We start from the raw sequence: 57,671 nt of genomic DNA, 5'->3' as shown, positions 1-57,671 counted from the left end.
TCTTGTTCGCAGCATATATTAAATCAAGATTTGACATTAATTTTGCAACAGCCGCAACCATTTCACTTGTTATCCCTCTACTAGCTCTTCTTATCATTTCTCCAGTAGTATTTTCATCAAGTATCCATTCTCTAAATTCAGAGACTGTCTTATTTTTTAATTCAGCATATATTTTTTCATTTACTTGATCCTGAATTATTCTTGTAACTTCATCTTCTTCATATGGAACTGCTGGATTATTTCTCAAATCTTCTAAAGTCAATTCAGATAAAACTACTTTTGCTGCAACTCTTTCTTCTGAAGAATTAGCCGATATTCCTGCAAGCTTGTCTCCAGATTTTTCTTCATTAGCTTTAGCCATAACATCCATTATCGATTTAAAAGAATACGTATGACCAAATAATTTGGCTTTTAATTTCACTATAGTCACTCCTTCATTCATTTTTTATGAATTAAAAACTAAAGTTTTTATAACAACAGGCAATACTTTACCTTCGGCCAAAGGTTTACCAATATCTATATAATCTCCGTTTTCAACCTTTATTCCATCTATACAAATTAATTCTTTTTTATAATTTAATTTGCTATTTAGAGTTTGACCTAATACTTTTGCTATATCATTTTCTACTATTACTATTAATGGATAGCCCAAATCTAATAATTTTTTACTTCCATCTATTAGATTTTGTGCAAGATTTTGTATATCTACAAATTTTGTATATTCTTTTCCATTTATCGCTATAGCTATTTGTTGAAGAGAATTTTCATTTTCAAACCAAGAAATTTTCTTATTTATAACAGATATAAATTCTTTATTATCTAAAATTTCTTCATGTTTTTCAAGTTTTAATATAGGCACATTTTTTAATGGTAAAAGTTGCTCAGAATATGTTATTGTACTTCCAGATATATCAGTTGTATGTGTTCCAGCTCCTACAACAGTTGCTCTTATCGTTTCAACTGCTTGTCCAATATCTATATTTTTAAATAAATTAGATTCTTTTATAGCTTTCCCCAATATAATTCCAATATCTCCATATTTAAAAAGATCTTCATAGTTTTGATTGTATACATAATCAGCAACACCTCCAGAAAAGGTTATACAATCAACATTTATATCTTGTTTTATTCCTTTATTAGTTAAAATAAAGTCATAGTACGAACTCATTTCTTTTTTGTTTATAGATTGATAAAGTAAATCAACCATAATATTTATTATTTTTTTTAATTCTATTAAATCTATCTCTTGTCCAACTTTTAAATTTATATTTTCATTTTCTATTATTTTTTGTAACTTAGGTGAAATATATGTAATTTTTTTATAATTATCATATTTAATCAATCTTCCACCTATATCAAGACATCCAGTATCTAAAAGAATTCCATCATGAAAAGCAGCTAAATTTGTAGTTCCTCCACCTATATCGAGATTTACAACTGTATTTCTTTTTTTCTCTGATAAAATATCTGCTCCAGCACCTTTAGCTGCAATTATTGATTCTAAATCTGGTCCAGCTGTCGCAACTACAAAATCTCCTGCTAATCCACTAAGATTTTGTAAAACTTCATTTGCATTTTTTTTCCTTGCTGTTTCTCCAGTTATAATAACTGCACCAGTTTTTATATTTTCTGATTCATATCCAGCTTTTTTATATTCAATTTCAACTATTTCTCTTACCTTTTCACCATCAATTTCATTTTGATTTATCAAAGGTGTAAAGTATATATTACTTCTATAAACTATTTCTTTATCTACTATTTTTATTCTTGGAACTGTAAAATCAGAAGCCATATTTTCTATAGTTATTTCACTAAAAACAAGTTGCGTTGTAGAAGTTCCTATATCAATACCTGCACTTAAAAACTTTTCTTTCATTCAACGACACCTTCTTTTGAAAAATAAAAAGGCTTAAAACTATAAAAAATAGTTTTAAGCCTCATTGCTTTTTTTAATACATCATTGTATTTTATTATTTAATTTTTAAAATCAAACAAAACTTTCGTTCCATTTTTATCAGAATTTATTTTTATATTACCATAAAGTTTGTCTTTGACAAGACTCTCTACTATTGTAAAACCAAGACTATTTTTTTTCATATGATTTATATCAAAACCAATACCATTATCTATAATTGATATTGTAGAATATAAATCACCTCTTTCAATTTTTATATCTATTTGTCCTTTTTCTTTCCCTATAAAAGCATATTTTATACAATTTTGAAGTAATTCATTTATTATGAGAGCTATAGATGTTGATTTATCAGAGCTTATTTTGAAATCATCACCCATTAAATTTATTATAAGTTCTGCATTCGGATTTCTGTAAGCCCGCATAATACTTGTTTTTATGTTCTTTATAACCTCAAATATATAAAGTTCATCAAGACCTTCTTGAGAAAGTATTTCATGAGTAGCAGATATGCTTAAAATTCTATTCATACTTTCATTTAATGCATTTTTAGCTTCTTCGCTAACACATCTCCTTGATTGAAGTCTCAATAAACTGGCAATAGTTTGAAGATTATTTTTTACTCTATGATGTATTTCTTTTATTGCTACAGATTTTAGTATGAGTTCTTTTTCTTTTTCTTTCATATCCGTTATATCCTTAATCATTAGAATTAATTTGAAAGATTCTCTACTGGATATTATTTTTTTTATATTAAAAAAATATTTCCCATAATTTATCTCACTTTCTTGTATACAACCTTCATTTATTATATCTTTAAACTTCGAATCATCAAGAGAAACATTATCATATTTCATACCTATAAGGTTATCTCTGTACCCAAGTTTTAAATATAATTCTTCAGCTACTGAATTGGCAAATTTTAGTATTCCCTCTTCATCAAACATCATTATTATTTCATCAATATGATTTGTTATAGTACCATCATTTTCAGTCATATACAACAAAGTATCTGTAAGCTTTTCATAACTCTGTTCCAATACTTCCATATATTTATCTTTATTTATTTTCTCTGTTATATCTTTTTCTATGATTAAAACTCCTATTACTTTATCTTTATTTTTTATTGGGGCTACTGTTTGCCTTACACTAACTTCTTCTTGAGTTAGTGCTTTTATATCTTTGGTCGATATTCCAAGTTGTAAAGTCCTTAAAACTGCTGGTTCATTTTTTCTATAAGCTATTTCACCAATAACAGATCTGTTATACATTGATTTTGTATTTTTAGGCTTAGCTTGGGCTATCACTATAGCTTCATCATTATCTCTTGTCAAACTATCTATAAATACATCAGCATTTTCAATATCAGCTACTGCATCCATACATAAAGAATAGTTTTCTAATATTTTTATATCTTCTTCATCAAGGTCTGTATATTTTTTACATAATTCACATATTTTACTCTTCATAACTTATCACAATAGCCTCTGCTATATCTTTCATAGAACATCTTTTATTCATACTTAATGTTCTTATTCTTTCAAAAGCAGTTTTTTCAGATAAATTTTCTTTTTCCATTAGTATACCCTTTGCTTTTTCTATAATTTTTCTATCTTCAAGTTTTTTATTGGCTTTTTTTATATCTTCTTTCATTCTATTTATTTCAACACATTTACTTAAAGATATTTCTATGGATGGTATTAAAGATCTTTCATCAATAGGCTTAACTAAGTAACCTATAACACCTGATTTTTTGGCTTTTGCTATAAAATCTTCATCACTATAGGCTGTTAATAATATAACCCCACCTGCTAATCCTTCTGAAGTTATTATTTTTGAAGCATTTAAGCCATCCAACAAAGGCATTTTTATGTCCATTAAAACGAGATCAGGTTTAAATTTTCTACATAGTTCTACAGCATCAAACCCATCAGAAGCATCCGCTACAACATTGTATCCGGCTATTTCAAGGATTTCTCGTAAATCCTGCCTTGTAATAGGCTCATCATCAGCTATTACTATTTTTTCTTTCATAATTCACCTCATTATGACAAACTATTTATATAATTCTCCAACTCTTCAAATCCTTTCTTCGAAAAGTTATCTATCTTAAAAATTTTTTCTACTCCAGATAATTTTAAATTTTCTTCAGCTTTCTTTATGTTTTCATTTGAAGATTTTTCTATTTTTGTTATAAGTCCAATAGTTTCTTTATTAAACATACTTGCAAATCCTGGTGGTAAAAAACTTTCATCAGAAGTAGGATCATTAAGGAAACAAATGATATCACACTCATTTGAAGTCACTATTAAGGCTTTGTAATAGACTCTATTTTCTATATATTCTCCCGGAGTATCTATTAATTCATCCATAAAGTCTATGGCTTGTGTTTTTTTATATATTAATTCTTGATTTTTATAAGCTTGACAAAAAGTTGTTTTACCACTTCCAGTCTTACCAATAAGCATTATTTTTTTCATATTCAAGTCCTCGTTATATTTGTACCAGAAAATTCCAATGTATTTATAAGCATCTTAACAACATCTTTTAATGCAGCTTCTACACTTCCAACATCTCCAGTTATAACTAATGATCCGCTAAATCTATCAACAAAACCTATTTTAACTCCCGCAGCTTTTGTAGCAACATCTGCTGCGATTATTGCCGCCTCACTTGGAGTTATAGTGAGTATACCTATAGCTTCTTTAGTTTGTACATTTAATCCTAATTTTTTATATAAGTCTGTATCTGGATTTGCTATTAAATGAGCTAATGTTACTTGTTTTCCAGGAACATATTCTTGTATAGTTCTTTGTTTTTCTTCCATTTTATTTATCACCATTCTTAAATTTATTTTATAAAAAAATAATAGCTTCTAAAGAATATGAAATAATGTATTCTTTTAGAAGCTTCTTTGCTTATTTTTAATAAACACACTCCATTGTGCATTTTTTCTCTTTTTATTTTACATTATTATCATGTAATTTGTCAACTTAAAATTAAGTTTACAGATTATTAAATTTTTAAAAAAATTATTTTTTATTTTTAATATTATTATCCATTATATACTTTTTTAAATAAAGTTTTTATTTCTTCTACCTTTGGCTTTCTTGGATTAGTTTCAGTACATCTGTCTTCAATTGCTTTTTGTGATAAAAAGTCTAAAGCTTGATCAAAATCATTTTCTTTTATACCAACTTCTTTTATTGAATTTGGTATATTCAATTCTCTTTTTAATTTATTTATCTCAAAAATTAAATTTTTTACACCTATTTTAGTATTTGAACAAGATAATCCAAGTATTTTTGCTATATTGGCATATCTTTTTGCAGTTGTTGATGTTTTTTTATCCAAATAATTTCCTAATTCAGCATTATATTCTATAACATAAGGTAATAATATAGCATTTGCTCTACCATGTGGAATATGAAATTTCCCTCCAAGAATATGTGCCATTCCATGATTCAATCCCAATGAAACATTGTTAAAAGCAATACCTGCAATACATGAAGCATTATGCATTTTTATTCTTGCTTGAGTATCATTTCCATTTTTATATGCTCTTTTTAAATATTCAAATACTATTTTTATTGCTTTTTCCGAAAGAGCATCTGTAAAATCATTAGCTTCAGTAGAAACATAAGCTTCTATAGCATGTGTTAAAACATCCATTCCAGTATCAGCTGTTATAAAATCGGGTACAGATTTAACTAATTCCGGATCTAAAATAGCCATATTAGGCAATAATTCATCTGATATGAGTGGATATTTTATATTTTTTTCTTTATCAGTTATAACTGAAAAACTTGTAACTTCAGAACCAGTTCCAGAAGTAGTAGGTATTGCTATAAAATAAAGTGTTTTATTTTTTATATTACTCTTTTTTTCATTTATTCTATTAAAAAAACAACTTATGGCTTTTGCAGCATCTATAGCAGAGCCTCCACCGAGTGCAATTATTCCTTCAGATTCAAATTCATTAAGCTCATTTACACCTTTCATTATAACTTCTAATGGTGGGTCAGGAACTATTTGTGAAAATATTTTATATTCAATATCTTTTTTTAAACTTTCAGTTATTTTATCAATCATTCCAGACTTTACCATAAAAGGATCTGTAACTATAAATATTTTTTTTAAATTGATTTCATTTAATTTATTTAAACTATTTTCTCCAGAATAAATTTCTGTTCTTAAACCGAAATAATTCATCATGTCCCTCCTCATAAATAAAAAAAAGCTATGCGAATTATTATTCGCATAGCTTCATCGCTTTTAACACTTCATTGTGCATTATAGATTTTATAATTTTATTTTAATTTTGTCAAGTTAAGATTTTTTGGTTTAATCAATTATTTTAACACAAAATCAGCCTTCATAGCTCCATTTCCCAAATAATTCACATTTAATAAAAAACCAAAATTTTCTGAAGCTCCAAATTTTTCAAAGAATTTAGAAAAATCTACAAAAGCTAATACTAAGTTTGCGGTACCTATTTTTTTTGATAATTCTTCATATGTTTTGTTTTCTGAAAGTTTAATAGAATTTTGAAGTTTTTTATTTAAATTTTCTTCATTATCTTCTGAAATAAAAATATTATCGGATTTTTTCCACATATTATATTTTAAAGCTTTCATTTCAGTATTTGATATATTTTCATCTATTTTTATTTCAAATTCCATATGGTTTTCATCCAAATAATTATATTTTAATTTATTTTCCTTCATTATAGGTTCTATATTTTTTAATGGTGTGCTCGTATCAATTTTTACATAACTGGTATTTGAAATTTTTATGTTCTCTTCTATATTTATATCTATATTAGAATTGACTTCAAATCCATTTGAAGACTTTAATATATTTTCAACAATAGATGGTTCGGCTACTATACTTATAATTTCTTTTATCGAATTTATATCTTTAGGTAAAAAACCAGATGCAAGAAAAGCTGTACCAAGAAAATTATAATCCGAAACATCTTTTAAATATTTTTGATTTACAGAATCTTCATTTAAATTTCCAGTAGAAGTTCCAAATAAATAGTTATCTTTTATATAAGCAAAACCTGTATTTTTTAAATCTGAAGAATTTATATTAAAATAGATTCCATTCTCATATTGTTCATAAAATTTAATATCTCCCTTCTCGCTATCTTCATAAATTGATTTATCTTGAACCATAATCAAATATTTTTTACCTGAAATTTCTTTATATATTGGATTAAAACTTATCCCGGATTCTGATAAAGGCTCTATTATTTTGGATACAGAATCATAAAATTTATTAGGATTTTTAAGTTCACCAAAAATAATCCCAAAAATATAAGTATTTTCTTCTGGTTCCTGTATAAAAATGGCCATATCAGTCTTTAATGATTCAAAAAAATCCTTTGGTTCTATACCCATAGATGCTAAAAAACTTTCAACAAAATTCGATACATACATTTCTGCATTTATTGGATCAGATAAAAAACTCCCCACAGTAGGAACTGTTTTCAAACTTTCATAAGTATTAGATAGATTCTTTATATAAAAAGTAGCTTTGGAATCATTAGGTACAAAATCAGTCACGTTAGAAAAAGATATCGCAAAAAAACTAATAATCAAAAGAAACATACTAAATTTTTTCATATTTCTACCTCCCATTTTTTTATTATATTCTATCATATTTTATATAAAACATTCAGAACATAATACCTTATAGACCTTAAAAAACTTTAAAAATATATAAAAAAACTAATTATTTTCTGGCAATTATAATATATTATGTGTTATAATAAAATGAGATATTTTAATATTTTAAAGCTTTTGGAGGTGGAACAATTGTTAGAAAGAGTTCTTAATTTTATAAACTTTGGACCAGCTGGTAGTACAGGTGCTGCTCCTGCAACAGGAGGTGCCGCAACAACTGGTGCTGCAGTTCCTTCAGGTTCACCATTTGGTAGTCTGTGGATTATTTTAATTTTCTTTGTTTTAATGTATGTTTTATTGATATTACCTCAAAGAAGACAAGAAAAGAAACATAAAAAAATGATTTCTGAGTTAAAAAAAGGAGACAAAATTTTAACTTCCTCTGGAATAATAGGAAAAATACTTTCTATTCAAAATGATAGAATAAGAATAACAACAGGCGACAGAACAGATATCGATATAACAAAAAATGCAATTTCTGCCGTTTTATCCAAAGATTCTTCTCCTGAAAAATCTGCACCAAAAGAAGAAGAAAAGAAAGACGAAGATAAAAAATAATTTTTTTATTATAAGGGGGTACCTTCGGTGAGATCAAACAAAGTCCGTTTAATTTTTACAATAGCGGTCATAGTTGTTGCATTGCTTGGTATGCTTATACCAGGTAAAAACGCAGCTGAATATTCAGGATTTGGAAAACTATTTTCAAACTTAAAGCTTGGACTTGATATTCAGGGCGGAAGTCTTTTTGAATACAATCTTGACCTAAAGGGTGATGTAAAAGCACAAGATGTTATTGATAATGTAATTCTAGTATTGAGAAACAGACTTGATGCAGCAGGTTATACAGAAGCAACAGTTGCAAGGATTGATAGTGGTGGAAACTTAAGAGTCAGAGTAGAAATTCCTGGTATAAGAGATACTCAAGAAGCAGAAAAATTATTGGGAAGTAAAGGGAAATTGTACTTTGCTGAAGTTTTAGAAACTTCAACTACTGATGTAAAACCTGAATTAAGGAGAAACAGAGAAATTGAAATAAATGGTTCAACAATCGAATTGTACTCATGGATTCAATCAAAAAGAAATGATACAACATGGTATAAAGTAAAAAATGTTTTTGAATTTGGAAGAGAACCATTCGAAATAACTGGTTCAGATGTTATAGATGCAAAACCAGGTCTTAATACAAGAGGTTCTGGTGCCGTTGTTCATTTGAACTTTAGTTCTGCAGGTTCAACAAAGTTTGAACTTGCCACTGGTAACTTAATAAATAAACAACTCGCAATAATTCTTGATGATAAAGTTATAATAGCTCCTGTAGTCAATACAAAAATAACTCAAGGAGGAGCTGAAATAGAAGGAATTCAAGAAATACAAGAAGCTAAAAATATTGCGGCTCTTATAAAATCTGGAAATCTTCCTGTAGATCTTGTAAAATTCCAAGAAAGAACTTTGGGACCTACTTTAGGAAGAGATATAGTTGATACAATTATAAAAGCCGGAATAATTGGATTAGCAATCGTTATGATTTATATGATCATATTCTATGGTTGGATGGGAGTAATAGCTGATATTGCATTGATTTATAACACAATTCTTCTTACAGGTATATTGAGTTGGACAAATGCAATTTTAACTCTACCAGGTATTGCTGGTATAATTCTAACTTTTGGTACAACTGTAGATGGAAATGTAATAATATATGAAAGAATTAAAGAAGAACTCAGAATGGGTAGACCTCCTTTAACTTCTGTTAAATTTGGATTTCAAAAAGCCTTTTCAACTTTATTTGATGCCAACTTAACAACTGTAATTGCTGGAATAATTTTATATTATTTCTCAACAGGAGCAGTTAGAGGTTTTGCAATAACTCTCATAATTGGTGTTCTTGGTTCTATGTTTACAAATCTTGTTGTTTCAAGAACTATACTCGAAGGAACTTCACATTTTATAAAACCTGAAAAATTCACAAAAAAAGGTGAAAGAGAAGGTTGGGATTTTGTAGGAAAAAGAAAAGGATTTATCTTATTTTCTACAGTTTTAATTGCAGCAGCTTTAATATTATCATTCACTAAAAATTTTGAATATGGTATAGATTTTGCAGGTGGTACAGAAATAACAGTCTCTATGGATGACTCAATATCTATAGAAGATATAAGAAATGATATGATAAACATAGACCCTGATTATGCAACTGCAAAAATAGTAAAATTAGATCCAATAAAAGGACAAGAAGATAAGTTTTTCTTCTCTGTTACTATAAAAGATTCATTTGAAGATACAGTTCAAAAAGATGCTTTTATAGACTCTTTATCAAAAGAATTGAATCAAGAAATTGAAATTCTTCAATTCAACGATGTTTCAGGATTTGCATCAAAAGAAATTAAATCATTTGCTTGGTATGCTATAATAATTTCTCTTGTAATGTTACTCGCATATATAACTTTAAGATTTAAATTTGCATTTGGTGTTGGTGCTTTATTAGCCCTAGCTCATGATGTTATCATAGTTTTAGGTTTTTATTCTTTATTTGGTGTAGAGATAAATGTATCAGCAATAGCTGCATTTTTAACTTTGGCTGGTTATTCATTGAATGATACAATAGTTGTATACGACAGAATAAGAGAAAACTTTAAAAATCTAAGAGGTAGACCTGTAGAAGTAATAGTTAATAAGAGTATAAATGATGTTATAATAAGATCTTTACATACTTCAATAACAACATTTATAGTTGTATTTTTGATGCTCATGCTTGGTGGAAGAGCAATGGCCCCTTTTGCTTTTGGTTTAACAATAGGTATAGTCATAGGTACATACTCTTCTCTATACATAGCAAGTCCAATAGTTATAAATATGCTTAAAAAAAGTAAAAAGTTATAAATTTAAAAATTAAAATTTAATCAACAAAGATGCATGGTTTCTCATTTAAAAAGAAACCATGCATTTTAATTTTATTTAAATATGTTTTTTTAATTTTTGTTTTACCAATTAATAATGGAAAATATTATTAAATATGATAAAATTAATTGGTGGTGATATAATGAAAGGAACATTCAATAAAGACTTAAAAAAATTAATAGATAATTCAGATTTTTCTTTTGAAAGTTTATCAAAAGAATTAAAAATGCCTGCTTATATGCTTCAAGATTTTATAAATAATAAATTAGATGGATATAGCAAGGTTCAAATAGATGATATATGCAGTAGATTAAATATAATACTGGATGAAAATATCCTTTTTTTTCCAGAAGAATCTGAAAAACTAAAAAAAGAAAAAAAAGATATTAAATTTCTTTCTAAAAATAAAAAGAATTTTTTTATTCTAATTCTCATTACTTTTTCTTTAATAACTTGCATATATATATACAAAATATATGGTGAAATGATGTTTTATCAAAATATAATATCTAAAAATAATATAAGTATAAACATACAAAATTTATCTTCAAATACAATAGTAGTAGAAGACATAGAACTTAAACCTAATGAATATAAAAATATTATTCTTGAAAAAAATAAAAAAATAAAAATATTAAATAACACTGGAACTGTAAAAATAAAATCTCCTTTTGATGAATACAATATTAAATTAGATGATTTTGAGGTGGTGTTAACAGATGGGGAAAATTAAAAAAGCTGATCTTGTAAATTATACAGTGCATGTTTTCACTGCAGGAAATTCAGATTTTTGGTTATACGAATATGGAATAATTAAAGAACTTGAAGACATTTTTGGCGAAATAGATTATATATCTAAACCTATAGATTTTCAAAGATTCACAACATACTATAATAAGGAAATGGGTGAAAATATAAAAATAGAAGGAAGAATGATAAGTTTTAAAAATCTTGGTTCACCTTCATTTCTTGCAGATGCAAAAATATTATCTAATAAAATTGAATCAAAACATTCAATAGATGGCAGAAGAAAGGTAAATATTGATATTGGTTATGTTCATCACACTCAGTTTGTACTTGCAAGTACAAAACATTGGGGAAATAGATTATATATTGGAAAAGGTATTTATGCTGAAATAACTTTAATGTACAATTACGGAGAATGGAAAGATTTAGAATTTTCTTATGCTAACTTTAAAGATCCTGTTTATAAAGCTGAGTTAAGTCTTATAAGAGATTTATATATGAAAAAAAGAAAAAAACTATGAGTGGGTGAAATTTATGATATCTGGAGCTGGAAAATTAAGTTTGATCTATTTTGGTATAATTTTAATTTTATTCAAATTAGCACCTACGATAATGCTTGCAATGATACTTGGAGTATATTTTGCAACCATAATTGAAGAACCAGAAAAAATTTTATCTAAAAAAATAAACCCTGTTTTAGCTAAAATAATATCCTATACATTGGTAATATCTGCCGTAGTATATGCTATATCTAATTTTTTTCCAGTGATAATAAATCAAGGAAAAATAATATTTGAAAATCTTTCTGGCGTAGATTTTTCTTCACAAGAAACTACATTAGAAATTCCAGATGAGTTTTTTCAATTTTTAAATGAATTTAAATCTACAATAACATCTTTCAGTTTGAATATATTAAATAATATAGTAACTTCTATACCTTCATTAGTAGCTGGATCTGTAATAATAATAATCACTACCGTTATTATGGGAACTTTGAAAAGAAGAGTAAATAATAATCTTTGGAAATTATATCCAGTAGATACTTTAAATGGTATAAATTTTATGAAAAAAACTATAACTGATTTTGAGACTTTCATAAAAGGACAAGCTTTAGATGCTTTAATTATTGGATTATTAGTTGGTTTAGGAGCTTATATATTTAAAATTCCTGGAGCTTTTTTTATTGGAGTTTTAGCTTGGATTACAAATTTTATACCTTATCTTGGTGTTGTCATAGCTGCAATTCCTATGTTAATGTTGGGTTTTGCAACACATGGTGTGAAAGGAATTATCATTGTAATAGCTATTCTTGTAGTTGTAAACCAAGCTGAAATATGGTTTATAGCGCCTAAAATTCAAAGTAGTTCTTTAAAAATACATTGGTATATAATATTAGTTGCAATATTGTTATTCGGACAACTGTTTCAACTTGCCGGTATTTTTATAGCAATTCCAACCATAATATATATAAGAAATTTTTGGAGATTTTTCATGATAAAAAAATGAGACTGTAATTTTTATTTACAGTCTCATTTTTATTTAAAAGAATAGTTTTGCCATTTCATATATATTTTCTTTAACAGCTTTATTATGAGTTACTTTTTCACTTAAAGGTTCTTCTAAAATTTCAAATCCCTTTAAGCCTAAAGCTATGTTAGACTTTCCTTTTTTTATACATTCTATAGCTGAAAATCCGAATTTAAAAGCTAAGAATCTATCAAATGATACAGGAGATCCACCTCTCTGTAAATAACCAAGATTTACAGTTCTTACATCTATTTGATCACCCATCTTTTCTTTTATATATTCAGCAACTATTTCAGCTTTTGATATTATATTTGGTGATATATTACTTGCAACTTTTAAAATTTCGTCTGTAAGTTTACTTCTTTCTTCAACAACTATTATAGAAAATTTTTTACCGACTTCATATCTTCTTTTAATATTTAAAAGAATATCCTCAGGTTCTGGAGTTATTTCTGGAGTAACTATATAGTCAGCACCTCCAGCCATTCCACCTATAGTTGCCAACCAACCAGATTCATCTCCACCAACTTCAACAACAATTACTCTATGACCAGCACTTGCAGTAGAGTGAAGTGAATCCAAAGAATCTGTAACAGTTTGAAGTGCCGTTAAAAAACCTATACTTAAATCACTCCAAACAAGGTCATTATCTATAGTTGCTGGAATTATTAAACAAGGTATACCTTCATCTTTCAATTTTAAAGATATTCTTGATCCTGTATGACCTGTTAATAATATGAGAGATGTTATTTGATATCTTTCTACATTTTCTTTTAGTTTTTTTAAATCTTCTGGATTATTTGTAGGATCAAACTTAGAAGAACCTAAAATTATACCACCTTCTGGAAGTCTACCTGAAACATGTTCTTTGGTCATAATAAACATTTTATCATTAACAAGACCATTAAAACCATCATAAACTCCAATAACTTCTATATTTTCATGTGCACCTTTTACTATTAACGCTCTTATTACCGCATTAAGACCGGGACAATCGCCTCCAACATTTAGGACAGCTACTCTTTTCATATTAAATCCCTCCTATAACTTTTTTAAAAAGCATCTCATATTATCATTTTATCACGAAAAATCAATATTAGCAAAAATAAAATATATAGCATTAAATAGAATGAGAAGTAAATATAATTATTTACTTCTCATTTAAATGGCTTTACTCAAAAAACTTAATAAGAATTGGGATTATTACTATAGAAACGATTGACATTAATTTTATAAGTATATTTATAGCTGGTCCGGCTGTATCTTTAAATGGATCACCCACTGTATCTCCTATGACAGAAGCTTTATGAGACATCGAGCCTTTTCCACCAAATTCTCCAGTTTCAATATATTTCTTTGCATTATCCCAAGCACCACCTGCATTTGACATAAATATTGCGAGCATAACTCCAGCTACTGTTGTACCAGCTAATGTTCCAGCAACAGCTACTTTTCCTAAAAGAAAATAAATTATTACAGGAGAAAGCACCGCAAGTAATGAAGGCAATGTCATCTTTTTTAATGCCCCTTTAGTTGCAATTTCAACACATTTTGCATAATCAGGTTCAGCTTTTCCATCCATTAAACCTGGAATTTCTTTGAATTGTCTTCTAACCTCTATAACCATTATATTAGCAGAGTCTCCAACTGCCTTCATAGCAAGAGATGAAAATAAAAATGGAAGCATTGCCCCTATTAAAGCACCAACAAAAACATTCGAATCATTTAAATCTACTATTGATACATTAGCCACTTGGATATATGTGGAAAATAAAGCTAAAGCGGTTAATGTTGCAGAACCTATTGCAAAACCTTTTCCTATAGCAGCTGTTGTATTACCAACTGAATCAAGCTTATCTGTTCTTTTTCTAACTTCTGGATCCAATCCTGCCATTTCTGCTATACCACCAGCATTATCTGCAATAGGTCCATAAGCATCTATTGCAAGAGTTATTCCAAGAGTAGCAAGCATACCAACAGCTGCAAGAGCTATTCCAAAAAGGCCTAATATATTAAAAGATACAATTGTAGCAATAGATATTAATATCACAGGAATAGCTGTAGATTCCATACCTAATGCCATCCCATTTATGAGCAAAGGTGCAGAACCTGATGTCGCTGTTTTTGCAAGTTTTATAACAGGTTTTTTAGCTGTATAATATTCAGTTATACCACCTATTAAGATTCCTACCACCATACCTAATGTTATTACAATGGCCGCTTTATAAGATCCTAAAATAACTTTGGATAAAATAAATACAGCTATGAGTTCCATTATATTAGCAATATAAGTTCCTCCATGAAGCATTTTAGAAGGATCTATAGAATCATTTTCTTTAACTTTAAGATTAACAAAAAGAATACCGATTATTGCTGAAATAATTCCAAAAGATGCTATTAAAAATGGAAAAACAGCACCTTTAGCTGAGAAAGTTAAAGCTCCCAAAGCAGAAGCTGAATAAATTGAACCTACATAAGATTCATATAGATCAGCACCCATTCCAGCAACGTCTCCAACATTATCGCCAACATTATCTGCAATTGTAGCTGGATTTCTTGGATCATCTTCTGGTATATTAGCCTCTGTTTTACCAACCAAATCTGCACCAACATCTGCTGCTTTTGTAAAAATACCTCCGCCAACTCTGGCAAAAAGTGCAACAAAAGATGCTCCCATAGCATATCCACTCATAACTACAGTATTTCCATTGGTTAAAAAGAAAACAACGCCTAAACCAAAAAGTCCCAATGATGCTACAGTCATTCCCATAACAGCTCCACCATTAAATGCAACTTTTAATGCTTTAGATAAAGATTTTGTTGCAGATTGAGCTGTTCTTGTATTAGCTTTTGTAGCAATATTCATACCAAAAAAACCCGATAATACCGATAATGTTGCACCAAAAATAAATGCTACAGCCATCTCCCAAGAATTTGAAAAACCTAAAAATAAAGAAAATGCTATAACAATTATGTATAATATTTTATATTCAGAAATTAAAAAGGCTTTTGCACCTATTTGTATAGCTTCAGATATTTTTTTCATTTTTTCATTTCCAGGATCTCTTTCCAAAACTCTAAAAGTTAAAAATACTGTAAAAATTATTCCTAAGGCTCCGGCAATTATTCCGGCCAGTTGAAAAATAGCACCCATAAGAATACCTCCTATTTTTTATTTTTTAATATTATTCTTTATATTAAATTAATGTTTTTTTTACAAATATAGATTGTATATATTTTTTGAAAAAGAGAAAAAAAGAACAAATATATATTCTAACTCATAGCTTTTATAGGGACTTCTAATTTTATCATAAATAAAAATAAATTCAAGTCAAATTTTGTAAAAAAATATGACATTTTTTTGATATTACTCTTAAATTCTGACTTTAAGATGTATACATTTTAAAAATAAACAAAAATTAAATTTTAATTACTTTTTGTGATGAATCAACTCTCATATTTACTTAAAGCATATATTATTTTACCATAATAAAGCAAAATAATTATAATCGTAAATTTTTATTTGAAAATAGTTTATATAAAATTAAAATCAAATACATTAAAAAAACTTTAATATTTATATATTATATATTTGATAAAATTAATTTGGAGGTTGATAAGATGTTTTCTTTGATAAATGATTTTTTATTGAGCTATAAATTATCTGAAAATCTTTCTGGATTTTTAAGTAATATTATAGTATTTGGTATTATGCTAATATTTTCATATATTGCTTATTTAATAACTAATAAATATATTATGAAAATATTAGAAAAAATAATTCAAAAATCCAAGTTCAAATGGGATGATATTTTATTTAGGAAAAAAGTATTTCATTCTTTAGGACATATTGCCCCTGCAATTGTTATTCTTTCATTTTCATCTACTTTTTCGGTATTCAATGAAGGTTTTAAAAGGTTTGCAATTTCTTATATAGTTTTAAGTATAATATTTACAATAAATGGAATACTGAGAACTATATCTGATATATATGAATCAGATTCTAAAAAGTATCGTCCTATAAAAGGATTTATTCAATTAATTCAAATAGTATTATTTTCTCTAGGTGGAATACTTGTTCTTGGAATACTTATAAATAAAAATTTTACTTATTTATTAAGTGGTATAGGTGCTTTGACAGCGGTCTTACTTGTTATTTTTAAAGATACACTTCTTTCACTATCTGCCCATGTTCAATTAACAGCTAATAAAATGATTAGAAAAGGTGATTGGATCTCTATGAACGAATATGGTGCTGATGGTAATGTAATTGAAATGACATTAAATACTATTAAAGTTCAAAATTGGGATAAAACTCTTGTTTATATTCCTACTTGGGCATTGATTAACAGTTCTTTTAAAAATTGGAAAGGTATGGAACAATCCGGTGGAAGAAGAATTAAACGTTGTATTTATATAGATTTTGAGAGTATAAAATTATTTGATAAAGATAAGATAGATAATTTGAAGTCTAAAAATTATTTGAGTGATTTCTTAAATAATTTTCTTAAAAGTATGGAAATAAAACATATTAGTAATTTGACACTATTTAGAAAATACTTAGTTTATTATATTGAAAATAACAATAAATTCAACACTAAAATGACATATATTGTAAGACATCTTGATTACACTGAACATGGGTTACCTTTAGAAATCTATGTTTTTTCTAAAGAAAAATCTTGGGTAGAATATGAAGGTGTGCAATCTGAACTTTTTGAATATATATACTCTGTAATTGAAGCTTTTGAATTGAAAATATATCAATTACCTTCTTATGATAATTTTAAAAATATTAGTTTGTCAAACTAACTTTAATTTGATATAATTTCATTATATTTATTTTAACTTTATTCAAGGGGGAATTATTATGAAAATATTATTTAAAAATGCTACAATTGTAACTATTGAAAAAGAGCCTTTTAAAGGAGATCTTCTCATTGAAAATGATATAATAAAAAAGATTTCAAAAGAAATAAAAGATTCTGCCGATGAAATAATAGATGCAGAAAATAAGTTTTTACTTCCAGGTTTTATAGACGCACATTCTCATATTGGCGTTTTTGAAGAAGGAGTTGGAGAAGGAGCACATCAAGATGGAAATGAAATGACAGATCCTATAACACCTCAAGTTAGAACTATCGATGCTTTTATAACGGATGATGCCGCGATAAAAAGAGCCTTAGCTGGGGGAGTAACTACTGTAAATGTAGTACCAGGAAGTGCCAATTTAATAGGTGGCCAAGGGGCTATTTTAAAGTTCAAATCAAATATATTAGATGAAATGATAATAAAGCAACCTTCCGGTTTAAAAATGGCTTTAGGCGAAAATCCAAAAAGAGTTTATGATTCAAAAGGAAAAATGCCTTCTACAAGACTTGGAAATGCTGCTTTGATAAGAGAATATTTTATAAAAGTAAAAAATTATATGAAAAATAAAAATAAAGCTTTAAAAGAAGATAAAGATTTTGATATAGACATAAAATTTGAAATAGGTGAAAAAGTATTAAATAAAGAAATTCCAGCAAGAATTCACGCACATAGAAAAGATGATATTGTAACAGCTATAAGATTATCTGAAGAATTTGATTTTGACCTTATAATTGAACATGCTACTGAAGCTTATAAAATACCAGAATTTATTAGCAAAAAAAACGTTCCTTTGATATTAGGTCCTATATTTGGCTTTAGAACAAAATTAGAATTAAAAGATGCTACTTATGATTCTGTAAGAATTCTTAATGATCATAATGTACTTTGTGCCATGATGTGTGACCATCCAGTTATTCATCTTGAACATGCTAATATAAATGCTGGATTAGCTATGAGATATGGTGCAAAAGAAGATGATGTTTTAAAAATGTTAACCATAAATCCTGCAAAAATTCTCAAAATTGATGATGAAGTGGGCTCACTAAAGGAAGGTAAAAAAGCAGATATAGTTTTATGGTCAAATCATCCATTCGATTTAAAAGCAAAAGCAGAAAAAGTATTTATAGAAGGAAAACAAGTTTTTTCATTATAAAATTAATATAAGATTTACAATTTAATTTATGAAATTTTTTTCATTTTATGATAGAATTATCTTATTCGTGGCAGAGTAGATGTCATGCGTTTTAGTGCTCAGGGATGGGACGTTGCCCTGTGACGAAATGCCCTTAAATGGCTGCGGTTCGACATCGCGTCCGCTGTCACCAAAGTAGAGATATCCTTTTCTTTAGCTTTGGTGGGAGTAATCTGCCTAATAGCTGAGAAAAGGAGGTGAAACATGGTAAAATTAAAATCTTCCAGAAAAGTTGTTTATGCTGCCATACTAATAGCACTTTCTATCGTGTTGACAAGAATTTTGAGTATAAGAATAGCTATTGGTTCTATAGAAGGAGTTAGAATTGGATTTGGAGGATTTCCTATAATATTTGCAGGGTTAATATTCGGTCCTGTAATGGGAGGAATTGTTGGTGGTGTTGCAGATATAATGGGTTATTTGATAAATCCTATGGGACCATTTATGCCTCAATTTGTTATGACTTCTATACTAACCGGAGTAATTCCAGGAATTTTTTATGTTCATATTTTTAAAAACAAAAAAAATTTTTTCACATTAATGTTTTCGATAGCAATAGGACAAATCGCTACTTCTATAATTTTAGTTCCTTTATTCATAGAAATTTTATTCAATGTACCTATGACAGTAACTGTAATTCCAAGAATAGTAGGACAGGCTATACATGTTCCATTATATGCTTGGTTAACAAAAGTTCTTCAAGATAGAGCTTTAAAATTTTCTTTAAATTATTGACAAAAAAGGTTCAATGATTTCTCATTGAACCTTTTTTATTTTTTTTCTGATTATATCTTTTTCATATAATTTAATATCTGATTTTATTTTTGCAATGGTATTTGGATTAGCTGTATCTATATTTTCACCATTTTTATTATCTTGCATTTTAGGAAATTTAATAGGTATAGGATCTCCTAATGGTTTTATTATGTCCACTTGATCTCCCACTGATAATTTATTTCTTATTTCTATTAAGTAATGATCATTTCCAAGATCTTTTATCACTTTACCAACTAATTTATGTGTGTGTTTATAACTGGATGAATCATAGTTATGATCTTTTGTTCCAGGTTTTTTAAAATAAAAACCTGATGTATAATTTCTATGACTTATAGTCATTAAATCATCTAACCATTTTTGTTCAAAATTCCAATTTCCTGAGTAATATTTATCTATAGCTTGCCTATAAATTTTTGTTGTTGTGGCTGCATAATATATACCTTTCATTCTTCCTTCTATTTTTAAACTGTCAAGTCCTGATTCTATCATTTTATCTAAGAACTCAATTGTGCATAGATCTTTCGAATTCATTATATATGTTCCATTTTCATCTTCAGTTATAGGCATGTATTCTCCAGGTCTTGTTTCTTCCATTAAATAATATTTCCATCTACATGGCTGTGCACAAGCACCTCTATTAGCATCTCTTCCTGTTAAATAATTGCTTAATAAGCATCTTCCTGATATTGACATACACATTGCACCATGGACAAAAGCTTCTAATTCTATATCTGGTACTTTATCTTTTATTTGTTTTATTTCATCTATTGAAACTTCACGGGCTAATATAACTCTTTTTGCTCCAAGTTCTTTCCACATTTTGACACTTGCCCAATTTGTATTACTTGCCTGTGTACTAATATTTACTGGAATATCAGAATTCTCTTTTACTATTTGAAAAACTCCCATATCTGCAACTATTACTCCATCTATATTCAAAGAATCTAAATATTTTATGTAATCTGGCATAATTTTGAGATCTTCATTATGAGGTATTACATTTAAGGTTATATATATTTTTTTATTTAATTTATGTGCAAGATCTACAGCTTTTTCAAGTTCATCATCATTGAAATTATCAGCAAAAGCTCTCAAATTAAATAACTTACCTCCTATGTATGCAGCATCTGCTCCGTAATTATAAACCATTTCAAGTTTTTCATAATTTCCAGCTGGTGATAAAAGTTCTATTTTTTTCATTAAAAATCTCCTTTCAAAACTTTTTTTATATGGTCAAGAGCCATAAAATAGCCATCAAAACCCATTCCAGATATAACTCCATTACAATTTTTTGATATAACAGAATTATGTCTAAATTCTTCTCTGGCATATATATTCGAAATATGTACTTCTATTTTGATTTTCTTTATTATTTCTAATGCATCAGATATGGCATAAGAATAATGAGAATAAGCTCCTGCATTTATTATAAGAGCTTGAAAATCATCTTTCTGAATTCTATCTATTATTTTTCCTTCATGATTTGTTTGAAATATTTCTAATTTGATTTCATTTTTTAATCCCCATATTTTTAAACTTTCAAATAATTCTTCATACGTATTTATACCATATATATTTTTATTTCTCTTTCCAAGCATGTTTAAATTTGGTCCATTTATAATTAAAATCATCATATCATCTCCAAAAAATCTTTTAAATCTATATTTAATAGCTCATAACTTCCAGGTTTAATTATAGAAATTAAATTTATTTTATTTCTATTTATTTTTTTATCATTTATTATAAAATCTTTTAGATTTTTGCTTTCTATATTTATATTTAATAGTTCTTCTCCAACAATTTTTATGAGAATTCTATCTATATAATAAAAAGTATGATCATCCATTATACCCTTTTTTTTAAGAATTTCATTTTCTTTTCTAATACCCCATGCAACAGATAAACCATGAGGTTTCCCCGTTATGGACTCAAAAGCATGGCCAAGAGTATGTCCATAGTTCAAAATATTCCTTATTCCTTTATCTTCAAAATCCTTTTTTACAATATTTATTTTTTGTTTTATACTATTATTTATAATCTTTAAAACAGAATTTATATTTCTATTTAAAATATTTTCATATTCTTTTTCAAATATTTCAAATCCTTCTCCAGATAAAAGATTTATTTTAAAAGCTTCTACTAAACCTTGTATATAATCTGATTCATCGAGAGTTAAAATAAAAAGAGGATCAATGATTGTAATTTCTGGATATTTGAATGTACCTATTATATTTTTATAACCCTTATAATCTATACCATTCTTACCTCCTATTGCTGCATCAACTTGAGACAATAAAGTAGTTGGAATTAATTTCAATTTCATGCCTCTTTTATAAACAGATGCAGAATAACCTGTTATGTCTGTTATAGTACCTCCACCAAATCCCACAAGGGTATGTGATCTATTTTTAGATTTTTCCACTAAATAATTCATTATCTTTTGAAAATTTTCTATACTTTTAGATTTTTCACCATTTTCTAATATTATTTTTTTTGATATTTTTTTGCCATAAATTTGATTAACTTTTTCGCTCATTATAAAAGTATCTTCAAGTTCTTCGACTTTATAATTGAGAATTATTTTATAATTTTGTATAGAGTTATCTTCTGAAATAATTTGATTTTCATCTAAAAAATACCTTATAATTCTTGAAATTATATAATTATCTTCAGTTTTAATATCATATTTGAAAGTTTTAAATTTATTATAATAGTTTTTTCTTTTTTCAAAAATATTTTCTATACTTTCTTTTTTTAAAAGAGGTCTTTTTTCTATTTCTTCTTTAGAATTCATTCTATTTTTTATCAGTTGGAGATCTGTATCTAAAAAAACTGTTTTATATTTTTTCAATATTTCTCTATTTTCTTTTTTTAAAATGACTCCACCACCACATGAAACTATTATTTCTTTATCTTTCAAAAGATTTAAGGTTTTTGTTTCAAGTGTTCTAAAATATATTTCTCCTTTTTCATTAAAAATATCTCTTATGCTCTTAGATTCAAGTGCTTCTATATAAGAGTCCATATCTATAAACTTCATATTTAATATTTTAGATATTTTTTTACCAATAGTAGTTTTTCCTGAACCCATCATGCCTACTATAAAAAAAGCCATTAAAATCCCTTCTTTTCAAAATATCTATTTTTAATAAATTCTATATTATCATCTCCAAAATTATTAAATATTTCTTCTAATATTATAATACTCATAGTTGATATTCCTATAGGAACCATAGAAGATACAATAACATTATCAGATCTTATATAAGAAGTTTTTTCATTTTTTAAACTTTTTAAATTTACAGAATTCATATTTTTAAGTATTGTAGGAATAGGTTTTAAAAATAGTTCAACTTCTATTTCTTCTCCATTTGTTAATCCAGCTTCTATACCACCAACATTATTACTTTTTCTTGATATTTTTTCATTTTTAAAAATAAATTCATCATTATAATCACTTCCAAGTTCTTTAAACTTGTCTTTTCCAATCAAAACACCTTTTACTGAAGGAATCGACATGAAATATTTTCCTATTTTAGAATCTATTTTATTAAAGTAATCTGAATAGCTTCCAAGCCCAGGAATTACATTTTTTGATATTATTTTTACTTTCCCACCGATTGAATCTTTTTCTTCTTTTATCTCATCTATATATTTTATAGCTTTTTCATAAAATTCTTCATCTAATATATAAAGATTATTCTTTGAATAATCTTCTATTTCTTCAAAACTATATTCTTTTTTATCCTCTAAATAACCTATCGACTTTGTATATCCAGATATTTTTATATCAAAAAGTTCAAGTATCTGTCTACATATACTTCCTATTGCCGTTAATATAACTGTCCATCTTGCAGAGTTTCTTTCAGTATAAATATTTAAATCTTTAATTCCATATTTTTTATATCCCGTATAATCACCATGACCAGGCCTTGGTATAAAACGTTCTTTATTTTCAGTATTTTTCCCTTTGTTTTCTATAATTAAACTTATTGGTGCTCCCGTTGTTAAATCATTATAAATTCCCGAATTGATTAAAATATCATCATCTTCAAGGTTCATTCTTTTTCCTCTACCATAAGTACTTTTTCTGAGTTTTAAATCTTTTTTTATATAATTTAAATCTAATTTGATACCAGCTGGGATTCCTTTTATAATACCCATCATATACTTCCCATGAGAATCTCCAGCTATTTCAATATTAAACATATTATCACCTACCATAAATTTATTATACAATAAATTTATTTAAAAAAATACAGCTTAATTAAAAGCTGTATTAAAGTATATTTTTTATTTCTATTAAATTTTGAACACTTATTATATTATCTTTTTTACCTTCTTTATAAAGATCAAACCATATAGCTTTCATATTAGCATTTAAAGCCCCGAGTATATCATTTTCAAAATCGTCTCCAATATATACTATATCTTTTATATCATGTCCTGCTTTTGAAGCAGTATATTCAAATATTTTTTTGTTTGGTTTTAAAGCATTTGCTTTATCAGAAGTTATAATAAAATTAAAGTGTTTATCAAGTCCTGAACTTTTCATTTTTTTATGTTGAGTCGATTCGAACCCATTCGTCAAAATTCCTATTTCATAATTATTATTTAAATAATCTATTATCTCAAAGCTTCCATTTATCGTTTCTTTTTGTTCTGATAATGAATTGAGATAAAAAGCATCTATTTCTTTAAGTTTATCTTCAAGTTTTATATCAAAATGTTCAAAAACAATTTTAAATCTTTGAGTTCTGAGTTCAACTTGAGTTATTTGCTCTTTTCTATATTTTTCCCAAAGTTTATGATTAATTTTATTATAATATAAATGTAATTCATCGAAGTTTATATCTTTCTTTATATATTTATCATATGTATTTTTTAAGGCGATTTCATGATTTTTATCAAAATCCCACAAAGTATGATCTAAATCAAACAGTACCATTTTTATGTTTTCAAACATTTGATCACTCCTTCAAATTTATTATCATATATTTTCCATATTTTTAAGTTTTCTATTGCTTGATTTTTCCACATGTCAAAACCATTTTTATTATTTATTTTTTTATTATTTGCATACTTTATAAGTTCTGTATCTTTATATACTATGTCATATATAAAACTATATTTACTTAAAAGATTATAATTAAATTCAAATCTTTGATCATACATTCCAACAGATGTACAGTTTATTAAAAAATTATTTTTTAAAATTATTTCATTTATTTTTTCTTTTTTATATGTGTTTATATCTATAAATTGTTTCATATCTTCTTTTAATATGCAAGAGTTTGAATAAGTCCTATTTATTAAATCTATATTTTTTATTCCTTTTTTATATAAAGCATAAATTATAGCTTTTGCAGCTCCTCCAGCACCTAAAATCAAAATATTTTTATCTTTAAAGTCAAAATCTTTTATTGTTTCATAAAAACCTATCCAATCTGTGTTATAACCTTTATTTTTATATACTAAATTACAAGCTTTTATATTTTTCACATCTTGATCAGGATCTATATAATCTATTATTTTTTCTTTATAAGGAACTGTTATATTTAAACCTTCTGATTTATTTAATATCTTAGCTATATACCTTTCAAATATATCTTTTGATAGGCTTAGATCAAAATATTCACAATCGAAATTCATAATTTTAAAATATTCATTTAAAATTTTATAAGATATTGACTGTTTTTTTGGGTATTGAATAAGAGCATATTTATATTTATTTTTAATTTTAATCACCCTCTGATCATAATTGTTTTATTATATCAAAAAAATTTGGAAAAGATATATTTACACATTCAGAATCTTTTATTTCAACTCCTTCTTCACTCAGCAAACCACAAATTCCTCCGAGCATTGCTATTCTATGATCTTTAAAAGAGTTAAAAATTCCTCCCTTTATTTTTTGATCACCTTTTATAATTAAAGTTTCATTTTTCTCAATTACTTTTAAACCTATATTTTTAAAATTTTCTGTTATAGATCTTATTCTATCACTTTCTTTTAATCTTAATTCTGATATATCATTTATTTTAAATTCACCCTGAGATAATGCTCCACAAAGTGATAATAGAGGTATTTCATCTATGATATTAGGAATAATTTCATTAGGTATATTCACATTTTTTAATTTTGAACTTCTCACTTTTATATCTCCATAAGGTTCTATATCATCTTTTAAATTTATTTCTATATCCGCACCCATTTTTTTTAAAATATTTAAATATCCTGTTCTTGAAGGATTTAATCCTATATTTTTTAATATTATTTCAGCATTTTTATGAAGAACACCAAGAGTTATAAAAAAAGAAGCAGATGAGAAGTCTCCAGGGATTTTTAGTACTATATCTTTTGGCCTCGAAGGATTTATTATTATATTTTTTGAGTTTATTTGTAAATCACAATTAAAAGCACTCAATATTCTTTCTGTATGATCTCTACTATCTATTCTTCCCCGTATAATAGACTGTTCTTTGCAATTTAAACCACATAGTATCAGACCACTTTTAACTTGTGCACTTGCAATTTTTAAATCATATTCTATTTTTTTTATTTTTTTACCTTTTATAATTATTGGCAAAAAATTATCTTCAGATATTATTTCTCCACCATTTTTTAATATTGGTTCTATTATTCTTTTCATAGGTCTTTTAGATAGAGAATCATCACCTATCAATTGAAAAGAACCTTTTAAAGAAGATAACATTCCAATCATAAGTCTTGCAGTCGTTCCAGAATTCCCACAATCAAGTGGTACTAAAGAAAGTATTTTTTTTGGTGGAATTATTTCTAAGTAGTCATTTTTTTCTGTTATTTTACAATCAAGTTTTGTTAGAATTTTTAATGTACTCAATGTATCTAAAGCTTTTAAAGGATTTATTATAACACTTTTATTTTTAGATATAACTGAAAATATAAGACCTCTATGTGTTATAGATTTATCATAAGGAATATATATAATTTTTTTTACTTTTTTTAAAGGAAGTATTTTCTCACTTTTCATGATTAACCTCTTGAATAATTTTAAATAAGGCTTGAGAGTTTTTATATATTCTTTCAAATGTTCTAAAATCAATCGTTTGATTTGAATCTGATATTGCAATTTCAGGTTTTGGATGTATTTCAAGCATTATTCCATTTGCTCCAGCAGCAATAGAAGCATAAGTTAATTCTTCTATTATATCTCTTCTTCCAGCTGCATGACTTGGATCAGAGATGATTGGAAGAATTGTTCTTTGTTTTAAAAGAGGAATTGATGATATATCTAATGTATTACGTGTTGAATTTTCAAATGTTCTTATTCCTCTTTCACATAATATTATATTTTTATTATTTTCTTTTGCTATATATTCTGCTGAATAAATAAATTCTTCTAGATTATTCATAAAACCTCTTTTTAAAAGTATCGGTTTGTCAGTTTTTGCAACTTGTTTCAATAATTCAAAATTTTGTGAATTTCTTGAACCAATTTGTATTATATCTGAATATTTTTTCACCATTTCTAAATTTTTTTCGCTATTTGCTTCTGTTACAACTTTTAATTTATATTTATTTGCAACTTCTCTTATTATCTCAAGACCTTTTACACCATAACCTTGAAATGAATATGGTGAAGTTCTTGGCTTATAAGCTCCTCCTCTTATAAAAAAAACACTTTGTTCTTTTAAAAAGTGAGCAATTTCATCCATGATTATTTTATCTTCAACAGAACAAGGACCTGCTATAAAAGTCATATTATTCTGACTTATAATAGTAGTATCTATTTTTATATCTATACCTTTTTCAAATTTATCTTTTTTTTCAACTATTAATTTAGACATTTTACTCTCCCATTAAATCTGGTCTTAATTTTTTTGCTTCATTTAAATAAATGAAATTAGAAGTTTCACTTTCACAATTTATTAAAAGCCTTATAATTTTTTTTGGTGAATTTTCAAACATTGCTTCTTGTACACACATAAATGCTACATCGTTTAAATTAAATTCTTTTCTCAAAAAAGTTACAGGATTAAAGGCTGTTATATCCGGTGTAACTGTTGCTATTATACTATACACTTTTTCTATTTTATTTTTATTTAATATTTCATTATAAAGTTCTAAAATACTTTTTTTTATAGAATCATAGTCATTAAATTTTATCGATGTAGCTCCCCTTATAACATTCATAATTATCTTCTCCATTTATAATTTTTTTAAAATTATAAAGTTATGTTATCATATATATATTAATTTTAAAAATAAGAAGGTGATTTAATGGTAAATATACTGTTGAGTGAATATAGATTAAATGAAAATTGGATAAAGAATGAAGTTTTTAAATATTTAAATAGTGATTATAATGTTGTTATAATTCCTTTTTCATTCTCAGAAAATGAAATTTCTAATGATACAGAATGGCAAAAAGCTTATTCAAAAGAAACTGGAAGCTATTATAATATAATAATAAAACAATTTTTAGATTTCAATATTAAAGAAAATAATATAAAATGGTTAAATTACTATGCTCAGAATAATGATGAAATGATTAGTATAATTGAAAAATCTGATATTGTATTTTTAACTGGAGGTTATACAGAAAAAGCTGTAAAAAGGATTATTAAAAAAAATCTTGTGAATTCTATTAAAAAATCAAAAGTTGTAATAGGTGCAAGTGCTGGAGCATTGATGCAATTTAATGAATATTTTGCTTCTCCAGATGAAAATTTTGGATATGATAAATTCAACTATTATGATGGATTAAAATTAATAAATAGTAATTTCATGATAGAAGTTCATTATAATGATACTAAATCTCAAAATGATTCTATAAAAAGAGCTTTAAAAGAAAAAGTTGAAAAAGTATATGCTTTAACTAATGAAGGCGGACTTATAATAAATAATAATACTATAAAATTATTAGGTGATGTGATAGAATTCAAAAAATAAATAAAAAAAATGATTTTCATTAAAGTACAATGAAAATCATTCTTTAATTAATATATATCAATATTCGAAATTGCAGTGTTTATATCTAAATAGAGTTGTGGCATATCTCTATCTCTGTTCATTCCATTTATATTTCTTGTAAATATTGCCGTTGATTTATTATAATCATATCTTGTATTTTCTAAAACATCTATATCAGCCTTAAAAATTGCTGAATTTGATATTAATTTAAGATATTTCATATCTCCTTGATTTTCATAATGTAATCTTGTTATCGCAGTATCAAAATGTATTTCATTTATACTGGAATAATTATCTTTAACTCTTAAGTCTGCATAAGCACTATCAATATCTATTTTGTAATTTTTATCTTTTGGTAAAACCAAGGTTATATATCTATTTGTTCCTTTAAGAAAATTATCATCATAATCTATTTTTATTTTATCATTAAGAATTTTTATATCTGGTTTTAAATCATCTGAATCGTATTCAATCGATATTTGGTCTATATCTTTTACTTCAATCGCAAGCACTACTGATGGATAATCTATATCTATATCTACATTTTTACTCTCTGTATTCAATATTTCAAAGTTTCTATTTTCCGAATTAAAATCAAAAAATCTGCTCTCAAGAGGCATAAAAACTATATATATTGCAAAAAATATACCAAGCAAATAATTCACATATTTCATCCATCTTAAACCTTTTATACTTGACAAAATTGAGATTCCTATGAAAACGAAAAAGATCGGCCACAGTCTAAAAAAATTAAATATCATTCTAAACAATATTCCAGTATTAAAAAATCCAGTTAGTAAAAGTACTCCTATCAATAATATTAAAAGACCAATTATCGCCCTCATCATTTTCTCCCCTTAACAGAAGAATACATCATATATCCTCCAAGTGATATTAATATTATACTTATCAATATTTTCCAAGCCTTTGCAAAAAAATCAAAAGGTACGAATATATTAAAGAGTAATGATGCTCCAACAAAAATTATTATTATAGCAACTATAGCCTTAAAAATTTCTGGATTTCCTTCATCTTTATTATTAATTTTTTGAGATGTAGAATTTTTTGTTGATTCTTGATTAAAAGAACCGTATTGTCTATATTCTTCTTCTCTTTCTCTTGTATAACCTATTGGTTCATTTGGAATTATTATAGCAGCAATTATGTATACTAATAATCCAGTTCCCCAAGCAAAAATAGATGCAAACCATATTAACCTTATTAAAACTGGATCAACATTAAAATAATCGCCCAATCCACCACATACACCAGCAAAAATTCTATTTGTTTTAGAACGATAAAGTCTGTTCATACATCACACCTCCATATTAATAAATATAAAAAATATAATTAAAAATTTTCTTTGTTTTGTTCTTCATATTTTTTTTTATAATCAAAATCTTCTTTAAAATCTTCTTTAAAATTTTTTTCTCCATATATAATAGTTTTTTCTGGTATTATTATCATTCCAACAATATAAGCTATTATTCCAAAACCTCCAGCAAAAATTAATGCAAAAAATAATAATCTAATTATGGTTGGATCAATATTAAAATATTCAGCTATTCCACCACAAATTCCAGAAATTTTCCTGTCTGATATTGATTTATAAAGTCTTTTATTCATATTATCACCTCTATCCATTATAGTGTATTAGTTTTATATAACACCTTATTTTTATTATAACACATATTTTAATAAAAAATCAAGTTATATTAATATGAATATATTGTATCAAGAGCTATAGTATAAAAATCTAAAACTTGGCTCGATTTTATATTTTGTTTAATAAATTGAAAAAAATTCAAATTAAATTTATATATTTCTTCTTCTTTTATTAAGATATATTCAGTACCTCTTTGAATATAATTTTCTTCATTTACTAATTCAGAAAAATTATTTGAAACCTTAGTTTCATCATATTTCATCTTGAATATTTTTGAATCTCTCTTTTCAAAATCAGCTTTAAATTCTACAAAATAATCATAATCTCTAAAATCTTTTTTTTCCATTTTAAAAATCACACTTATATTTTTTACTTCATCAAAATCAAAGATATCCTTCCCAAAGATCATAAGGTTATCTGCTTTTAATGAAAAAATAAAAATAGGATATAGCAAAATAAAAATAAATACAAAATAATTTTTTTTCATAATAAACACCTCCAAAGATTATAATAACAAAAAATGCTTTTAATTTCATTAATATTTGCTTTTTATTAAATTTAATGATATAATATATATATCCGGATGAGAAATATTGCGCGCTAATCCCTAAAAGTAAGGGAGGTGGTAGTTTGATTACTACAGATAAGGTGATTTCAAATTGAGGTAGCTTTTAAAGCTACCTCTTTATTTTTAGTTACTGAATGATCTAGTTTTTTTATATTTAACCCAATTTACAGATATCATTATTAAAACTGATATCATTATTAAAGCACCGATCCATTGCATAAATGAAAATCTTTCTTTTAAAATTATGAATGAAAATACTGCTGAAAAAACAGGCTCTCCTATAAATATTAAAGCTGTTGTATTTGTACTAACCACTTTTTGATATTTCAATTGAGCGAGTGTAGTCCATATTGTTGCAATTAATACCATATAAATACTTGCAGACATAGCAAATATACTTACATTCCAATTCTTTCCTATAGAAAAAATTGTATTTAATATTGCCACTGCTACAAATTGCCAGGTTAATAAAGATGTTTCTGATACTTTTTTAGAATATTTAGTCATTAAAACCATCTGTATTGCAAAAGATATTCCAGAGATAATCGTTAAAAAGTCTCCGAAATTGAATCCTTTTATTCCTCCAGAAAGCATATAAGAACCAATTATAGCTATAGGTAATCCTATTATTTGTTTCTTCTTTAATTTCTCTTTCTCTATTAAGTACGAAAATAACGGTACAAATATTATATAAAGAGATGTTATAAAACCACTTTTAGAAGCATCTGTAAATTGTAGACCATATGTTTGTGTTGTTTGACCTATACAAGTAAATATACCTATTATAAATCCGTATTTAAAAGATTGCTTTTTCCAAATTAATATACTTAATATAGCCGCTAACCAATATCTTATCGCTAAAAAAGCAAAAGAAGACATGCCTTGTATCGCTATTTTTTGTATTGGAAATGTTGAGCCCCATATTAAAGTAACAAATATGAGATTTATAAAAGCTTTAGATTGTCTTGACATATTTTCCTCCAATATTTTTTATAATAAATTTATTCAATTATATCAAAATAAATAAGATTTTATTAAATTTAATTCGTTTAACGAATTATTTATATTTTGTCCGTACTATATTTAATATAAAAATAGTATTTTATATTAAACATAATAATAAATTTAGCAAGGTGCGTGAAGATATGAAAGACAAAAAAGTTGATTTAACAAATTCAAACATTTTTAAGTCATTGGTTAAACTTTCCTTACCAATTGTAGGTACATCTTTTTTACAGATGGCATATAATTTAACAGATATATATTGGATTGGTAAAATGGGAAGTAATGCAGTAGCAGCAGTTGGAACTGCTGGTTTTTTTATGTGGTTTTCTAATTCTCTTTCTCTTATGCCAAAAACAGGTAGTGAAATAACTGTTTCTCAGTCTGTTGGAAAAAATGATATGAAAAATGCAAGATTATATGCTCAAAATGCTTTAACTATAGGTTTCATATTAGCTTTGATTTATTCTGTATTTTTAATTATTTTTAAAGCTCCTTTAATAAATTTTTTTAATATTCCCAACAAAAATGTAGTAGAAAGTTCTATAAGATATTTAAATATTGTAAGTTATGGAATGATCTTTGCATTTATTAATCCAGTTTTTACTGGAATTTTAAATGGTTATGGTGATAGTACAACCCCTTTCAAATACAATACTTATGGATTATTTATGAATATAATTCTTGATCCACTTTTCATATATGGATTTAAATTATATGAAGCTGGTGCAGCTTATGCAACTGTTTTATCTCAAATGTTTGTTTTTATTTTATTTTTATATAAAGTAAATATTAAAGGATATCCTTTAAATACTATGCGTTTTTTTAGAATGCCTGATAAAATTCATGCTTTAAAAATCATAAAACTTGGATTTCCAGTAGCTTTACAGAATGGACTTTTTGCATTCATTTCCATGAATATAGCAAGAATAATATCACAATGGGGTGCCGTTGCAATTGCTGTACAAAAAGTAGGTGCTCAAATAGAATCTATTTCTTGGATGACAGCAGGTGGTATAGCTACAGCATTAAGTTCTTTTACAGGTCAAAACTATGGGGCCAATAAACCTAATAGAATATTAAAAGGATATTTTTCAGCTTTAACTATATCTATGAGTATTGGTGCTTTTGCCACAATGCTTTTTCTTTTTCTTGGAGATAATATTTTTGCATTATTCATTCCTGGAGATTTTGAAGCTATATTTGAAGGTGCTGATTATTTAAGAATACAAGCTTATTCTCAAATACTCATGACAATTGAAATAACAACGATGGGAGCTTTCAATGGTCTTGGTAATACAATTCCACCTTCTTTAGTGAGTATAATATTCACATCTTTGAGAATTCCTATAGCTATTTTCTTATCAAATCAGATTGGCTTAAATGGTGTTTGGTGGACAATAAGTTTAACAAGTATGTTAAAAGGTATAGTAATTGCTATATGGTTTGCATTCTTTATAAAGAAATTTTTGAATAAAAAATGCTTAAATAATTCTATTTAAATTAAAAAAATCAAAACCTTGACTAAGGATATTTTATAGTCAAGGTTTTATTTATATAGAATTTCTTGTTTATCATAACTTTTTCTAATAACACATATATATATTTAATCTAATTTTTCCTCTAATAACAAAATATTCTTCTATTATAAATTTTATATTTATATCATTATCTTTGGAATAGTCAAATAAAGATTTATAATATATTGATTTATCTTCTAAATTTTCACATAAAACTTTTATAGCATCACATCTTTCAAATTTTTCAGTGTAAGGATTTTTATTTTTTGAAAATGCAAAAATTTCCAAATCGTTTTTTTCTCTATTTAAATCTATTTTCATCATATGTTTTGAAATTATTTCAATATTATTTTTGTTTATTTTTTCATAAAAATAACCTATTTCTTTTCCATATTCATTATTTTTTATATTTGTTTTAATTTTAAAAATATAGCCACTTTTAAACTCAACTTTTTCAAAACTTATATTATAATTATATTCCGTATTACTATACTCTCCAGAAACCAGTATTCTTATTTTTTCTTCTTGTAATTTTAATATTTTTATCTGATCTTCTATTTCTAATAATCTATTATTCAATATTTTTGAAATTTCTATATTTGAATTATATATTATTTTTTTTATTTCATCTAATGATAAACCCAAGTTTTTATAATTAAGAATTTCTTTTGATAATATAAACTGTTTTTCATCATAATATCTATACCCGTTATCTCTATTTATTTCACAAGGTTTCAATAAATCTATTTCATCATAATATCTCAAAGTTTTCTTAGATAATTTTGAGATTAATGAAAATTCACCTATACTATACATTAAATATCACCTTCAATCATTTTTTTACTTAAAAAATAAAAAGTTAGCCTCAAAATAATAATATTATTTCTCATGTTGAATCTTTTGATTTCTTTACGATTAAAATCTTTTAATTTTCTCATCCTATTACACCTCCTAAAGTATTTATAAAAATTATAAATGTTCCCCCGATAGGAAGGTCAAGTTATTTTTTGTTAAATTATTATATATTATAAAATATTTATATTAATAATAATTCTAACTCTATTCTTAATAAATAAAAAAGCATTACTTATAAAAGTAATGCTTTATGCGAATTTTTTTATTATTTTTAAAAATTCTTCTTCATCTTTTTCTTTTTTTATAATTATTTTTTGTTTTAATTTATTTATTTTACTATAAAATATAGCTTTATCTATAAGTTTTTTATCATAATTTTTGTAAGCAAGTTCAAGAAATTCTTTTCCAAATGCATCTATCATCGGATAAACGTCTAATGCTGGATCTCCGAGTTTTATACCATCAAAATCATCTAAAAAAATTTCTTGATTCTCATTTTCATATATTTTAAATTTATTTAAACTTCCATGAATTAATTTACAACCTATTTGAATGTCATTTTTTAAATCTATGAATTTATCAAAATTATATTTTAAATATTCTATTTCATCTTTTTTTAAATAGGGAAAAACTTCTTTTTTAGCTTCTTTATAAATTTCTATTATCTTATCTTTAGAATTTCTAAGAGGTATTCTATAATCTAATATTTCTGGAGAAACCGAATGAAGCTGAGATAAAGATTTAAGTATTTTTTCATAAATATCTTTATTTTCTTTTATAGGATTCCCCTCTATTCTATAATAGTAATAATTATCAAGTATATCCATTTTAGAGATTCTATATTCAAGAATTTTTGGTATTTTAAATTCTATCTTTTCAGATAATTTCATCTTATTTTTTATAACACATTCCATTCCATTAAGCTCTTGCTTAGCAAATTTAAATACTTCTCTATCATTTATTATAGCTTTATAAAAATCTTCGTGACGAGCATCAAAAATATAATTATTTATAATTAAATCTGGTCTTATACTTTTTATCTTTCTAAGTATTTCTCCAGAACTAACCATTTTTAACCCTTCTTTCAAAAAATTATAGTGTTATATATCATATTAATTATAGTATTAATATATGAAAGAAGCTTTATCTATTCAATAATATTGTGAAAATTTTAATTATTGTATAAAGTGATTCATAATAAATCGCATTTTATTATTATTATATTTTTAACTATTATCACATAATTTTTATATATAATCACATTTTTTTACTTTTTATTTTATATTTCCTTTAAATAATATATATAATAATATATATAAGAAACAAAATTCAAAGGAGGCGATTTTTATGAAAAAAATTTTTACTTTATTAATTGTTTTATTTACTTTAAGTATTTTCTTTGCGGAGACTAATAATATTTTTACTTCAAAAGAATCTCTCAGTTCTGATGAAATAAATGCTATTTTATTAATGAGAGAAGAAGAAAAATTAGCAAGAGATGTTTATGACTATTTTGCCAATCTATATAATTCAAAAATTTTTTATAATATTTCAAATAGCGAGCAAAAACATACAGATTCTGTAAAAAATATTATAGAAAAATATAATTTAGAAGATCCTTTTATAAACTCTGCTGGAGTATTTGAAAATGAAGAATTACAAAACATTTATAATGATTTAATCGAAAAAGGAAGCAATTCATATATTGATGCTTTAAAAATTGGAGCCATGATTGAAGAATTAGATATTAAAGATATCAGAGATTCTTTAAATTATATAGATAATGAAGATATAATATTTGTGTTCAATAATCTTGAAAAAGGTTCTGTAAACCATTTAAACTCTTTTATGAAGAATATAGAAAAATTAAATTCACAATATTCACCAATATATTTATCTGAAGACGAATTCTATAAATTAATAAAATAAAAAGCCTTTAAAGGCTTTTTATTTTAATTACAGATTCTCTTTCTTTTAAAATTGTGGGTAATAATATTTTTCTTTTAACTGCACTTTTACATCTATTCTCTATTCTTTCAATTAATAAATTTGCAGCATTAACACCTATTTCTGTTCTTGGCTGAGCTATAGTAGTAAGAGCGGGATATGTATAAGCTGAATAAAAATCATCATCAAAACCCATTACAGATATTTCTTCAGGTATTTTGATTCCTTTTTCATGCAAACATTTTATTCCTCCCATTGCTTGCCAATCATTAGTATAAAATATGGCTGTAACTCTATCTCTTTCATCTTCTAAGTACTTTTTTGTGGCATTATATCCATGTTCAGCTTTATATCCACCTTTTTCAAAATAAATATCAAGATCTTTTTTCTTATATGCATAATCAATAAAAGCTTTTTTTCTTTCAGAAAAAGAATAAATTGTTTTATCTCCAGTAATAAAGAGTATTTTTTTATGACCTTTTTTATAAAGATATTCAACTGCTTTTAATCCAGAATTATAATTATCTATGCTAACTGAATCTATTTGAATTTCACTATCTTTTCTATCAACAACTACAACTGGAATAGCAGAATTTATTAATTTTTCTATATAATTTTCATCTTCTTTAGATGTACAAATAATTATTCCATCTACTTTTCTTAAAAGAAGTTCATCTAAAACAGCTACTTCTTTTTTTAAAAGACTGTTGGTTGTAGTTAAAAACATTTCATAATTTTGTTCCAATAATTGTTTTTCTATACCATCAACTATTATATTATAATGTTGTCCTCTAATATTTGGAATTAATACTCCTATAGTTTTTTTTGATGATTTTTTTAACATATCTGTTCTCGTATAACCAAATTCTTTCAAAATTTTTAAAACTTTTTTTCTAGTTTCTTCTGAAACATTTTTCTTTCCATTTAATACTCTTGATATTGTTGTTATAGAAATTCCAGAATATTTTGAAATATCTCTAAGCGTTGTCATTTTTTCACCTCTATTTAAATATAACCTAAAACTCCGAAAAAATTCGGAGTTTATTTTAAATAATTATATGGAAATTTTGCAAAATCAATCATATCATCAGGTATTTCATTATTTTTAATTATTTCTTTAAATATGTAATAAGAAGGTCTTGGTGTCCTTTTTTTAGTTTTAAAATCAATACTTATAATGCCAAATCTTTTATTCAATCCTTTTGCCCATTCATAATTATCTGAATAGCTCCAATGAAGATAACCAAAAACATCTGCTCCTTCTTTTATAGCTTCATTCATCATTATTAAATGACTTATTAAATAATTTTTTCGAGAGATATCTTCTTCATCTGATAATCCATTTTCTGTTATTATCATAGGTTTATTATATCTTTCTTTTAAGGCTAAAAGTAATTCCTTTAATCCCTCTGGATATATTTCCCAACCAATATCAGAAACCGGTCTATTATCTTTAGATTTACTCATTCCAACACAACTTTGCCCATATCCGGAAATTGATTTTATATCATGAGATGTTTTTTCAAACATTGTTCTCGAATAGTAATTAATTCCTATAAAATCACATCTTTTTTCAAGATCTTTTCTATATCTTTTTTCATCTTCAAAATTTTCTTTATATACTCCTTTTGTTATCATATCCATAAAATAATATGCAGATTTATACATTGCTTCATCACATATACTTTTATTCTCATCTAAGGTTGTCGCCCAAGTAAAAGCATATATTAATCCTATAGGTTTTTTTGTATAGTTTTTCATCGAGTCATAAGCTCTTGCATGTGCTTGTGCTTGATTTTTTAATGCTTTGATATAATAAAGTTCATTCATTATAGCAGGAGGAAATCCAGCCATACAATTCAAATATCCCAAAGAAGAAACTACTTGAGGTTCATTTTCAGTACTCCAATAATCAACTATTTCATCAAATTCATAAGCCATAAATGCTGCATATTTTACAAACTCTATTATTGTATCTTCATCAACCCATCCAAAAGGGCCCTGTCTTAAATTATTTACTTTTATTGGATCATGTATCCATAACGGTAATGTGAAATGCCATAAGTTTAAAAATATTTTCATTCCTTTATTTTTGGCATCATTCATAATATTTTTATAATCTTCTATAGCTTTCTTATCCGCTATTTTCTTTAACTCTTTTATAGTTTCTTCAGTAATTTTTATATCTATTATATCCTTTTTTTCTCTTAAAATATCAACTTTTATATCTTTTGTGCTTTCTTTAAAAATCCTAGACCATTCGACACCCAGTCTTAATATATTGCAACCCATCTTTTTCATATATGAATGATCTTCTTCATAATAGTTAAAATAATCTGGACCATCCTCAGGTTTATCTCCACTAACAATACCATTCTCTATATTCAAACTATTATTAACCCATTTATACCAATCTGTATTTTTGTCTATATATTTACCAGATTTATCTCCCATTTCGAATTGAAATCCTGAAATAGAAAATCCCCATAAAAAATCTTTTTCAAACTTGTACATTTAAATACCTCCATATCTATAAACTGAATAAAACATTATGATTTTTTTCAACTTCTATAAATCCCTTTTTATCTTTTGAACTTTTATAAAATTCTTCTACTTTTTTATTTATATCTTCTGGTAAAAATTTTTCATTTTTATTCCATTTGTTTCCTATATCCGGTATAGACTTTAAAAGCATTTTTGTATATGGATGAATTGGATTATTATAAACAAGAGATGTTTCTCCTTTTTCAACAAGATTACCCTTATGCATTATAAGAGTTGTATCACTTATATAGTATCCAAGTGAAAGATCATGTGTTATAAACAATACAGCCATACCTTTTTCTTTACATATTTTTGCAAGAAGATTCAAAACATCTATTCTTGTGGATGCATCTAACATACTTATTAATTCATCAGCAATTAGAACATCAACATCCATTATCAAAGCTCTTGCTATTAAAAGTCTTTGAAGTTGACCACCACTTAATTGATGAGGATATTTTTTCAATATGAATTCCGGATTCATTCCAACACATTCTAAAGAATCCCTTATTTTCTCATTTTTATTTTTACTTTCTCCAATAAAATTTTTAAATATCATATCAAATATTCTATCTATTTTAAAAAGCGGATTAAATGATGCAAATGGATCTTGAAAAATACCTTGAACCTTTTTATAATATTTTCTTTTATCTTTATATTCTAAATTTATATCCTTATCTTTATAATAAATATTCCCTGATGAAGGTTTTAATAATCTTAATATGAGTTTTCCAATTGTTGTTTTTCCACTTCCACTTTCTCCTATAAGGGATATTATCTCTCCCTTTTTTATTTCAAATGTAATATTATTAACTGCATGAATTTTTTTCTTAGATAAAATTCCTATTGAAAAATCTTTTTGTAAATTTTCTACTTTCATCAAAGTATTAGGCATTTTTATCACCTTCGATCTGTTTGTAATTCCAACAAGAAATTACATGATTTTCATCTATTTTCTTTTGAATTGGGGTTTCTTTAGAACATATTTCTGTTGCATATTTACATCTAAACCTAAATCTACAACCGTCTCCTATATTCAAAAGATTTGGAGGTGTACCTTCTATTCCTTTGAGTTTTTCATTAATATACTGAACATTGTTTTTAGGTAATGAAGATATTAAAGCTTTTGTATATGGATGTTTTGGAGACTTTATTATGATATCAGAGTCCGCTATTTCTGCTACATGACCAGCATACATAATCATTATTCTATCAGCAACTTGGTATAATATTGATAAATCATGAGTTATAAACATGGCAGATCCGATTATTTTTCTATCTCTGAAATCAGATATCATATTTGCAACAAATCTCTGAGAACTAACATCTAAAGCTGAAGTAACTTCATCACATATTAGCAAATCCGGATCTAAAAGAGTTGATATTACCATTACAAGTCTTTGCTTCATACCTCCAGAAAGTTCTATTGAGTAATTATCCAAAATAGATGGTGATAAGTTCACTAAACTCAATCTTTCTTTTACTTTGTCAAAAAAATTTTTATCTGGATTTATTCCATGCTGAGAAACTATATCAGAAATAAATATTTTTATTTTTTTAGTTGGACTAAAAGCATCCATAGCAAATTGAGGTATTATAGATAAATTTTTAAATCTTAATTTATTCATTTCTTTATTTTTTAAATTCATAATATTTGTTCCATTTAAAATAGCTTCTCCAGATATATAATTTAAAGGCTTTTTCAAGAGAATTAATCCATTTCCAAGAGTGGATTTACCACATCCAGATTCCCCAGCAACACCTAATATTTCTCCTTTTTTTATTTCAAAATCAATTCCATCTATAGCTTTGACATATCCCCTTAATGTTTTATAATAAAGTTTCAAATCTTTAACTTCAAGTATTTTATCATTCATATAAATCACATCTCTCTCAATGTAGGATTAAAGACTTCATCAAGTCCCGTATTTATAAAATAAAGAGAAGTCACTAAAACAGTCAATATAACTCCTGGTAATATAGCCCACCACCAAAGACCTAATTGTATTGCATTCCAATTCACAGCATTTTGCATTATAAGTCCCAATGAAATTCCTCTTGTAGGACCTAATCCTATAAAATCAAGACTAACAGAAGTCAAAATTGCACCTGCAAATTGCAAAATATAAACCATAAATACATATGAAAACATGTTATAAGCTATGTCATCTTTTATTATTTTAAAAGATGATGCTCCAGAAATTCTTGAAAGATTGACAAACTCTTTATTTCTTAATGATAGAGTTTGTGAACGTACGGCTCTTGCAACCCAAGGCCATGATGTAAATCCAATTATCATACTTTGAGTAACTACACCTCTATAAGGTAAATATGCCGATAATATTATTAATAAAGCTATTGTTGGTATTACAAGCAACATATTAGTCATCATCATCAATAATTCATCAAGAAAAGAACCGCTTTTATATCCTGCAAAAAAACCTATTATCAAGCCTATTATAGTTCCTATAGTACCTCCTATAAAACCAACTACAAAAGTAGATCTAAGTCCATAAATAACTTGAGAAAATATATCTCTCCCAAATATACTCGTTCCCATAAAATGTTCTAATGAAGGACTTAAATATGGTTGCCCTGCAAACTCTTCATAATCATAAGGAGCTATTAAAGGACCAAAAATTGCTACTATTAAAAGGAATAAAAATATTGAAATCCCTATTATAACTTTTTTATTCCTCAATGCAAAATATAAATTGTCATTTTTTTTAATTTTTTCTATAAAACTCATTTTATCAAACCTCCCCAGAGAAAGAAAATCTAACTCGTGGATCTATTAACATGTATACTATGTCTACGAGGAAATTTGCAACTAATACTCCTATTACAATGAATAAAAAACAGCCTTGAACAAGAAAATAATCTTGATTTAAAATAGCTTTCAAAAGCGTATAACCTATTCCAGGATATGAAAAAACTATTTCTGTTGTAAATGCTCCGGCAACTATAGTTCCCAATTGAAGTGCAAGACCTGTTACTTGTGGAAGTATTGCATTTCTAAATGCATATTTTCTTATAAGTTTTTCAGAACTTCCCAATGATTCCATATATTTTGAGTAATTTGAACCCATTTCATAAATGATCATATTTCTCATTCCTATTGCCCATCCACCTAACATAACTATAAAAAGTGATAAAAATGGTAAAATCCAATGATGTAAAAAATCCAATATGAAATCCATTCTTAATCCTGGGACCATTATATTACTATATGCTCCATTGATTGGAAACCACTCTAACTTAACTCCAAAAAAGAACACTAATAAAACGGCAAACCAGAAATAAGGCGAAGATGTTAAAACATAAAAAAATGGCATCATTATATTATCAACTTTTTTGTTTACACCTGATCTTGCTCCAAGTTTATTACCAACAACCCAACTTAAAAGTATTGCAGGTATTAAAAGCAAAATATCATATACAAGTGCTTGAGAAATTATTTCTGAAACTTTCTTTGGATATAAGTAAATGCTTATACCGAGATCACCTGTAAACAAGGATTTCCAAAAACTAAAATATTGAGTCAACAATGGTTGATCAAGTCCAAAAGATCTAGTAAAAGTGCTTCTAACTATCTCACTACTATTTTCAAGACCATTAAACCTCGAAAGAAGCATAGATATAGGATCTCCTGGCATAAATCTTGGAATTGCCCAATCTAATGTAACAGCAAAGAAAAAAGTTATCATATATATAATTATTTTTTTTCTGAGATATTTACCCATTTTATCCTCCTTCAATATTGAATAAAAACAGGCTCCGAGGAGCCTGTTATTTTAATTGGCAGGTTTCATATTTAAAAGCATATTTAAACCACCTATTTGCCATTTTCCCCCCCAAGTACTTGGATAACCTATAGGATTATCCTCTGTTGGATAGTTTGTCCAATAAGAAGTAGAACCTTGGAACCACATACCGTTATACCATAATGGTATTGAAGGCATTTCTTCTAATAATATTTTTTCTATATTTGATGCTATTTCTTTACTATTTGAAGATCCTTCTTTTGCAAAATTAAATTTTATAATCAAATCAAATAAATCTTTATTTTCATATCTTCCCCAATTACCTTGAGTTATTTCATTTGTATATATTCTATTTGAAGCTACCCAATTCCAATATGTCCAAGGTGTTTTAGATACACTTGAACTTGCATTATCTATAAGCATATCAAATCCACCCTTTTGTCTCATAGATAGAAAAACAGAATAATCTGGGAATTTTGCATTAACATTTATTCCAACTTCTCTCAATCCAGATGCTATTATTTTTGCCGCTTCCATCCAATCTGTCCAGCCATTAGGCACAACAAGTTCAAGACTTATTGTTTTTCCATCTGGTGTTTCTACATAACCATCTTTATTTATATCTTTATAGCCATTTTCAGCTAAAATTGTTTTTGCTTTTGAAGGATTATAATTAAATCCATAATTTTTTTCTATATCTTTATCTATATAAGATTTCCAAGAATCAATAGGTATAAGTCCTGTAGATCCTGCTGGTTGAACTTGTTCTTCATAAACTTTCTCTGCTATCATCTCGCTATTTATTGCAAAAGATACAGCTCTTCTAAAATTAGAATCATCCATAGGTTTTTTGTTTACATCCATAAATAATATCGCTACGTTTTCAGGTAACATGTATGGAGCTTCTTTATAATATGTAGTTAAATTATATAAAGACTTTATTCTTGGTACACCAGGTATGAAGAAATTCGAAATATCCAATTCACCTTTCATAAGCATTCCTAATGAAACATTGTTTCCTGAAATTTGCATATAAACAATTCTTTTAGGTGCAGGCTTTCCGAACAAATTATTTCCCCACCAATTTTCATTTCTTATCCAAATCATTCTATCGGCACCAACGCCATCATATTTATACATACCAGTTCCCATTGGATATTTATTAGCTGTTTCAAGTAATTCTTTCTGTGTCATATTTTCCCATATATGATGTGGCATTATAGGTTGCTGATATAAAAAATATGACCATTCATGATATCTTGATTCTTTAAAAGTTATTTTAACTTGATATTTTCCAATTATTTCAACATCAGATACATAATTCCAAACATTTGAATAACTCAATTCATACTTTCTTGAAATATCAAATGTAAAATAAACATCATTAGAATCAAAAGTATTTCCATCGGCCCAATTTATACCTTTTTTTAGAGTTAAAAGATATTCATTATCTGATATCCATTCGCCTTTTTCAGCAAGCCATGGTTTCAAATTATTTGAAAGAGGATCATAAGTAAAAAGTGTTTCATATACTAATCCAACGGTTCCAGTTGTAGCATTCCATGGAGTAAAAGGATTCCAATTAGTTGGTGTATTCCACAACCCCCCACCAGCAACAAAAGTTTCATTTCTATCATAAGTTTCTCCAAAAGATAGATTAAAAGCAAATACTATCAAACTTATAACTAAAAAAATCTTAAAAAATTTCTTCAATTTGTTTCCCCCCTTTTTTCATAGTTCATCAAAATTTTAGCATGAAACAATTTTCATGAAAAGTTTCAGGTCTATTGAAAGATTTGTTTCATAAGTATTTATTGTTAAATAAACATTTTAATCTCTTCAAACCTTTTATTTTCTTAATCATTTATTTATAAAAAATACAAATATATTTAATGATTTATATTTTTAATCATAATTTTTATTTCTATAATAATGTAAAATATTTCATATTTTTTGCAAAGTATATTAAATATGTTATAATATATTTAAAGCAATTTTTATATTTTCTTAATGAATTAAAAAGGATTTGGAGGATTTTTATGGATACTTTAGATTTGATAACTTTAAGAGAATGTTTTAAAAAAAGTAATGAAGAAATTATCAAAATATATCAAGGACAAGAAAATGCTCCTGTTTTTAAAGAAGACTACAACTCTAAAAAATTGAATATTTATAATCATTTAAAAAAATATAAAGATATCAAAATAATTAATTTTTGGGATTCAGATTATCCTGAAAATTTAAAAATTATTAAAGACCCTCCAGTAATTTTGTATTATAAAGGAGATATTTCTCTTATAAAAACAAAAACTGTTTCTATAGTGGGTACGAGAAAACCAACAGCTTATGGAATAAAAACAACTGAAGAATTTTGTGAAATATTAAGTGATTATACAACTGTAAGTGGTATGGCTTACGGAATAGATTCTGCTGTACATAAAAATTCTAAAAACACTATAGCTGTTCTTGGGAATGGTGTAGATTCGGCTTATCCTAAAGGAAATCAAAAACTTTATGAAAAACTTTGTGATGAAAATCTTGTAATTTCAGAATTTATACCTGGTAGTACACCTTTTAAACACACTTTTCCATATAGAAATAGAATAATTGCTGGTTTTTCAGATAAAACAATAGTAATAGAGGCAGCAAAAAAAAGTGGATCCTTGATTACCGCACGTTATGCTTTAGAGTTTGGCAGAGATGTTCTTGCAGTTCCAGGTGATATTACAAGAGTAAATTCATATGGAACAAATTATTTAATATATTCTGGAGCAACACCTATAATATCTAAAAAAATTTTAAAAGAAATTTTTAATATAAGCATTTCTGGAGAAAAATTAAACACAAATAATTCTCTTGAAAATCAATTAATAGATTTAATAAAAAATAACATAAATACAGTTGATTTAATATGCAATAAACTCAATGAAGATGTTTCAATAGTTTTATCTACATTGATGAATCTTGAAATTAAATCAATAATTTCACAAGAATCAGGTGTTTACTTTCTACTTTAAGGGGGAATATTATGCCAATATTGAGACAGGAAGAAATAAAAAAACTTGTATCTGCTGATTATTATGATCCTTTTTATTTTTTAGGTATTCATAAAATGAATAAAAAGCAATTTGTAATCAGAACTTTGCAACCTTTTGCAGAAGTGGTACAGCTTGTCAGTGATATTAGCAATGATTTTTTTAAAAAAATCGATGAAAACGGTTTATTTGAAATAATTGTTGATGCAAATGACTTTTTTGAATATGAATTGCTATATACTGGAAAAAATGAGAAGAAATGGCAAACAAAAGATCCTTATTCTTTTTTACCTGTATTTGGTGATTTAGATAAGTACTTATTTAAGAATGGAACACATTATAATATATATGAAAAACTTGGAGCACATGTTATGAAAATAAAAGATGTAGAAGGAACTTTATTTTCAGTATGGGCACCAAATGCTAAAAGAGTAAGTGTAGTAGGTTCATTTAATGGTTGGGATGGAAGAATTCATCAAATGAGAGTTCTTGGAGATAGTGGTGTATGGGAAATTTTTATTCCAAATGTAAAATCTGGAGATATATATAAATATGAAATAAAGACTCAAAGCAATGATATTCTTTTAAAATCAGATCCTTATGCATTCTTTAATGAAATGAGACCAGCAAATGCATCTGTTGTTTTTGATATAAATGATTTTAAATGGAAAGATTCTAAATGGATGAAAAAAAGATCTAAAAATAATTTTAAAAAAAAACCCATGAATGTTTATGAAGTTCATGCAGGATCTTGGAAGAGAAAAGAAGAAAATAATTTTTTAAATTATAAAGAACTCGCTGATGATTTAGTAGTATATCTAAAAGAAAATAACTTTACTCATATAGAATTGATGCCAATATCTGAACATCCATTGGATATGTCATGGGGTTATCAAATAACGGGCTATTTTGCTCCATCTTCGAGGTTTGGAACTCCAAAAGATTTTATGTATTTTGTAGATAAAATGCATAGAAATAATATAGGAGTTATATTAGACTGGGTTCCAGGACATTTTCCAAAAGATGAACATTCTTTGGGTCGATTTGATGGAACTGCACTTTATGAACATAAAGATCCAAGACTCGGAGAACATATAGATTGGGGTACTTATATATTTAATTATGGTAGAAATGAAGTCAGTAATTTTCTAATCTCAAATGCTCTTTTTTGGGCAAAAATTTATCATATAGATGGTTTGAGAGTAGATGCTGTTGCATCTATGTTATACCTTGATTATAGTCGTAAAGATGGCGAATGGATACCAAATAAATATGGTGGCAGAGAAAATCTTGAAGCCATTGAATTTTTTAAACATTTAAACTCTATATTAAAAAATGATTTTCCAGGTTTTTTAACAATAGCAGAAGAGTCTACTTCTTTTCCTGGAGTAACTCAAAAAGTTGAAAATAATGGATTGGGATTTGATTTGAAATGGAATATGGGATGGATGCATGATTCTCTTGAATACTTTGAAAAAGAACCTATATATAGAAAATATCATCAAAATGAAATAACTTTTTCTATGGTTTATTCATTCTCTGAAAATTTTATACTTTCCATTTCTCATGATGAGGTTGTATACGGGAAAAAATCTATGATCGAAAAAATGCCTGGAGATTTATGGCAAAAATTTGCAAATTTAAGACTTTATTATACTTTTATGTATTCACATCCTGGAAAAAAACTTTTATTTATGGGAAGTGAGTTTGCTCAATATAAGGAATGGGATTTTAATCATTCTTTAGATTGGCATCTTTTGAATGAAGAATATAATTATAATTTGAGTAAATTTTTCAAAGATATTACAAACATTTATTTAAACAAAAAACCTTTATATGAAATAGACTTTGATCCGACTGGATTTGAGTGGATCGATATAAACGATTCAGAAAATTCTATTATTAGCTTTTTAAGAAAAGATAATAATAATAACTTTATAGTTTGTATTTTTAATTTTACTCCAGTTATCAGAGAAAACTATAGAATTGGTGTTCCGAAATCAGGTATATATAAACAAATATTTAATTCTGATAAAGATATTTATTCTGGATCAAATTGGGGTATAATAGAAGAAATAAATTCTGAAAACATACCTTGGCATGGAAAAAATTTTTCTATAAATATTACTTTACCTCCTTTAAGTGGTATATTTTTTGAATTAAAATAAAATAGAGGTGATTTCATGAAAGCTATAATACTTGCTGGAGGATCTGGTGAAAGATTTTGGCCATTATCCAATTCAAAAACTCCAAAACAATTTTTAAAAATATTCTCAAATAAAAGTCTTTTAAGGGAAACTTTTGAAAGACTTAATCATAAACTTTCAAAAGATGATATTTTTGTGGTTACTTCTGAAAAACATTTTATTAACACAAAAAATGATATACCCGAATTATCTGAAAACAATATAATTCTTGAACCTATTGCGAGGAATACTGCTCCCGCTTGTATGTTGGCAACTCTGTGTGCGAAAAATGATGATATAGTACTAATTCTACCAGCAGATCATTATATACCTGATTGGATAAATTTTTGGAAAACTGTGGACTTAGCTATAAAAGCAGCTGAAAATGATTCTTTGATAACTTTTGGTATATCACCAAATAGACCTGAAACAGGTTATGGTTATATAGAAAAAAGTGAAGAAATATCTAAAGATATTTTTAATGTAAAATCATTTAGAGAAAAGCCAAATTTAGATACTGCTATTGATTTTTTAAAAAGTAATAATTTTCTTTGGAATAGTGGCATGTTTGTATGGAAAAAATCTGTTTTTATGAATGAAATGAAACTTTATAATAGAGATATGTATGATAAAATGAATGAATTAAACCCAAAAAATATTGAAAAATTGAGAAAAATAATGCCTGAAGTGGAAAGAATAAGTATAGATTATGCTTTAATGGAAAAATCTAAAAATGTAAAATGTATACAATCAAATTTCACATGGTCTGATGTTGGAAATTGGGTTTCTGTAAGAGAACTTGAAGGATATTCCGATAAAAAAGAAAATATATATCTTTTTAATTCAAAAAATGTTTTTATTCATAGCAATAAAAAAGTGGGTATAGTAGGACTCGAAAATATAGTTTTAATAGAAACTGATGATGGAATTTTGATATCTAAAGAAGACTCTGTTCAAAATGTTAGAAATATTGTAGAACAATTAAAAAAAGAAGATGAATTTTAAAATAATAACGGTTTTTAACCGTTATTATTTTTTTAGCATAATTTTTTTACACCATCTTCTATTTTTATTTCATATATTTCACATTTTAAACCCATTTCATCAAAATAATTTCTATTAACAAAATTTTTGAATTCATTTATATTTTTTTTATCTATAAGAGCTATTGCACAACCTCCAAATCCAGCACCAGTCATACGTGATCCTATACAAGATTCATGAGATTGAGCTATAGAAACTATACAGTCTAAGTATTTTCCTGTAACTTCATAATCATTTTTTAATGATTCATGAGATTTATTGAGTATTTCACCAAAAAATTTTATATTATTATTATTTAAAGCCTCTATACTTTTATATACTCGCTTATTTTCTTTTATTACATGTTTTGCCCTTTTAAAAAGAATTTTTTCATCTTTTAAATATTCTAAATCTTCAATATCTGCTTGGCATAGATGCTCTATTTTTTTATGTTCTTGTATAATATTTAAAGCTTCTTCACATTCTTTTCTTCTTTCATTGTACTTTGATTCTCCAAGACCTCTTTTTTTATTAGTATTTAAAATCATTAATCTATAATCTCCAAAATTAGTTGGTATATATGTATAATCAAGTTTATCAGTGTTCAAAAGTATTGCATTGTCCTTTTTACCAAAAGCTACTGAAAATTGATCCATAATCCCAGAATTTATACCAAGAAATTTATTTTCTACTTTTTTCCCCAACATTGATAAATATTTTTTATCTATATTTTTATAATCACTCATATCTAAAAACATAAATCCCATTAAAACTTCTAAAGCAGCAGATGAAGATAATCCTGAACTATCTGGTAATGTAGAATACAAAAGAATATCGAATCCTTTTATATTAAAATTATCTTCTTTCAAATATTTTATTATACCTTTAATATAATTACCCCAACCATCCTCTTTATAAAAAAATAAATCTGATTTTATATCTATTTTTATTGAATTTGGAATATTCATAGATATGACTTTTATTAAATTATCTTCTCTTTCTCTTATAAATCCATATATACCAATCGAAAGTGCTGCTGGAAGTACTTTTCCACCATTATAATCGATATGTTCACCTATGAGATTCACTCTCCCTGGACAAAAATATAAACTTATATTTTTGTCACTTTTTCCATATATTTTCAAAAATTCATTATAAAATTTTTTCATAAAATCACCTCATAAAAAATCTTTAAATTTTTTTATATTATTCCTTAAAATTTCTGCTGTATCTTCAACTAAAAGGGTATTTGTAGCGGCCCATGCTCCCATTTCACTTGAAGCGTACCATTTTATTCTATCTTTATCTCTCAATGGTGGATAAAATTCTATGTGAAAATGGAAATATTTATGAGAATCTTTATATTCATTGCTATTAACTGGGCTCTGATGTACAACCATCATATAAGGAAAAATTTTATCAAATATATTATCAAATCCTCCGGTAAGATATTTTAAAATTTCAGCTAAATCTCTTTTTTCATTATCATTGAATTGTGAAAGATTTGATTTATGATTTTTTGAGACTATGAATGCTCCATAAGGATAATCTGTGAAGAATGGTAAATAAGATATAAAATTATTATTTTCTATTAAAATTCGTTTCTCAAAATTTTTTTCTTTTTTATTCATCTCACACAATAAACATTTTTTATTTTTATTATAATATTCTTTACAACTATCAAGTTCTGCTTTTATTTTTAAAGGTATCCATGAATATGCATATAATTGTCCATGTGGATGAGGCATTGTAACTCCAACTTCTTTACCCCTATTTTCAAATGGAAATACATATTTTATTTTTTCATCTTTAGATAAATCATTATTTCGCTCTTGCCATAGATCAATTAATTCTTTAATATGTTCTAAACTTAGTTGAGGTAATGTAACATTATGATCTGGTGAATATAATATTACTTCACATTTACCATAATTTTCTTTTATTCTATAAAGATCATCATCTTCTAATTCTGGAATATCTGGATTTTGTTTTAAAGTTGGAAAATCATTATCATATTTAAAAACCGTATAATCATCAGGAACATTTTTTCCTTCTCCTGGACAAAAAGGACACCAATCTTGAGGCATATGAGGTCTTTTTTGTCTATTACCTGCAACCATTGTATATGTCCTTAATAATGGATTCCATCTCAATTCAGCCATTAATATCACCTCTTATTTTTAATGATGAATCTCTTATTAATAATTCTATTTCAAGTTTTTGTTTTAATAATTTTTGTTTTGGATTTTTAATTTTTTTATATAACATGTTAAAAGCTTCTTCTCCTAATTTTTCTTTATTAACTCTAATTGTACTAAGAGAAGGAGTTATTAAAGAAGAAAATTTTATATCATCAAAACCAATAACACCAATTTCATATGGTACTTTTATATTGTTTTCTTTCAATGCTTTCAAAACTCCAAAAGCTATCAAATCATTGTAGCAAAAGACACCATCAAATTTTTTATTTTCTTTTAATAATTTTAATATTGTTTTATAACCTGCTTCAACATGTTTTCCTTCATGTATTTTTTCACATATAATTATGTTATTTTTATAATTTAGATCATTTTCATTTAGAGCTTTTTTAAATCCTTCAATTCTATGTTTTGAAGCAGAATTAAAAAGTTCATCTGAAATCATTATTATATTTTTAAACCCTTGATCTATTAGATGTTTAGTTGCAAGATATCCTCCCTCTAAATCATTATTATATATTTCATCCATATCCCAACCTATTATATTTCTACCAACACATACAATTGGAAACTTATTTGAAATTAACCCTTTTATATCTTCATATTTTTTTTGCATTGGAAATAATAAAATGCCATCTACTCTTCTTTCTATAAATACTTCAACTGCTTTTGATTCATTTTCATATAATCCTTCAGAATTCATAACTATTAATTGATAATCCTTTTTTCTTGCACTTTTTTCAATAGAATTAAAAACTTCTGAAAAAAAAGGATTTGAACTATCTGGAATTATAACTCCTATTATTTTACTGTATTTAGACTTTAAAAGTGAAGCATATGAATTTCTTACATATCCCATTTCTTTTGCTTTTTTTAATATTTTATTTTTTGTATCTTCATTTATATCTGGCTTATTATTTAAAGCTCTGGATACAGTATTTATAGAAACACCCATTTCTTTTGCGACATCTTTTATAGTTATATATTTTTTTGTCATAATTAACCTCCTCACCGGTAACGTTCACGGTAGTTGTTATAATTTTAATACAAAAAAATTACTTTTAAGTATAGAAAAAGTTACAAAAAAAGGAAGTCGCTATTAAGCGGCTTCCTCAAAATGGTTTAATTCAACTTCAGTTTCACCATCAAAACTTTCATCTAAAGCAAATTTTAACGATATTAAAGCTATTTTTAATTGTTCATCATCTGGTTCATTAGTAGTTATTTTTTGAAGCATTAATCCAGGATATGCCAAAATTTTACCTATAGGATTATCTATTATTTTAGCTGTCAATCTTTGAAACTCATAAGCTACTCCAGCAACAAGAGGTAACAAAACTATTCTTGAAATAATTTTTTCCCATATAGTGTTGAATCCAAGACCTCCTGAAATAGAAAATACTATTATTGAAGCAAATACTGTTATCAATATAAAACTTGTTCCACATCTTGGATGAAGTGTTGTAAAAACTCTTGCATTCTCTACTTTCAAATCTTTGTTACTTTCATAATTATAAACACTTTTATGTTCAGCACCATGATATTCAAAAACTCTTTTTATATCTTTCATTCTTGCTATTGCAGCAATATAACCTATAACTAGAAATCCTCTAACTATACCTTCAAAAAAAGCAAACCAAAATTCAGATTGTATATTAAAAGGTTTTGCTATTATGACAGGAAGTACTCCAAATCCAAATGTTGCAACTATAAAAGCAAGAATAATTGAAAATATCATATCTTTTTTTGTAAATTCTTCTTCTTCTTCACCTGACATTTTTGCCGAATAAGAAAGTGCCCCCATACCAGTTATCATCGCGTGTAAAAGCACAAAAAAACCTCTTATGAATGGTATCTTTTCTATAATTCCCCATGATTTATCTTTTATTCTTTTTACAGCCACTTTACCATTAGTTTTTTTTACGGCTACTACTGTGTTTATAGCTTTCATCATTACTCCTTCTATTACAGCCTGGCCTCCAACACTTTTTGGTTTATTCATCTTCTAACCTCCTAATTACCTCTTCAGAAATCCCATCTTCAGTAACTAGATAATAAAATTTTAAAGCCTCTTTTTCAATACTATGTTTACCTTTTAAAACTATGGAAGCCTTTTTACGAAATTCATACCTCGTATTTTTATCCATATTTGCAACATCTTTTACTATTGAAATTAACCGCGTGTCATTTCTACACGCGGTAATAATTTCATTAATTATCTTTTCAGATATCATTCTTGAATTTCTTCAACCTGTTTTGATGAAACTTTAAATTTTATACCGGTTCTTGTTTCAGAGCCCACCTCAACTTCTACGAATCCAGGAATTACGAATAATATTTTCCCCTTAGATTCTACAAATCTTCTCGATATTGCTATTGCTTTTACAGCCTGATTAACTGCACCTGCACCTATTGCCTGGATTTCGACTTCATCAGTCTTTGATAGTACTCCTGCAATAGCTCCAGCTACTTTGTTAGGGGCTGATGAATGACTGACTTTTAATATTTCCATCTTTGAGCTCTCCTCCTTATGTGTTAAGAATTCACTATATATTTTATCATAATTTTACGTTTTTTCAAAATTGGATTATGAAAAAGTTAATATTCCTTTTCCATTTTTTTTAGATATGTAAAGATTCTTATCTGAAATTTCAAGATATTTATAAATATTTTCATCTTTTTTTATAACTCCGCCAGCAGAAAAAGTAAAAGTATTTTCAGATTTAAAATCTTTTAATATGTTTTCTATTATTTCTTTTATCTTTTCTTTTTCTGTATTATGTAAAAATATTATGAATTCATCCCCACCAATTCTAAATATATTATCTGTTTTTCTTATATATTTTCTAACTGTATCTGAAAACTTAATCAATATTTCATCGCCATATGAATGTCCATATGTATCATTTATTTTTTTGAAATTATCTATGTCAATCATAACTATACCAAGAGATTTTTCATCAGTTATATTTAATTTTTCAATATATTTTTCATAGCTATTTCTATTTCGAAATTTACATAAAGGATCTATCTCCGCTTCTGTTTTTAAAATATTTATAGCTATTTTATTTTCTAAAATCATAGAGCTTTGTTTTTTTAAATATTCCATTATTTCTATTTGTTCATCAGATATTGGATTTAATGAATATTTATTATCACATATTATGAATCCATATATTTTTTCATTCAATTTTATGGGCATTATTGCAAGTTCTCCGACTATTCCAAGTTTATTTATTGTTATCAAAGGCATAGAACTCAATGGAAGTTTTTCTGATTTGTTTTTTATGAGTATATTTTTTATATAGTCATTTTTTTTGATTATTTTTTCTGATATTTTTATACTTTTTAATTTGTTTAGAAATTTTTCATCTTCTTCTATTAATTCTAGATCGTTTTTATTTTCAAGTATATTCATTTCTATTTTATTAGCTTTTTTACATTTATCATATTCAAAAAAATAAAGCATCGATTTTTTTGCCGAGATCACTTCATAATTTTCATTATATTTTTTGAATAAAATAGCTCTATCAAAACCAGCACCTTGATCACTCGTAAGAATTTTTAATATTGAGTTTATAAGATCTTCAAACTCTGTTTCAGGTTTATATGCTTTTTCTATCAATTTGTTTATATTCAAAAGTATGTTAGCAAGTTTATTACCTTTTAACATTATATCCATTATAAATGAAGCTGGCAATTTTTTAGTTTTTGATATCAAATTGACCAATAAATTTGGTAAATCTGACATTAGTTCTTCATATTCAAAATCTAAACTGTGTGCACTACCTATTATTTTAAGATTTTGTTGTTCAATATTATTTACCTCTATTATCTCATTTAAATAAATAGATTTAAATGAATTTGTAAGTTTTATAAACCTATATATATTATCAGGAACATCTATAGGATCTTTGTAGATTTTTATGTCAATTTTAAAATTATAATAAAAACTTTTATCCAGATTATAAAAAAAATATATCATACCAGGATCAACATTAATATTTTTTATATACTTTTCATATTTTATATCATAAAACATAAAATCACCTTAGACTAAAAAACTCTTCGAGCCTTATTATTATACCCGAAGAGTTTGTCAATTTCAATTTATTTACATTTCAGTTATTTGAATCCAAGTCTTTACAATTGATTTTAATATTTCTTCTGGTGTAAAGAGTTCTCCATTAGTCTTTGTTAAAGATTCTATATGTCTATTTATTTTATTTAATTTTGAAAGTTCATGCACATACTGTCCTAAATTTAATTCTGGAACTATTATAGCTTGAGCATTTTTAAATATTCTTTTAAACCTTGAAGTTGGAATTGGCCATATTGTTATTGGTTTAAAAAGACCTACAGGTATTTTATCTGCTCTGGCCATTTTTACAGCTCTCAAAGCACTTCTTGCAGTTGAGCCATAAGCTACAACAACTATTTCTGCATCATGTAACATATATTCATCATATATAGAAATATCTTCTGTATATAATCTTATTTTTGTGTCCAAATGTTGTATCATTTTTTCAGATAGATCTGGATTTCTTACAGGGAAACCTGTTTCATCATGTACAAGTCCAGAAACATGAAATCTTGTTTTTCCCATTTCAACTAATGGTTGTACTCCAACTCCTTCAGTAACATCAAATGGATGAAATAAATCATCATCACTTAATTCTTCTTCTTTTTTTCTTTCTATGTTTTCAGGATATTCATCTTCATATTCAAGATAAACACTTTCTCTCATATGACCTAAAACTTCATCCATCAAAAGAATTACAGGGGTTCTGTATTTTTCAGCATAGTTAAATGCAACCGTAGTATATTTAAAAACTTCTTCAACTGTAGATGGATATAAAACTATTATCTGATGATCTCCATGAGTTCCCCATCTAACCTGCATGATATCACCTTGTGCAGGTTTAGTTGGCATACCTGTACTCGGACCACCTCTCATTACATCAACAAAAACACATGGTGTTTCTGTCATTATTCCATATCCTAAAGCTTCTTGCATAAGAGAAAAACCAGGACCACTTGTAGCAGTCATAGATTTTGTTCCTGCTAAAGAAGCTCCTATTATTGCTGCTGCACTTGCTATTTCATCTTCCATCTGTATAAATGTTCCTCCAACCTTTGGAAGTTCTCTCGCCATAGTTTCAGCTACTTCTGTAGATGGAGTTATCGGATATCCTGCAAAGAATTTGCAACCTGCTTTTATAGCTGCTTTTGCTGCTGCTTCATTTCCTTGCATGAAATACATTTTACCCATAAGTTTACACCACCCTAATAGTTTATTCTTTTTCTACAATGTTTATAGCAAAATCAGGACAAATTCTTTCACATTGTAAACAACCTATGCATTTGCTGTGATCTGGTATTTCTGGTCTTCCAAAATCCCCAGCAACTATTGTCTTTGTAGGGCATATCCAGTAACATAAACCACATTTTTTACAATAGTTCCTGTTTATGTTTACTTCAAAACTTTTTTTGGCTGGCATTTCTGCACCTCCATTTTATTTTTAGCCTATTATACTTATAAAGACACCTGCTGCAACTGCTGAACCTATTACTCCTGCAACATTTGGACCCATTGCATGCATTAATATGAAATTAGAAGGATCTTCTGATTGTGCGACTTGTTGAGCAACTCTTGCTGAATCTGGTACAGCTGATACACCCGCTGCTCCTATCAATGGATTTACTTTTTCTTTTGAAAAAACATTCATTAATTTCGCAAAGAGTATCCCTGAAGATAGAGCTATTATAAATGCCGTAGCTCCTAAAAGCATTATTTTTAATGTTTGAGTTGTTAAAAATATTTCAGCAGTAGCCGATGCACCAACAGAAACCATGAGCAATATGGTAACTGTATCTAAGATAAATCTTGAAGCAGCTTCTGCTAATCTTGAGGTAACTCCAGATTCTTTAAGTAAATTTCCAAGCATTAACATTCCAAGAAGAGGTAAAGCTTGTGGAACTATTAGAGTTACAACTAATGTAGTAATTATAGGGAATATTATCTTCTCTTTTTTACTTACAGTTCTTAATCTTTTCATCCTTATCAATCTTTCTTCTTTAGTTGTCAAGAGTTTTGAAACTACTGGTTGAAGTATAGGAATTAAAGCTATATAAGAATAAGCCGCAACAGCTATTACGGATAAGAGTTCTGGTGCAAACTTAGTTGATAAATATATAGATGTCGGTCCATCTGCTCCACCAATTATAGAAATTGATGCAGCCCCTGCAAGACTAAATCCCATAGTCTTTGCGAGTATAAAAGATATAAAGATTCCAACTTGTGCCGCAGCACCTAAAAGAACCAATTTTGGATTTGCTATGAGATATGAAAAGTCAGTTATTGCTCCTATTCCCAAGAAAATTAAAGGTGGATATATACCCAAATCCATTCCTTGTTTTATATACCATAATAATCCGCCTACCTGTCCATTTTCTGGAGCAGAAAGTATTCCTGTAACTTCTGGAGGGATATTTGCCATTATCATCCCAAAACCAAGAGGGATCAACAAAAGTGGTTCTGCATGTTTTACTATAGCAACATATATTATAAGTGAACCAAGACATATCATCAAAATATGTTGCCAAGTTAAAAATGCAAATCCACTGTTAGAAAAAAAACTCAGTAAATTTAGTCCTTCCTGTAGCTCCATCGTTTTACCTCCCAAAATATATAAATAAATAGTATCTTTCTAAATTCTAAAAACGTTTATTTAAAGTAATTTTAAACGATGTTAAAAGGGATATTTACCTCCATAGGTTATAATTAAATTGTTAA

58 protein-coding genes and 1 riboswitch (1 of these 59 running past the window's edge) are annotated in these 57,671 nt (G+C 26.4%); of the genes, 14 read left to right on the top strand and 44 right to left on the bottom strand.

What is annotated here, in order from left to right; genetic code table 11:
* From PWP28_RS00290 to PWP28_RS00255, 8 genes are all read right to left on the bottom strand, one after another.
* Positions 1–421, bottom strand: partial view of an ethanolamine ammonia-lyase subunit EutB gene (locus tag PWP28_RS00290; RefSeq protein WP_109604061.1) — the 5' end (the start) only. Its footprint begins 944 nt before the window's first position; 421 of the gene's 1,365 nt are visible here — the first part of the coding sequence; its start codon is at positions 419–421; its stop codon lies off the left edge, out of view.
* A 24-nt stretch (positions 422–445) separates the two neighbouring features.
* Complete coding sequence (eutA, locus tag PWP28_RS00285) at positions 446–1,876, bottom strand: ethanolamine ammonia-lyase reactivating factor EutA (RefSeq protein WP_109604060.1); 1,431 nt, start codon at positions 1,874–1,876, stop codon at positions 446–448.
* Positions 1,877–1,974: 98 nt separating this feature from the next.
* Complete coding sequence (locus PWP28_RS00280; protein WP_109604059.1) at positions 1,975–3,381, bottom strand: histidine kinase N-terminal domain-containing protein; 1,407 nt, start codon at positions 3,379–3,381, stop codon at positions 1,975–1,977.
* Positions 3,371–3,946: an ANTAR domain-containing response regulator gene (locus PWP28_RS00275; RefSeq protein WP_264150402.1), complete on the bottom strand. Its 576-nt coding sequence runs from the start codon at positions 3,944–3,946 to the stop codon at positions 3,371–3,373. The genes PWP28_RS00280 and PWP28_RS00275 overlap by 11 nt, the downstream gene beginning before the upstream one ends.
* Before the next feature lie 11 nt (positions 3,947–3,957).
* Complete coding sequence (locus PWP28_RS00270; RefSeq protein WP_109604054.1) at positions 3,958–4,392, bottom strand: EutP/PduV family microcompartment system protein; 435 nt, start codon at positions 4,390–4,392, stop codon at positions 3,958–3,960.
* Between the two features lie 2 nt (positions 4,393–4,394).
* Entirely contained in the window at positions 4,395–4,739 is a 345-nt protein-coding gene (locus tag PWP28_RS00265; protein WP_308644030.1) for a BMC domain-containing protein, read from the bottom strand.
* 227 nt (positions 4,740–4,966) lie between these two features.
* Positions 4,967–6,124, bottom strand: coding sequence for a 1-propanol dehydrogenase PduQ (locus tag PWP28_RS00260; protein ID WP_305081766.1), 1,158 nt, complete (start codon positions 6,122–6,124; stop codon positions 4,967–4,969).
* Between the two features lie 140 nt (positions 6,125–6,264).
* A complete protein-coding gene (locus PWP28_RS00255; RefSeq protein ID WP_264150404.1) occupies positions 6,265–7,542 on the bottom strand; it encodes a hypothetical protein in 1,278 nt (425 codons plus the stop codon).
* 192 nt (positions 7,543–7,734) lie between these two features.
* Between PWP28_RS00255 and yajC the strand changes: the two genes are divergently transcribed.
* The 5 genes from yajC (at position 7,735) to PWP28_RS00230 (ending at position 12,750) form a co-directional block, all read left to right on the top strand.
* A complete protein-coding gene (yajC, locus tag PWP28_RS00250) occupies positions 7,735–8,160 on the top strand; it encodes a preprotein translocase subunit YajC (protein ID WP_109604050.1) in 426 nt (141 codons plus the stop codon).
* A 27-nt stretch (positions 8,161–8,187) separates the two neighbouring features.
* A complete protein-coding gene (gene secD / locus PWP28_RS00245; protein ID WP_308644029.1) occupies positions 8,188–10,479 on the top strand; it encodes a protein translocase subunit SecD in 2,292 nt (763 codons plus the stop codon).
* Between the two features lie 160 nt (positions 10,480–10,639).
* A complete protein-coding gene (locus tag PWP28_RS00240) occupies positions 10,640–11,230 on the top strand; it encodes a hypothetical protein (protein ID WP_305081764.1) in 591 nt (196 codons plus the stop codon).
* Positions 11,217–11,765: a DUF4416 family protein gene (locus tag PWP28_RS00235; RefSeq protein WP_109604047.1), complete on the top strand. Its 549-nt coding sequence runs from the start codon at positions 11,217–11,219 to the stop codon at positions 11,763–11,765. Before PWP28_RS00240 ends, PWP28_RS00235 begins: the two co-directional genes overlap by 14 nt.
* Before the next feature lie 13 nt (positions 11,766–11,778).
* On the top strand, positions 11,779–12,750 hold the full coding sequence (locus PWP28_RS00230; RefSeq protein WP_109604046.1) for an AI-2E family transporter: 972 nt from the start codon (positions 11,779–11,781) through the stop codon (positions 12,748–12,750).
* Between the two features lie 33 nt (positions 12,751–12,783).
* Here the strand turns inward: PWP28_RS00230 and PWP28_RS00225 are convergent, their stop codons facing one another.
* A complete protein-coding gene (locus PWP28_RS00225; protein ID WP_109604045.1) occupies positions 12,784–13,800 on the bottom strand; it encodes a 6-phosphofructokinase in 1,017 nt (338 codons plus the stop codon).
* 142 nt (positions 13,801–13,942) lie between these two features.
* Positions 13,943–15,925: a sodium-translocating pyrophosphatase gene (locus tag PWP28_RS00220; protein WP_109604044.1), complete on the bottom strand. Its 1,983-nt coding sequence runs from the start codon at positions 15,923–15,925 to the stop codon at positions 13,943–13,945.
* A gap of 467 nt (positions 15,926–16,392) precedes the next feature.
* Here PWP28_RS00220 and PWP28_RS00215 point away from each other — a divergent pair, with 467 nt between their 5' ends.
* The 3 genes from PWP28_RS00215 to PWP28_RS00205 all read left to right on the top strand — a co-directional run bounded on the left by PWP28_RS00215 (position 16,393) and on the right by PWP28_RS00205 (position 19,570).
* On the top strand, positions 16,393–17,583 hold the full coding sequence (locus tag PWP28_RS00215; protein WP_109604043.1) for a mechanosensitive ion channel family protein: 1,191 nt from the start codon (positions 16,393–16,395) through the stop codon (positions 17,581–17,583).
* Between the two features lie 58 nt (positions 17,584–17,641).
* Positions 17,642–18,796: an amidohydrolase gene (locus tag PWP28_RS00210; RefSeq protein ID WP_109604042.1), complete on the top strand. Its 1,155-nt coding sequence runs from the start codon at positions 17,642–17,644 to the stop codon at positions 18,794–18,796.
* Positions 18,797–18,865: 69 nt separating this feature from the next.
* Positions 18,866–18,964, top strand: a riboswitch (THF riboswitch).
* Positions 18,965–19,039: 75 nt separating this feature from the next.
* Positions 19,040–19,570: a folate family ECF transporter S component gene (locus PWP28_RS00205; RefSeq protein ID WP_109604041.1), complete on the top strand. Its 531-nt coding sequence runs from the start codon at positions 19,040–19,042 to the stop codon at positions 19,568–19,570.
* A 21-nt stretch (positions 19,571–19,591) separates the two neighbouring features.
* On the opposite strand, the gene PWP28_RS00200 is transcribed toward PWP28_RS00205, so the two are convergent.
* The 9 genes from PWP28_RS00200 to aroH form a co-directional block, all read right to left on the bottom strand.
* Positions 19,592–20,812 (bottom strand): U32 family peptidase, encoded by a 1,221-nt coding sequence (locus PWP28_RS00200; RefSeq protein WP_305081762.1) that lies wholly within the window; start codon positions 20,810–20,812, stop codon positions 19,592–19,594.
* Positions 20,812–21,246 carry a type II 3-dehydroquinate dehydratase gene (gene aroQ, locus PWP28_RS00195; RefSeq protein ID WP_109604039.1) on the bottom strand — a complete coding sequence of 145 codons (435 nt, stop codon included), beginning with the start codon at positions 21,244–21,246 and terminating at the stop codon, positions 20,812–20,814. The genes PWP28_RS00200 and aroQ overlap by 1 nt, the downstream gene beginning before the upstream one ends.
* Complete coding sequence (locus PWP28_RS00190) at positions 21,243–22,727, bottom strand: shikimate kinase (protein WP_109604038.1); 1,485 nt, start codon at positions 22,725–22,727, stop codon at positions 21,243–21,245. Before PWP28_RS00190 ends, aroQ begins: the two co-directional genes overlap by 4 nt.
* Positions 22,727–23,821, bottom strand: a complete 1,095-nt coding sequence (gene aroC / locus PWP28_RS00185) for a chorismate synthase (RefSeq protein WP_264150415.1) — start codon at positions 23,819–23,821, stop codon at positions 22,727–22,729. The genes PWP28_RS00190 and aroC overlap by 1 nt, the downstream gene beginning before the upstream one ends.
* Before the next feature lie 70 nt (positions 23,822–23,891).
* Positions 23,892–24,578, bottom strand: coding sequence for a YjjG family noncanonical pyrimidine nucleotidase (locus tag PWP28_RS00180; RefSeq protein WP_264150416.1), 687 nt, complete (start codon positions 24,576–24,578; stop codon positions 23,892–23,894).
* Entirely contained in the window at positions 24,563–25,360 is a 798-nt protein-coding gene (locus PWP28_RS00175) for a shikimate dehydrogenase (RefSeq protein ID WP_109604035.1), read from the bottom strand. Before PWP28_RS00175 ends, PWP28_RS00180 begins: the two co-directional genes overlap by 16 nt.
* Positions 25,361–25,367: 7 nt before the next feature.
* Entirely contained in the window at positions 25,368–26,624 is a 1,257-nt protein-coding gene (aroA, locus tag PWP28_RS00170) for a 3-phosphoshikimate 1-carboxyvinyltransferase (RefSeq protein WP_308644028.1), read from the bottom strand.
* Complete coding sequence (locus tag PWP28_RS00165; RefSeq protein ID WP_305081757.1) at positions 26,614–27,441, bottom strand: bifunctional 3-deoxy-7-phosphoheptulonate synthase/chorismate mutase; 828 nt, start codon at positions 27,439–27,441, stop codon at positions 26,614–26,616. The genes aroA and PWP28_RS00165 overlap by 11 nt, the downstream gene beginning before the upstream one ends.
* A 1-nt stretch (position 27,442) precedes the next feature.
* Entirely contained in the window at positions 27,443–27,787 is a 345-nt protein-coding gene (aroH, locus tag PWP28_RS00160) for a chorismate mutase (protein ID WP_109604032.1), read from the bottom strand.
* An 87-nt stretch (positions 27,788–27,874) separates the two neighbouring features.
* Between aroH and PWP28_RS00155 the strand changes: the two genes are divergently transcribed.
* On the top strand, positions 27,875–28,546 hold the full coding sequence (locus PWP28_RS00155) for a Type 1 glutamine amidotransferase-like domain-containing protein (RefSeq protein WP_264150419.1): 672 nt from the start codon (positions 27,875–27,877) through the stop codon (positions 28,544–28,546).
* 47 nt (positions 28,547–28,593) lie between these two features.
* On the opposite strand, the gene PWP28_RS00150 is transcribed toward PWP28_RS00155, so the two are convergent.
* The 5 genes from PWP28_RS00150 to PWP28_RS00130 form a co-directional block, all read right to left on the bottom strand.
* Positions 28,594–29,412, bottom strand: a complete 819-nt coding sequence (locus tag PWP28_RS00150) for a DUF4097 domain-containing protein (RefSeq protein WP_264150420.1) — start codon at positions 29,410–29,412, stop codon at positions 28,594–28,596.
* Positions 29,412–29,879, bottom strand: coding sequence for a PspC domain-containing protein (locus PWP28_RS00145; protein ID WP_109604029.1), 468 nt, complete (start codon positions 29,877–29,879; stop codon positions 29,412–29,414). The genes PWP28_RS00150 and PWP28_RS00145 overlap by 1 nt, the downstream gene beginning before the upstream one ends.
* A gap of 38 nt (positions 29,880–29,917) precedes the next feature.
* Positions 29,918–30,193 carry a PspC domain-containing protein gene (locus tag PWP28_RS00140; protein ID WP_109604028.1) on the bottom strand — a complete coding sequence of 92 codons (276 nt, stop codon included), beginning with the start codon at positions 30,191–30,193 and terminating at the stop codon, positions 29,918–29,920.
* Positions 30,194–30,282: 89 nt separating this feature from the next.
* Entirely contained in the window at positions 30,283–30,720 is a 438-nt protein-coding gene (locus PWP28_RS00135) for a hypothetical protein (protein WP_308644027.1), read from the bottom strand.
* A 204-nt stretch (positions 30,721–30,924) separates the two neighbouring features.
* Positions 30,925–31,773 carry a DMT family transporter gene (locus PWP28_RS00130; protein ID WP_109604026.1) on the bottom strand — a complete coding sequence of 283 codons (849 nt, stop codon included), beginning with the start codon at positions 31,771–31,773 and terminating at the stop codon, positions 30,925–30,927.
* A gap of 173 nt (positions 31,774–31,946) precedes the next feature.
* Here PWP28_RS00130 and PWP28_RS00125 point away from each other — a divergent pair, with 173 nt between their 5' ends.
* The gene (locus tag PWP28_RS00125; protein WP_308644026.1) at positions 31,947–33,305 is read left to right on the top strand and encodes an MATE family efflux transporter; all 1,359 of its coding nucleotides are present in this window, start codon (positions 31,947–31,949) and stop codon (positions 33,303–33,305) included.
* An 84-nt stretch (positions 33,306–33,389) separates the two neighbouring features.
* Here PWP28_RS00125 and PWP28_RS00120 read toward each other — a convergent pair whose 3' ends face one another.
* The 3 genes from PWP28_RS00120 to PWP28_RS00110 all read right to left on the bottom strand — a co-directional run bounded on the left by PWP28_RS00120 (position 33,390) and on the right by PWP28_RS00110 (position 35,248).
* Positions 33,390–34,139 (bottom strand): MerR family transcriptional regulator, encoded by a 750-nt coding sequence (locus PWP28_RS00120; RefSeq protein ID WP_308644025.1) that lies wholly within the window; start codon positions 34,137–34,139, stop codon positions 33,390–33,392.
* Positions 34,139–34,261 (bottom strand): hypothetical protein, encoded by a 123-nt coding sequence (locus PWP28_RS00115; RefSeq protein ID WP_308644024.1) that lies wholly within the window; start codon positions 34,259–34,261, stop codon positions 34,139–34,141. The genes PWP28_RS00120 and PWP28_RS00115 overlap by 1 nt, the downstream gene beginning before the upstream one ends.
* Positions 34,262–34,426: 165 nt before the next feature.
* Positions 34,427–35,248, bottom strand: coding sequence for a hypothetical protein (locus PWP28_RS00110; protein ID WP_308644023.1), 822 nt, complete (start codon positions 35,246–35,248; stop codon positions 34,427–34,429).
* 277 nt (positions 35,249–35,525) lie between these two features.
* Here PWP28_RS00110 and PWP28_RS00105 point away from each other — a divergent pair, with 277 nt between their 5' ends.
* A complete protein-coding gene (locus PWP28_RS00105; protein ID WP_308644022.1) occupies positions 35,526–36,107 on the top strand; it encodes a DUF2202 domain-containing protein in 582 nt (193 codons plus the stop codon).
* A 7-nt stretch (positions 36,108–36,114) separates the two neighbouring features.
* Here PWP28_RS00105 and PWP28_RS00100 read toward each other — a convergent pair whose 3' ends face one another.
* The 7 genes from PWP28_RS00100 to PWP28_RS00070 are packed head-to-tail and all read right to left on the bottom strand — an operon-like array spanning position 36,115 to position 44,146.
* The gene (locus tag PWP28_RS00100; RefSeq protein WP_308644021.1) at positions 36,115–37,116 is read right to left on the bottom strand and encodes a LacI family DNA-binding transcriptional regulator; all 1,002 of its coding nucleotides are present in this window, start codon (positions 37,114–37,116) and stop codon (positions 36,115–36,117) included.
* Positions 37,117–37,166: 50 nt separating this feature from the next.
* Positions 37,167–38,639, bottom strand: a complete 1,473-nt coding sequence (bgaS, locus tag PWP28_RS00095) for a beta-galactosidase BgaS (protein ID WP_305081753.1) — start codon at positions 38,637–38,639, stop codon at positions 37,167–37,169.
* Between the two features lie 16 nt (positions 38,640–38,655).
* Positions 38,656–39,564 carry an ABC transporter ATP-binding protein gene (locus PWP28_RS00090; protein WP_109604019.1) on the bottom strand — a complete coding sequence of 303 codons (909 nt, stop codon included), beginning with the start codon at positions 39,562–39,564 and terminating at the stop codon, positions 38,656–38,658.
* Positions 39,557–40,546, bottom strand: coding sequence for an ABC transporter ATP-binding protein (locus tag PWP28_RS00085; RefSeq protein WP_109604018.1), 990 nt, complete (start codon positions 40,544–40,546; stop codon positions 39,557–39,559). The genes PWP28_RS00090 and PWP28_RS00085 overlap by 8 nt, the downstream gene beginning before the upstream one ends.
* A 5-nt stretch (positions 40,547–40,551) precedes the next feature.
* Entirely contained in the window at positions 40,552–41,418 is an 867-nt protein-coding gene (locus PWP28_RS00080; RefSeq protein WP_264150432.1) for an ABC transporter permease, read from the bottom strand.
* A 4-nt stretch (positions 41,419–41,422) separates the two neighbouring features.
* The gene (locus tag PWP28_RS00075; RefSeq protein WP_308644020.1) at positions 41,423–42,412 is read right to left on the bottom strand and encodes an ABC transporter permease; all 990 of its coding nucleotides are present in this window, start codon (positions 42,410–42,412) and stop codon (positions 41,423–41,425) included.
* A 51-nt stretch (positions 42,413–42,463) separates the two neighbouring features.
* Complete coding sequence (locus tag PWP28_RS00070; protein ID WP_308644019.1) at positions 42,464–44,146, bottom strand: ABC transporter substrate-binding protein; 1,683 nt, start codon at positions 44,144–44,146, stop codon at positions 42,464–42,466.
* 326 nt (positions 44,147–44,472) lie between these two features.
* Here PWP28_RS00070 and dprA point away from each other — a divergent pair, with 326 nt between their 5' ends.
* From dprA to PWP28_RS00055, 3 genes are read left to right on the top strand one after another with little or no spacing between them, the layout of a single operon-like run.
* The gene (gene dprA / locus PWP28_RS00065; RefSeq protein WP_308644018.1) at positions 44,473–45,450 is read left to right on the top strand and encodes a DNA-processing protein DprA; all 978 of its coding nucleotides are present in this window, start codon (positions 44,473–44,475) and stop codon (positions 45,448–45,450) included.
* 11 nt (positions 45,451–45,461) lie between these two features.
* Entirely contained in the window at positions 45,462–47,636 is a 2,175-nt protein-coding gene (glgB, locus tag PWP28_RS00060) for a 1,4-alpha-glucan branching protein GlgB (RefSeq protein ID WP_308644017.1), read from the top strand.
* Between the two features lie 15 nt (positions 47,637–47,651).
* On the top strand, positions 47,652–48,659 hold the full coding sequence (locus PWP28_RS00055) for a mannose-1-phosphate guanylyltransferase (RefSeq protein WP_308644016.1): 1,008 nt from the start codon (positions 47,652–47,654) through the stop codon (positions 48,657–48,659).
* 32 nt (positions 48,660–48,691) lie between these two features.
* On the opposite strand, the gene PWP28_RS00050 is transcribed toward PWP28_RS00055, so the two are convergent.
* The 10 genes from PWP28_RS00050 to PWP28_RS00005 form a co-directional block, all read right to left on the bottom strand.
* Positions 48,692–49,846, bottom strand: coding sequence for a galactokinase (locus PWP28_RS00050; protein WP_308644015.1), 1,155 nt, complete (start codon positions 49,844–49,846; stop codon positions 48,692–48,694).
* A gap of 9 nt (positions 49,847–49,855) precedes the next feature.
* Positions 49,856–50,839: a galactose-1-phosphate uridylyltransferase gene (gene galT, locus PWP28_RS00045; protein WP_308644014.1), complete on the bottom strand. Its 984-nt coding sequence runs from the start codon at positions 50,837–50,839 to the stop codon at positions 49,856–49,858.
* A complete protein-coding gene (locus PWP28_RS00040) occupies positions 50,832–51,872 on the bottom strand; it encodes a LacI family DNA-binding transcriptional regulator (RefSeq protein ID WP_109604009.1) in 1,041 nt (346 codons plus the stop codon). Before PWP28_RS00040 ends, galT begins: the two co-directional genes overlap by 8 nt.
* A 102-nt stretch (positions 51,873–51,974) precedes the next feature.
* A complete protein-coding gene (locus tag PWP28_RS00035) occupies positions 51,975–52,877 on the bottom strand; it encodes a DUF1385 domain-containing protein (protein ID WP_109604008.1) in 903 nt (300 codons plus the stop codon).
* Complete coding sequence (locus PWP28_RS00030) at positions 52,870–53,109, bottom strand: hypothetical protein (RefSeq protein WP_109604007.1); 240 nt, start codon at positions 53,107–53,109, stop codon at positions 52,870–52,872. The genes PWP28_RS00035 and PWP28_RS00030 overlap by 8 nt, the downstream gene beginning before the upstream one ends.
* The gene (locus PWP28_RS00025; RefSeq protein ID WP_109604006.1) at positions 53,106–53,387 is read right to left on the bottom strand and encodes a stage V sporulation protein S; all 282 of its coding nucleotides are present in this window, start codon (positions 53,385–53,387) and stop codon (positions 53,106–53,108) included. Before PWP28_RS00025 ends, PWP28_RS00030 begins: the two co-directional genes overlap by 4 nt.
* Before the next feature lie 75 nt (positions 53,388–53,462).
* On the bottom strand, positions 53,463–54,917 hold the full coding sequence (locus PWP28_RS00020; protein ID WP_109604005.1) for a GGDEF domain-containing protein: 1,455 nt from the start codon (positions 54,915–54,917) through the stop codon (positions 53,463–53,465).
* 72 nt (positions 54,918–54,989) lie between these two features.
* Positions 54,990–56,147, bottom strand: a complete 1,158-nt coding sequence (locus PWP28_RS00015) for a 2-oxoacid:acceptor oxidoreductase subunit alpha (protein WP_109604004.1) — start codon at positions 56,145–56,147, stop codon at positions 54,990–54,992.
* Between the two features lie 22 nt (positions 56,148–56,169).
* A complete protein-coding gene (locus tag PWP28_RS00010) occupies positions 56,170–56,376 on the bottom strand; it encodes an ATP-binding protein (RefSeq protein WP_109604003.1) in 207 nt (68 codons plus the stop codon).
* 21 nt (positions 56,377–56,397) lie between these two features.
* Positions 56,398–57,546 carry a sodium ion-translocating decarboxylase subunit beta gene (locus PWP28_RS00005; RefSeq protein ID WP_109604002.1) on the bottom strand — a complete coding sequence of 383 codons (1,149 nt, stop codon included), beginning with the start codon at positions 57,544–57,546 and terminating at the stop codon, positions 56,398–56,400.
* Positions 57,547–57,671 lie beyond the last annotated feature (125 nt).

This window comes from Oceanotoga sp. (assembly GCF_030445905.1).
Taxonomy (GTDB): domain Bacteria; phylum Thermotogota; class Thermotogae; order Petrotogales; family Petrotogaceae; genus Oceanotoga; species Oceanotoga teriensis.
The sequence above is the reverse complement of the archived record's forward strand: the minus strand, read 5'-3'. Positions and strand labels throughout refer to the sequence as shown.

Coding starts and splice junctions, on each gene's coding strand:
- eutA (WP_109604060.1), bottom strand. CDS start 1,876: ATGAAAGAAAAGTTTTTAAGTGCAGGTATTGATATAGGAACTTCTACA.
- PWP28_RS00280 (WP_109604059.1), bottom strand. CDS start 3,381: ATGAAGAGTAAAATATGTGAATTATGTAAAAAATATACAGACCTTGAT.
- PWP28_RS00275 (WP_264150402.1), bottom strand. CDS start 3,946: ATGAAAGAAAAAATAGTAATAGCTGATGATGAGCCTATTACAAGGCAG.
- PWP28_RS00270 (WP_109604054.1), bottom strand. CDS start 4,392: ATGAAAAAAATAATGCTTATTGGTAAGACTGGAAGTGGTAAAACAACT.
- PWP28_RS00265 (WP_308644030.1), bottom strand. CDS start 4,739: ATGGAAGAAAAACAAAGAACTATACAAGAATATGTTCCTGGAAAACAA.
- PWP28_RS00260 (WP_305081766.1), bottom strand. CDS start 6,124: ATGAATTATTTCGGTTTAAGAACAGAAATTTATTCTGGAGAAAATAGT.
- PWP28_RS00255 (WP_264150404.1), bottom strand. CDS start 7,542: ATGAAAAAATTTAGTATGTTTCTTTTGATTATTAGTTTTTTTGCGATA.
- PWP28_RS00240 (WP_305081764.1), top strand. CDS start 10,640: ATGAAAGGAACATTCAATAAAGACTTAAAAAAATTAATAGATAATTCA.
- PWP28_RS00235 (WP_109604047.1), top strand. CDS start 11,217: ATGGGGAAAATTAAAAAAGCTGATCTTGTAAATTATACAGTGCATGTT.
- PWP28_RS00230 (WP_109604046.1), top strand. CDS start 11,779: ATGATATCTGGAGCTGGAAAATTAAGTTTGATCTATTTTGGTATAATT.
- PWP28_RS00225 (WP_109604045.1), bottom strand. CDS start 13,800: ATGAAAAGAGTAGCTGTCCTAAATGTTGGAGGCGATTGTCCCGGTCTT.
- PWP28_RS00220 (WP_109604044.1), bottom strand. CDS start 15,925: ATGGGTGCTATTTTTCAACTGGCCGGAATAATTGCCGGAGCCTTAGGA.
- PWP28_RS00215 (WP_109604043.1), top strand. CDS start 16,393: ATGTTTTCTTTGATAAATGATTTTTTATTGAGCTATAAATTATCTGAA.
- PWP28_RS00210 (WP_109604042.1), top strand. CDS start 17,642: ATGAAAATATTATTTAAAAATGCTACAATTGTAACTATTGAAAAAGAG.
- PWP28_RS00205 (WP_109604041.1), top strand. CDS start 19,040: ATGGTAAAATTAAAATCTTCCAGAAAAGTTGTTTATGCTGCCATACTA.
- PWP28_RS00200 (WP_305081762.1), bottom strand. CDS start 20,812: ATGAAAAAAATAGAACTTTTATCACCAGCTGGAAATTATGAAAAACTT.
- aroQ (WP_109604039.1), bottom strand. CDS start 21,246: ATGATGATTTTAATTATAAATGGACCAAATTTAAACATGCTTGGAAAG.
- PWP28_RS00190 (WP_109604038.1), bottom strand. CDS start 22,727: ATGGCTTTTTTTATAGTAGGCATGATGGGTTCAGGAAAAACTACTATT.
- aroC (WP_264150415.1), bottom strand. CDS start 23,821: ATGTTTAATATTGAAATAGCTGGAGATTCTCATGGGAAGTATATGATG.
- PWP28_RS00180 (WP_264150416.1), bottom strand. CDS start 24,578: ATGTTTGAAAACATAAAAATGGTACTGTTTGATTTAGATCATACTTTG.
- aroA (WP_308644028.1), bottom strand. CDS start 26,624: ATGAAAAGTGAGAAAATACTTCCTTTAAAAAAAGTAAAAAAAATTATA.
- PWP28_RS00165 (WP_305081757.1), bottom strand. CDS start 27,441: ATGTCTAAATTAATAGTTGAAAAAAAAGATAAATTTGAAAAAGGTATA.
- aroH (WP_109604032.1), bottom strand. CDS start 27,787: ATGAATGTTATAAGGGGAGCTACATCGATAAAATTTAATGACTATGAT.
- PWP28_RS00155 (WP_264150419.1), top strand. CDS start 27,875: ATGGTAAATATACTGTTGAGTGAATATAGATTAAATGAAAATTGGATA.
- PWP28_RS00150 (WP_264150420.1), bottom strand. CDS start 29,412: ATGAGGGCGATAATTGGTCTTTTAATATTATTGATAGGAGTACTTTTA.
- PWP28_RS00145 (WP_109604029.1), bottom strand. CDS start 29,879: ATGAACAGACTTTATCGTTCTAAAACAAATAGAATTTTTGCTGGTGTA.
- PWP28_RS00140 (WP_109604028.1), bottom strand. CDS start 30,193: ATGAATAAAAGACTTTATAAATCAATATCAGACAGGAAAATTTCTGGA.
- PWP28_RS00135 (WP_308644027.1), bottom strand. CDS start 30,720: ATGAAAAAAAATTATTTTGTATTTATTTTTATTTTGCTATATCCTATT.
- PWP28_RS00130 (WP_109604026.1), bottom strand. CDS start 31,773: ATGTCAAGACAATCTAAAGCTTTTATAAATCTCATATTTGTTACTTTA.
- PWP28_RS00125 (WP_308644026.1), top strand. CDS start 31,947: ATGAAAGACAAAAAAGTTGATTTAACAAATTCAAACATTTTTAAGTCA.
- PWP28_RS00120 (WP_308644025.1), bottom strand. CDS start 34,139: ATGTATAGTATAGGTGAATTTTCATTAATCTCAAAATTATCTAAGAAA.
- PWP28_RS00115 (WP_308644024.1), bottom strand. CDS start 34,261: ATGAGAAAATTAAAAGATTTTAATCGTAAAGAAATCAAAAGATTCAAC.
- PWP28_RS00110 (WP_308644023.1), bottom strand. CDS start 35,248: ATGGTTAGTTCTGGAGAAATACTTAGAAAGATAAAAAGTATAAGACCA.
- PWP28_RS00105 (WP_308644022.1), top strand. CDS start 35,526: ATGAAAAAAATTTTTACTTTATTAATTGTTTTATTTACTTTAAGTATT.
- PWP28_RS00100 (WP_308644021.1), bottom strand. CDS start 37,116: ATGACAACGCTTAGAGATATTTCAAAATATTCTGGAATTTCTATAACA.
- bgaS (WP_305081753.1), bottom strand. CDS start 38,639: ATGTACAAGTTTGAAAAAGATTTTTTATGGGGATTTTCTATTTCAGGA.
- PWP28_RS00090 (WP_109604019.1), bottom strand. CDS start 39,564: ATGCCTAATACTTTGATGAAAGTAGAAAATTTACAAAAAGATTTTTCA.
- PWP28_RS00085 (WP_109604018.1), bottom strand. CDS start 40,546: ATGAATGATAAAATACTTGAAGTTAAAGATTTGAAACTTTATTATAAA.
- PWP28_RS00080 (WP_264150432.1), bottom strand. CDS start 41,418: ATGAGTTTTATAGAAAAAATTAAAAAAAATGACAATTTATATTTTGCA.
- PWP28_RS00075 (WP_308644020.1), bottom strand. CDS start 42,412: ATGGGTAAATATCTCAGAAAAAAAATAATTATATATATGATAACTTTT.
- dprA (WP_308644018.1), top strand. CDS start 44,473: ATGGATACTTTAGATTTGATAACTTTAAGAGAATGTTTTAAAAAAAGT.
- glgB (WP_308644017.1), top strand. CDS start 45,462: ATGCCAATATTGAGACAGGAAGAAATAAAAAAACTTGTATCTGCTGAT.
- PWP28_RS00055 (WP_308644016.1), top strand. CDS start 47,652: ATGAAAGCTATAATACTTGCTGGAGGATCTGGTGAAAGATTTTGGCCA.
- PWP28_RS00050 (WP_308644015.1), bottom strand. CDS start 49,846: ATGAAAAAATTTTATAATGAATTTTTGAAAATATATGGAAAAAGTGAC.
- galT (WP_308644014.1), bottom strand. CDS start 50,839: ATGGCTGAATTGAGATGGAATCCATTATTAAGGACATATACAATGGTT.
- PWP28_RS00040 (WP_109604009.1), bottom strand. CDS start 51,872: ATGACAAAAAAATATATAACTATAAAAGATGTCGCAAAAGAAATGGGT.
- PWP28_RS00035 (WP_109604008.1), bottom strand. CDS start 52,877: ATGAATAAACCAAAAAGTGTTGGAGGCCAGGCTGTAATAGAAGGAGTA.
- PWP28_RS00030 (WP_109604007.1), bottom strand. CDS start 53,109: ATGATATCTGAAAAGATAATTAATGAAATTATTACCGCGTGTAGAAAT.
- PWP28_RS00025 (WP_109604006.1), bottom strand. CDS start 53,387: ATGGAAATATTAAAAGTCAGTCATTCATCAGCCCCTAACAAAGTAGCT.
- PWP28_RS00020 (WP_109604005.1), bottom strand. CDS start 54,917: ATGTTTTATGATATAAAATATGAAAAGTATATAAAAAATATTAATGTT.
- PWP28_RS00015 (WP_109604004.1), bottom strand. CDS start 56,147: ATGGGTAAAATGTATTTCATGCAAGGAAATGAAGCAGCAGCAAAAGCA.
- PWP28_RS00010 (WP_109604003.1), bottom strand. CDS start 56,376: ATGCCAGCCAAAAAAAGTTTTGAAGTAAACATAAACAGGAACTATTGT.
- PWP28_RS00005 (WP_109604002.1), bottom strand. CDS start 57,546: ATGGAGCTACAGGAAGGACTAAATTTACTGAGTTTTTTTTCTAACAGT.